Below are 41,260 nucleotides of genomic sequence, written 5' to 3' on the forward strand. Positions count from 1 at the left end.
CATGGCATATCGTTTTCGGATATATCCAACCAGAGAGCAGAAAAACCTGCTTGCAAAGACCTTTGGTAGCTGCCGTTTTCTGTATAACCAGATGCTGAGCGATAAGATACGGGAATATGAAGTCTCGAAAAAGATGCTGCGGAATACACCGGCGATGTATAAAAAAGAATATCCGTTTTTGAAAGAAGTGGATGCTCTGGCACTTGCAAATGTGCAGCTGCATTTGGAAAAAGCATATAAAAATTTTTTCAGGGATCCGAAAAGTGGTTTCCCAAAATTCAAGTCAAAACACAGAAGCAGAAAAAGTTATACGACGAACCGGGTAAATGGAAATATTCAGGTAGAAGATTACCGGATAAAACTGCCGAAACTTACGTGGATCCGTATGAAAAAGCACCGGGATATACCGGAAAAATATCGTTTAAAATCCGTAACGGTCAGCATGGAACCTTCCGGAAAGTATTATGCAAGTCTTTTATATGAAATATCTGACTGTGAGAACCAAACAGGAGGAGTGGCTTATGAAGATGCAAAAATACTGGGGATCGACTATGCGATGCGTGGAATGGCTGTGTTTTCAGAAAATATAAAAAAAGAAGATGCTGGTTATTTCAGAAAAAGCGAGGAGCGGCTTGCAAGGGAACAGCGGAAGTTATCCCATTGTGAGAAAGGAAGCCGGAATTATTTCCGGCAGAAAAAACGGGTTGCATTATGCTATGAAAAGATTCGGAATCAGAGGCGGGATTTTCTGCATAAACTGAGCCGCAGAATCGCAGACGAATATGATGTCGTTGCAGTAGAAGACATAGACATGAAAGCAATGAGCCAGTGCATGCATTTTGGAAAAAGTGTCATGGATAATGGGTATGGAATGTTCCGGGAGCTGCTGGAATATAAGCTGAAATGGGAAGGAAAGAAAATTGTACGGGTGGATCGCTTTTTTCCATCCAGTAAAAAGTGCTGTAAATGTGGCAGGGTGAAGGAAGAACTGAAACTTTCGGACAGAGTATATATCTGTGCGTGTGGGAACCAGATGGACCGAGATCTGAATGCGGCAATCAATATCCGTGAAGAAGCACGTCGTATGCTGTTGGCAGGATAGACAGAAACTGTCTGTAACCAGACCGGAAGATATCCCCTAATTGGGTAAAAAATAAATCGCGGGGCACGCGAGGATAGCTTGTAGATACTTGGCTCAGTAGAGCCATTGAGCAAGAAGCCCCCACTTCAAAATCTGTGATTTAAGTGGTGGGAGCATGTCACAATCAACAGATGGTTATTATTATAATCAGAATGAATTATATATGATTTATAAATTAACTTCTAATAATGGAACATCTGATATAGAGTATTATTATGTGAACTTCCACAACATAATTCAGTACAGTGATGGTTCTCTTTATACAGATATTATGGATTATGATGTTCCAGAGGCGAGCTGGTGGTCAGATGATGAAAGTTTCACGAGCGGAGATAATACATTTGCCGGATATGAGACACTGGATACACTGTTTAACCAGAAAATTGTATCTCTGAAAGCAGAATATAACATTACGGATAATATGAATAACTAAACAACAGAAATATTAAAAAAGAAAAAACTGACAGAGCGTGTGCGTAACGGCATGCGCTTTGTTTTGTTTCAAATTCCCGCCTTGCAAGAATTTGAAAAGTATATTAAAATAAATACTATATATCATGTAGGAATATAATGAAATATAATAAATTTATTTTACAGAATCCATAGGGAAAGGGAAGGTACAGTATTGTATCTATCCTGAACAGCTATGGTATAGATTGCAAGGAGGAAGCAACATGAAAGTATCAACAAAAGGAAGATATGCGCTTCGTCTAATGGTTGACCTTGGGGTCAATGGTGGCGAAGAAAAATATATTTCACTGAAAGACATTTCTGCACGTCAGAATATTTCCATCAAATATCTGGAGCAGATTGTGACACCGCTGCACCGTGCCGGACTGGTGCGTAGCGTTCGTGGTGCACAGGGCGGATATCGTCTCAGCAGAAAAGCAGATAAATATACAGCAGGAGAAATTTTACGTGCGATTGAGGGAAGTTTTGCACCGATCGCGTGTCTGGAAACACCGGAAAACGAGTGTGAGCGTTATCATGACTGTGCGACGGTAGGTTTCTGGGAAGGTATGTATAAAGTTATCTCTGATTATGTAGACAGCGTAACTTTAAAACAGTTGATCGATGAGCATCTGGCAAGACATTGCCCGGGATGCCAGGAAAAATAATATATGATGAAAAAAAGATTAATGGTATTAGCTTTTGCAGGAGTATTGGCAGTGGGACTGTCATCCTGTGGAAAAAAAGAAGTATCTTCCAATCATGTACAGAGTGTTACAAGTGAAACTGGCGCAGAAACAAGCATTTCAGAGGGAGAAACACCGGATCTGTCAGAGGAACAGCCGGAGCAGGTGGAACTTCCGGAATCAGAAGAAGTGCAGGGCGATATATCACAAAATACAGAGGATACACAGACTCAGGAACCAGAACAGGAAGCAACTCAGGACAACAGCAGCCAGGAACCGGCACAGAGTGCACCGGTAAGCTATGCTGACCGTCAGGAGATTTATCTGGATGGAAGCTGGCAGTATGCAGATCATTCAGCGATCCATTCCGGGGCAGCTGTCATGTATAAAGCAAGTGGAAACCGAAAAGGAATCGTTGTTGGTGTCAATGCAGGACATGGAACTTCCGGTGGAAGCAGTGCCAAAACTTTATGCCACCCGGATGGCTCAGCCAAAACAACCGGTGGAAGTACCGCAGCTGGTGCAACGAAAGCAACGGCAGTTTCCGGCGGCATGACATTTAATGATGGTGCAACAGAGAGCAGTGTGACGCTGCGCATGGCAGAAATCCTTCGGGATAAACTGCTGGCAGCAGGTTATGATGTGCTGATGGTGCGGGATGGCTCTGACGTACAGCTTGATAATGTAGCACGAACCGTAATCTGCAATAATGTAGCAGACTGTCATATTTCCTTACATTGGGACGGTGACGGATTAAGCTATGATAAAGGATGCTTTTACATTTCCGTACCGGATGGAATCAAGGGGATGGAGCCGGTGGCTTCTCACTGGAAACAGCACAATGCGCTGGGTGCATCTTTAGTAGATGGACTGCGTGGACAGGGCTGTAAGATCAATGGCGGCGGAAGCATGAGCATTGACCTGACGCAGACATCCTACAGTACAATACCATCTGTCGATATCGAGCTTGGAAATGCATGTTCCGATCACAGTGACGGTACTTTAAATAACCAGGCAGAAGGCTTATTACAGGGAATAAAAAATTATTTTGGAAAATAATGAAAAAAGGTGTTGACAAACAACACCTTTTCCTGTATTATATGTCAAGTAGCGCGGCGGTGCACTACAGAAAACAAAATAACGATGCGTGGCTCAGTTTGGTAGAGCGCTGCGTTCGGGACGCAGAGGTCGCAGGTTCAAATCCTGTCGCATCGACTCTTGGCAGGGGCGCTGGAAAGTCGAAAGGCTTTCCAGTTTTTTTGTTGTTTTCTACATTCTGAAATGCTATCATGATAGTATCTGACCGAAATGGTTATATTAGATGTAAGAAACTGATTTTTCATCTGGTATTATGTGGAAACAAAGAGATGTAATGTGTTGAAAAAGGAGAAGCTATTATGAGAGCGGAACAAAATTTCAAATGGGAAAAACTTTCACTGGGTACCTGCTATTACCCGGAACATTGGGATAAAAAACTGTGGCGTGACGATCTTCGCCGCATGAAAGAAAATGGAATTTTTACCATTCGAATCGCAGAATTTGCATGGAACAAGATTGAACCACGCGAAGGGGAATTTACTTACGAATTTTTTGATGAATTTCTGGATGTGGCAGAAGAGGAACAGATGAAGGTGATCTTTGGCACACCGACAGCGACACCACCAGTCTGGTTGACGGAAAAATATCCGGAAGTATTGAACTGTCGTCTGGATGGCACACCATTTTATCATGGCATGCGCCGCCACTACAATTACAATTCTCCGATTTATCAGGAATTATCCGCCCGGATTGTCAAAAAAGTGGCAAAACATTACGGCAAACGTCCGTGTATCGTGGGCTGGCAGATTGACAATGAGTTAAACTGTGAAGTGGACGAGTTTTATTCCGAGAGCGATACCCTTGCGTTCCGCGAATTTTTGAAGAAAAAATATAAAACACTGGATGCATTGAATGAGGCATGGGGAACCATTGTGTGGAACCAGACTTATACAAACTGGAAAGAGATTTATGTGCCGCGTACGACCGTGCATGATTCCACAAATCCGCATCAGGTGTTAGATTATTATCGTTTTATTTCTGACAGCACGATTCGTTTCTGCAAAATGCAGAGCGATATCATCCGCAAATACAAGAAACCGGAAGATTTCATTACCACAAACGGTATTTTTGGCAATGTGGACAACCACAAGATGGAAGACGAGTGTCTGGATGTTCTGACCTATGATTCCTATCCAAACTTTGCATACTGCCTGATCGAAGATCCAAAACATTCTGATGACCTCAACGACCGGAAATGGAGTAAAAATCTGACAGAAGTGCGTTCCATCTGCCCACATTTTGGTATTATGGAGCAGCAGTCCGGTGCAAACGGCTGGAATACACGAATGGAAGCACCGGCACCGAAACCGGGACAGATGACTTTATGGACCATGCAGAGTATCGCTCACGGCGCTGATTATGTAAGCTTCTTCCGCTGGCGTACCGCAACAGTAGGAACCGAGATCTACTGGCATGGAATTTTAGATTACGACAATCGCTACAACCGTAAACTGGCAGAAGTAAACCGCATCTGGCATCGGGTACAGGCGATTGAAGGCGTGACCGGCGCAGAATACAAAGCAGCATTTGCTTTAGTTAAAGATTATGATAACGTGTGGGATGCACAGCTGGATGTATGGCATGAGCGTCTGATGAAAAAGAGCGAAAAAGAGATTTTCGTGGCAGCACAGCTCAGTCACACACCGATGGATGTTTTCTATTTGAAAGACAGCACCGAACTGGAAGAACTGAAAAAATATCCGGTATTGATTTATCCGCATCCGTTGATTTTGACAAAGAAACGTGCAAAAGTGCTGAAAGAGTATGTAAAAGCAGGTGGAAAACTGATCATCGGCGCGCGTACCGGACAGAAAGACAAACACGGTCATTGCGTGATGGAGCCGATGCCGGGATTACTGACAAATGTAAGCCATACCGATGTAAAAGAATTTACCTTCGTGGGACCGGCAGATGATCCGGTATCCATGGACTGGAATGGTAAAGAGATTGAGACCGGTGTTTTCAATGATATTCTGGCTGCGGCAGGTGATGATGTGGAAGTGCTTGCAAAATACACATCCAATTATTACGCAGGTCGTCCGGCGCTGATCCGCACCAACACACAGCAGGGCTATACATTACACTTTGGCGGAACATTTACCCGTCAGAATGTGACAGAATTTCTGACGTACACTGGTGTGATCGATCCGTGGAAAGAGCTGATCGAGCTGCCGGCTGACTGTGAGATTGCTGTACGTGAGAAAAATGATGCGAAGTATATTTTTGTACTGAATTACAGTAGCGAAAAACAGAATATCACATTAAAAACACGGATGACAGATCTGTATACAACCGCAGAGAGCGAAGGCGAGGTTGCACTGGAACCGTACGAGACAAAGGTATATCAGATTTAAGAAGCATAACTATTAGAAAACAAATGAGAAGCGTATGGAGTAATATTATAGTATGAATTTATATTTTGCACCGCTGGAGGGAATTGGCGGATATATTTACCGAAATGCACAGGCAGATTATTTTGAAAAAGCAGATAAATATTATTCGCCGTTTCTGGCACCGAACCAAAATCGGAGCATCAGCCCGAAGGAATATAAGGACATTGCGCCGGAGCATAATGAAGACATTACGCTGGTTCCTCAGATCATGGCAAACAATGCGGAGATCTTTTTGAAAGCGGCGCAGGAACTGGAACAGCTGGGATATAAGGAAATAAATCTGAATTTGGGCTGCCCGTCCCGCACAGTGGTGACAAAATACCGGGGCGCAGGATTTTTAGCAAAACCGGATGCACTGGAACAGTTTCTGGAGGAAGTGTACAGTAAGCTCAATATCCGATTGTCTCTAAAAACCCGTTTGGGTATGGAAGATGAGGAAGAATTTGAACATCTGCTGGATATATACAATAAATTTCCGGTGTCAGAACTGATCATTCATCCGAGAGTACAGACGGATTACTACAAAAACACACCGCGGATGGAAAGTTTTCTGAATGCGCTGGAAAAATCAAAAAATCCGGTTGTGTACAATGGAGATATTTTCAATAAAGAGAAATATCAGCAGGTAATGAAACAGATGGATGTTTCTGGCGTAATGCTTGGACGAGGTGTGCTGGCAAATCCAGCATTGTTTGGCGAAATCCGGGGAACTGAGAAACTTTCCAAAGAACGCCTCTGGGAGTTTCACGAACGTTTGCTTGCAGACTATACGCAGGAGATGTCTGGGGAACGAAACGTACTTTTTAAAATGAAGGAACTGTGGTTTTATCTGGCGTGGTCTTTTACAAATACGGAAAAGTACGAGAAAAAGATCCGGAAGGCGCAGCATCTGTCTGATTACAGATTAGTTGTAAAACAATTATTTTTCGAGCAGGAGTTGCGCTAGCTGGCATTTCTGGCTATAATATGAGAAGCAACCCGTAGTAGTTTGGACTAATCCCCTATTATTATCGTGGGAAAAGCCCGTGAGATGAATAAGTAAAAAATTATATGGAGTGTATCGCAATGAAAATTACAGAGGACATTATTTATGTAGGCGTAAATGATCACGAAGTGGATCTGTTTGAAGGACAGTATATCGTTCCGAACGGAATGGCATACAATTCTTATGTGATCCGTGATGAGAAAATCGCCGTTATGGATACCGTAGATGGCAATTTCGGTGAGGAATGGCTGGCAAATATCGAGAACGTGCTGGATGGCGCAACACCGGATTATCTGATTGTTCAGCATATGGAGCCGGATCACGCAGCAAATATCGAAGTATTTGCAGAAAAATATCCGAATGCGCAGATCGTTGGAAATGCAAAGACATTTACCATGATGAAAAACTTCTTCCGTGGACTGAACCTTGACGGAAAAACAGTAGAAGTAAAAAATGGTGAGACCTTAAGCCTTGGAAAACATGAGCTGACATTTGTATTTGCACCGATGGTTCACTGGCCGGAAGTTATGGTAACATACGACAGCACAGATAAAGTCCTGTTCTCCGCAGACGGATTTGGAAAATTCGGCGCATTAGATGTAGAGGAAGATTGGGATGGCGAAGCACGTCGTTACTATATCGGAATCGTTGGAAAATACGGTGCACAGGTGCAGAACCTGCTGAAAGTAGCTGCAACTTTAGATATTCAGATTATCTGCCCGTTACATGGCCCGGTTCTGACAGAAGATCTGGGACATTATATTGAGAAATACAACATCTGGTCCTCTTATGGCGTAGAGTCCGAAGGTGTTATGATCGCATATGCATCTGTTTATGGAAATACAAAAAAAGCAGCAGAGCTGCTGGCTGAGAAGCTGAAAGCAAAAGGCTGCCCGAAAGTAGTTGTATGTGACCTTGCCCGTGAGGATATGGCAGGGGCAGTAGAAGATGCATTCCGTTACGGAAAACTGGTTCTGGCAACTGTAACTTACAATGGGGATGTGTTCCCGTTCATGAAGACATTTATTGAGCATCTGACAGAGCGTAATTATCAGAAACGTACCATTGGTCTGATTGAGAATGGTTCCTGGGCTCCGACAGCTGCCCGTGTGATGACAGGTATGTTTGAGAAGAGCAAAGAGATTACATGGCTTGAGCACTCTGTAAAAATTATGTCTTCTCTGAGTGAGGAAAACGAGAAAGAACTTGACGCTATGGCAGAGGAACTTTTATAGTTTCTTGTAATTAATACATAAGTTAGTGAAAGCGCCAGTCAGACAATCTTACCTCTGCAGCTAACAATCGCTTGCCGAGGAAAGATTGTCTGAGTCCGCTTTCATAATCCTAAAGTATAGCCACATTACAAAAATAATTCCAGCACGAACACTACCACGCAGGACAATACCGCAACCTGAAACAGGCTTCGTCCACACCATGCGAGAATGATTCCGACAATCAGTGCCGCAAGTCCTGCAAGCGGACTGTTTGTCGCTTCCATAATTGCCGGAAACGTCATAACCGCCAGCGTGACATAAGGCACATAATACAGAAACGACCGAATGGTCTTATTTTTGATCTCTTTCCGGATCAGCGTCAACGGCAAAACACGGATCAGGTAGGTCACGGCAAACATGACCAGAATGTAAATATAAATATTATGCTTCATGTTCGTCTTCCTCCTTTACCGGGAACAGCACCGCCGCGATACCTGCAATGACCACGGTCAGAATAATCGTGCGGATACCGGACGAAATATTGGAAATCACCGGTAACCGTGAGAATATGTAGCTGGAAACCATAGAGATGGTGACCAGAGCCGCAATAACCTTGCTTTTTCTTGCTGGCGGAATAATGATAGCAAGAAACATACCATACAATCCGACGCTCAACGCACTGACAATATTTGCCGGAAGGATGTTTCCCATAATGACACCGAAGAATGTTCCAAGACTCCATCCCGGAATTGCCACAGTCATCATACCGTAGTTGTAAAACGGATTCAGTTTTCCAGGTTCTGAGACCGCGACACCGAAAATTTCATCGGTGACATCATAGCCTACCAGCATACGATGTAAAAGCCCGGTTTCCGAAGAAAACTTCTGGCTTAAGGAACAGGACATCAGAAGATAACGTGCATTTGCCACAAGTTCCATTAAAATCATTTCAAAATAAGATCCACCGGCGGCGATAACCGTAAATCCGGCATACTGTCCGGCGGATGCGTTACAGGCAAGACTGGTCAGCATCGCCTGCCAGGCTGTCATACCGGCATTGCGGGCAGTGATTCCCAGTGTAAAGGAAACTGCCAGATATCCGAGACAGATCGGCATACCATTCTTAATCCCTTTCAGGTAATAATATTTGTTTTTCTGTTTATCCATTCATTTATCCCCTTGTAGATTGTGTATACTACATTTTCCCAGAAGTGGATTTTCCCGGTTTTTACCAAAAATTTGTGTAAAAAAGGAAATTATTATCAACTGGGCACTATACATTAGTGTAACATTTCACTTGCAATTCGTCCAATAAATCTTTATACTTGCTAAGGTTACCAAAATGTAAGAAATAAGTTGTCGGAGTTGAATTTTATATAATATAAGAAACAACAGTATGAGGGTCTGTCACGACACTCTTGGAAAGGAGTTATGACAAATGGGTAAAACGAAAACATTGACAGAAGGAACCCCTTGGAAACAGATTCTTTTGTTTTCCATCCCTATTTTCTGGGGGAATATTTTTCAGCTATTATATAGTCTGGTAGATACCAAAATTGTTGGAAGTACATTAGGAACGGAAGCACTGGCAGCGGTTGGTTCTGTGTCCACCTTACATACGCTGATGACCGGATTTTTAAATGGTCTGACATTAGGATTTTCCCTGATCACAGCGATGTGCTTTGGTGCTGACAATATGAAACGGCTGAAAAAATCTTTTGCTATGACAATCGAGCTTGGTGTACTGACCACAGCGGTTCTGGTGGTGGTTTTGATGTTTGTATTGCAGCCATTGCTTCATTTGCTGAATGTTCCGGAGGAACAGTTTGCAATGTCTTACGCGTACATCAGCGTGCTGATCGTGGGACTGTTTGCCACGGTTTTGTATAATCTGTGTGCCAATACATTGCGTGCGATCGGAGATTCGCTGACACCGTTATTGTTCCTGATCCTGGCAACGGTCAGCAATATCGGACTGGATTATTTGTTTATTCTTGAATTTCATATGGGAGTTCAGGGAGCGGCGTACGCAACGGTGCTGGCACAGTTAATTTCCGTAGTTTTATGTTTTGTTCGAATTTTCCGGAAATTCCCGATTTTACATTTGCAAAAATCAGATTTTCGACCGGAGAAAGAACTGATTGTGGAAATGTACAAAAGTGGTTTATCTATGGGATTAATGTCCTGCCTGGTAAGCATCGGAACGATCATGCTGCAGTCTGCCATCAACACCTTTGGTACGACAGTGATCGTGGCACATACCGCGGCGCGAAAAGTATTTGAGATCATGTCCCTTCCGATGAGCGTGCTTGGCTCTGCTATGGCGACTTACTGCGGACAAAATTACGGTGCAAAGCGTTTTGACCGGATTCGTCAGGGAATACGGGCATCTTTGCTGATTGCGGCAATCTGGAGCGTGGCAGTTTTTATTATCTGTCATACGGTGGAAGGTGCGCTGATCCGGTTTGTGGCAAGTACCACGGATGCGGAGGTAATCTACTGGGGAAGCATGTATTTGAAAGTAGATATGTCCTTTATTATCGTGTGCGGTGTGATCGTGATTTTGCGAAATTCCATGCAGGGATTTGGAGACCGCGTGATTCCGGTATTTTCCAGCTGCATTGAGCTTGCGGGAAAAATTATTTTTGCCTTTGTATTTGCGCCGGTGTTTGCATACTGGGGCATTATCTGGGCTGAGCCGGTGGTGTGGATCGCTATGGTAATCCCACTGATCGTAAAAGTGGTACATACATTAAAGAAGGAAATATAAATTCTTTTGTGGGCATGATCATCCTCTAAACATCTGTGATACATGAACTATGAAAAAAATAAGTGTTGATTTATTTATGGATAACAGATAGAATAGAACTATCTGCGGGGACTCAAAGGAGAGTTCTACAAGATTCAAAGGAGAATCTTGAAACTAGAAAAAGGAGGAAAAGGATATGCCGATTAAAATACCGGATTCACTGCCAGCTACAGCAGTTCTTGAAAGCGAGAATATTTTTGTTATGACGGAGTATCGGGCGATGCATCAGGATATCCGTCCTCTGAATGTACTGATTCTGAACCTGATGCCTACCAAGGTGATCACAGAGAATCAGCTACTTCGGAAACTTTCAAATACGCCGCTTCAGATTAAGGTAGAATTTCTGCAGACTGCAAGCTATACGCCACAGCATGTGGATACGCAGCATATGGAGTCTTTCTACACGACATTTGAGCAGGTAAAGGATCGATGGTTCGACGGACTTATTATCACAGGAGCTCCGTTGGCATTTGTGCCGTATGAGAAAGTACATTATTGGAAAGAACTTTGCACCATTATGGACTGGGCAAAGACACATGTACACTCAACGATGCACATCTGCTGGGGTGCGCTTGCGGGACTCTATTATCATTTCGGAATACCGACCGTGGAATACCCGGAAAAACTTTCCGGTGTTTATCCGAATACCGTTTTGAAACAGAGTTCACCATTATTCAGGGGATTTGATGATGTATTTTTAGCACCACATTCCCGGGAAGTGGGCATCTTGAAGAAAGATGTGGATAAAGTCCCGGAACTGGAACTGATTGCAGACAGCGAACAGGGCGGTCCTACGATTTTGAAAACGACGGATTCCAAAAACTTTTTTGTGCTTTGTCATCTGGAATATGATGCAAATACACTGGCGCTGGAGTATCAGCGTGACAGCGAGAAAGGATTACATCCACACATTCCGTATAACTATTATCCGGATGATGATCCGACCAAGAAACCGATTGTAAGATGGCGTTCTGCAGGACAGTTATTGTTCTCAAACTGGTTAAACTATTATGTATACCAGACAACACCATACGATATTGGAAACAAATAGTAATTCAGTATCCGATAACGAAAAAATGAAAAAACATCTCAAAGTACGTTAGATATCATAGGGCAGATGGCAGAGGATATCATAGTATTTTGGGATGTTTTTTATCTCAGTCTGAGTTGAGACTCCCACTTCTGCAAGTGGTGAGTAGTAACAAGTATTTCTCAGTGGGAGTTCAATCTCCGACTGAGATAAGTGTTCCGCGAGGGCGCACATTGTCTGGGAGACAATGGTTTTGCGCCGACCGGAACGGAGTGTAGAGTGCAGTGATTCTGAAAAGAAGATGTCAGCTTGCGCTGACCAGAATCACGCACCAAGTCTCACGTGCGTTCGACTTGAATTCCTGATGTTCGGAAATATACAAAAAATCAGTCAAAAATGTGGAAATCTGGCATTGAGACAGAAACAGAGAATGTGCTATACTGAGGTCAATAAGGGTAAAACAAAATTTAGAGATAACGAGGTAGGGTAAAATGAAAAAATATGGATTTGGTGTTGATGTAGGTGGAACCACATGTAAGATTGGATTGTTTGACAATACCGGCGTGATTTTGGATAAATGGGAAATTAAGACGAATACAGAAAATAACGGAGCATCTATTTTAGACGATATCGTTGCTTCATTAGAAGGAAAAATGGCAGATGCAGGAATCAGTAAAGATGACGTGGAAGGCATTGGAATCGGTGTTCCGGGACCTGTTAAAAATGACAGCATCGTGTGCCAGTGTGTAAATCTTGGCTGGGGAACTTTTGATGTGGCAGAGACTCTTTCCGGTAAAATCGGACTCCCAGTAAAAGTAGGAAATGATGCAAATGTAGCTGCACTTGGAGAAATGTGGAAAGGCGGCGGACAGGGTTGCAAAAACGGTGTTATGGTTACACTTGGAACCGGTGTCGGTGGTGGTGTTATCATCAATGGTTCTATCATTGGCGGTGTACACGGAGCAGGCGGAGAGATTGGACATATGAAGGTGTCTGATACAGAGACAGATGTCTGCGGCTGCGGAAAATGCGGATGTCTGGAGCAGTATGCTTCTGCAACCGGAATTGTACGTCTGGCGAAAAAACGCCTGGCGGCAGATGATGCGGCAACAACTCTGCGTGATCTGCCGGAAGTGACAGCGAAAGATATTTTTGATGCTGCAAAAGCAGGAGATGCAGTTGCCTTGGAACTGGTAGAGAAACTTGGTACGATTCTTGGCGGTGCACTGGCTTCCGTTGCCTGCGTGGCAGATCCAGAAATGTTTGTTATTGGCGGAGGTGTTTCAAAAGCCGGACAGATTCTGCTGGATGTTGTTCAGAAACATTTTAAAGAGCGTGCATTCCAGGCATGTGAGGATACAAAATTTGTATTGGCTTCCCTTGGAAATGATGCCGGAATGTATGGTTGTGCGAAAATGATTTTTGGTAAGTAATTTTTGTTTAGGATAATTTGGAACAAGCAGAAACGAACTCCTACAAGAACCTGAAAAATTTTCTGTGAGCGCTGCGTCGCTTATTTTCGACCGCTTCCGCGAACTCACCAACAGCAAAACCAGCTGTTGGCTCAGACACACTCTCGCGGTCGGGCTAGACGCAGTGCTCACAACGAAAATTTTTCAATGGTTCTTTCGTAGGAGTTCGTTTCTGCTTTGTTCCATTTACGCCGTGGCACCGAGTGACACGCATGCATATACTTCCTGGAAAAAATAAGCGCCGTGTTGCATGCGCAAGATTAACATAATGAGAAGTTAATTAAAATAAAATTTTAAGCCACGCAAACAAGGTATCAAAAAAGCCTGTCCATTGGACAGGCTTTTTTGATTGTTTGTTGAGAGTTGTAAAAAAGTGATTTTGAAATTTCGTTCAATTTCTGATATTAGAATACTACATAGTTACCTATTTGTAAAATTGAAAAAAGTGATATGTGAAATCAAAAAAAATGAACGATAAAGGTTTACTTCCATCGAAATTCCCGATACAATAAATCATGAGAGAAAAGTACGTTTTACAATGGAAACGACATGTTTCGGAAATGAAAATTTCCTGAGTATGGATAGCGTTGTGGGACAAATATAATGTAAATGGTGAAAAAATGGAACTACGAAATGTAAAAACGTTTATTAAAATCGCAGAGATCGGCAATTTTTCCAGAGCTGCATCTGATCTTGGTTATGCACAGTCGACTGTGACGATGCAGATTCAGACTCTGGAGCGGGAATTGGGCGTATCTCTGTTTGAACGAAATGGAAAAAGTGCGGTGCTTTCTGCCGCAGGAAAGGAATTTCTGGATTATGCTTATGATCTGCAACGCTGTGAGGCAATGGCGCTGGAGCATTTTGCGGAAGGGGAAGAACCAAGCGGAGAAGTCAGCGTTGGAATCATGGAGACGCTGTGTGCTTCCCGCTACGGCATTATTTTCCGGGAGTTTAAGAAGCGTTATCCAAAGGCAAATGTGAAGGTCGTGGTGGCAACGACACTGGAATGTATGGAACTGCTTGGAAAGGGCAAGCTGGATCTGATCTTGACGGTAGATAACAAGATCAACCATATTAACTGGATGACTGCTCATGAAGTGCCGACGGAAATCCGTTTTTTCTGTCCGGCAAACCATCCTTTTGCGGGAAAAAAAGATATTCCGTTAGATACCGTTTTGGAAGAAAACTTTATTATGATCGAGGAAGGCTGCAATTATCGTCAGGCTTTTGAACAATATGTGGTGGAACAGCGGGGACGCAGACCGTCTATTACCGAAATTGGTTACACCCGTCTGATTATCGATGCGGTTATAGAAAATCTGGGAGTATCTCTGCTTCCGAGATTTACATTGGAAGAAGCATTGCGAGAGAAAAAAGTCGCATTATTTTCCGTAAAAGGATTTCAGTTGTCTATGTTGATGCAGGTAATCTACAGCAAAAACCGATGGGTGTCACCGGCGATGAAGGCATTTATTGAAATGACACAGAAGTTTATGCCAGAATAAAGGAGCAATATTTATATGAATAAAAAAGAAGTTACAGAAATCAAAAAGTTATTTACGAAAGAGCGCTGTTGTCTGAACCGACTTTGTGGGTGTTATGTGGACGCAGATAAAAATAAAGTTGTGCAGTTTAAGGAAGCATTTTTATCCCTTCCGGAAGAAGAAATTTATAAATATCTGGATATTTTTCGGAAAAGTCTGTCCGGTACGTTGGGGAAAAACCTGCTGAATATGGAATTTCCGTTGGAACAGGAAATGGGCGAAGGTACACAGAAAAGTCTGATGGCGCTGCGTGACAGTGAGTTAAAAGATGATACGATGTTGGATGCTTTTTATGACCGCATTATTGAGACTTATTATCATCCGGAAAATTATCTGATCTTGCTGGTGCATGGTTCTTATGATATTCCGATGAAAACATCCGATGGTCTGGAAATGGACGATGCATCGGATTACATATATAACTTTGTGCTGTGCTGTCTGTGCCCGGTAACGCTGTCAAAAGCCGGACTTTGCTATAATGCGGAGACAAACAGCATCGAGGACCGCATTCGTGACTGGTTGGTAGATATGCCAGAGCAGGGATTTTTATTCCCGGCATTTCAGGATCGTAACACAGATATTCATCGTCTGCTTTACTATTCCAAAAATGCAAAGGAACTCTGTCCGGACATTACCGAACAGCTGCTTGGCTGTGTACAGCCAATTCCAGCGCCACAGCAGAAAGAATCTTTCCAGACAATCATAGAAGATACTCTTGGAGAGGAGTGTGTATACGATGTGGTGCGTAACATCCATGAAAACCTCAACGAGATGATCGAGGAGCAGAAAGAAAGTGGAGAACCGTTGGAACTGGATAAAATGCAGGTGCGTAAACTTTTAGAGCGCAGCGGTGCACCGGAGGAAAATCTGGAACAGTTTGAAAAACAGTATGATGAGGAAATCGGTGCGCAGATGACCGTCATGGCAAACAATATTTCCGATACACGTAAGTTTGAAGTAAAGACACCGCAGATGACAGTGAAAGTAAGTCCGGAACAGGCTGGTCTTGTGGAAACACGCATGATCGATGGCGTGCCATGCCTTGTAATTCCGCTGACGGATGAAGTAGAAGTGAACGGCATTCATGTACACTTGAAAGATGAAGAAGTATTAAAGGCATTAGAACAAAGTGCAGAGGAAGAGTAATTTTGAGAAGAATATGTCCGCTTACGCTGACCAGAATCACGCACCAGATTTCACGTGCGTTCGACTTGAATTTGATACAACAGTGAGGTTGAACTGGTACTCATCATAAATTAGGATTACAGAAATCACCTTGGCTGGATAATAGATGTCCATTTTAGGACAATGGTTTTCTTTTCATAGAAAAATATTTACTGTAAGATTATATGCATAAGACAATAAATCATTTAAGACGAAGAACAAAATGTTGCATTGTATTGATGTGTAGAAATGCAGGAATAAATCTGTGAAAGCGGACATGCAGGGCGAAACGGTAGAGCAATTTTCGTTATCGGAGCGAGCATAATGTTGCCTCCGGGAGTGTGTCTGAGCCCACAGCTGATGTTGCTGTGGGTGAGTTCACGGAAGGAGGCAACAATAGATGGCGCAGCGCAGATAGAAAATTGTTCGTGTGAGCCTGCATGCCGCTTTACAGATTAAAATTCCGCATTTCGACCGTCTGTCAACACCAAAAAAGGAGGGCATTTTCATGAACAAATTACTGTATGGGGTAGCGTATTATTATGAGTATCTTCCGTATGACCGTTTAGAGGAAGACATCAAAATGATGAAAGCAGCGGGTATTAACGTAGTCCGTATCGCAGAATCTACCTGGAGCACTTACGAAAAGCAGGAAGGTCAGTTTGATTTTTCCACGGTGACCAAGGTGCTGGACGCCATGGAAGAGGCAGGCATCGACGTTATCATCGGTACACCGACTTATGCGGTTCCGTCCTGGCTGGTAAAAATGGATCCGACGGTTCTGGCAGTGACACATCAGGGCGAAGGTGTGTACGGCGCACGTCAGATCATGGATATCACAAACCCGAACTATCTGAAATACGGTGAGCGCGTGATTCGTAAATTGCTGGAAGTCTGCCAGGGACGCAAATGCATCATCGGTTTCCAGCTGGATAATGAGACAAAATATTATGATACCGCAGGTCCGAACGTACAGGCGGCGTTTGTAGAGTATCTGAAGGAAAAATTTGACGGAAGCACCGATGCCATGAATGCGGCTTTTGGTCTGGATTACTGGAGCAACCGTGTGGATAACTGGGAAGATTTCCCGGATGTGCGTGGAACCATCAACGGAAGTCTTGGCGCTGAATTTGACAAGTTCCGCCGTGGACTGGTTACCGAGTTTTTGACCTGGCAGTCCAATATTGTAAAAGAATATGCCCGTCCGGATCAGTTTATCACACACAATCTGGATTTTGAGTGGCGCGGATATTCTTACGGCGTTCAGCCGGCAAACAATCATTTTGAGATTGCAAGAGAAGCGTTGACCGTGGCAGGATGCGATATTTACCATCCGACACAGGATGAACTGACCGGCGCTGAGATCGCCTTCGGTGGTGATATGACACGTTCTCTGAAACAGAACAACTACTTTGTTCTTGAGACCGAGGCGCAGGGTTATCCATGCTGGACGCCGTATCCGGGACAGCTTCGTCAGCAGGCCTTCAGTCATGTGGCATCCGGTGCGGCAATGGTTGAGTACTGGCACTGGCATTCCATTCACAACTCTTTTGAAACTTACTGGCGTGGTCTGCTGAGCCATGATTTCAAGGAAAATCATGTATATTGTGAGGCAAAAACCATCGGTCGTGATTTCGCGGCATTGAGCCCGGCTCTCTGCAATCTGAAAAAAGAGAACAAAGTGGCAATGGTTGTCAGCAACGATGCACTGTCAGCACTTGACTGGTTCCGTATTGATACTACGGCAGAAGGTCCGGGAAAAACTGCTTATAATGATGTAGTTCGCTGGATGTATGATGCCCTTTACAAGATGAATGTGGAAGTTGATTTCATTGAGCCGTCCTGCAAAGAGATGGATTGTTATCAGATGGTGATCGTTCCGGCTCTGTATGCGGCTTGCGAGGCAGATCTGCAGCGCATGAAACAGTATGTGGCAGATGGCGGATACCTGATCACAACGTTCAAAACCGCTTATACGGACGAAAATGTAAAAGTATACCACGATGCATTCCCGCATGTGTTAAACGAATGCCTTGGTATTTCTTACAGCAATTTCACTTTCCCGAAAGATGTGAAACTGAGCGGTACAGAGGACGAGCAGGCAGAACTTTTCATGGAACTTGTGAAACCGGAAGGCGCAGAAGTGCTGGCATCTTACGATCACTATGCATGGAAAGATTATGCGGCAGTAACCAGAAATCATTACGGAAAAGGTACGGCACAGTATCTTGGATGCAAGACTTCTGAAAAATATCTGCAGAAGCTGCTGGCAGATGCCATGAAGGAAGCTGGTATTGCGGATGCAGTACAGAACGCAGAATTTCCTGTTATTGTGCGCCGCATGAAAGATGAAAACGGAAAAACAGTGTGGTTCTATTTTAACTATTCCCATACACCGGCAGAAACTGTTTATGCCGGAGCAGATGGTGAGTATCTGATGAAGGAGAACCAGACATTCCCGGGAGTTGATGTTGCAGCAGGGGAAAAACTTGCACTTGGCAGCTGGGATGTACAGATCATCAGAGAAAAATAAAAATACGAAATGAGGTAATGCAGGATGAAGCAGGAGTTTTATGACAGATTGGCAGCACCATTTGAAGCATCGGAGCGAAAGAAGAACTGTCTGCTGCGGGTAAATCATATTTTAACGGATGTGGTTTATCTGATTTATCCTGCATTACTTTTGTATTTGGTGGTTTGCAGGGACAGTCGATTTTGGCGGGTGCTGCTTGTTCCGGCGGTGACTTTTGTGCTGGTGAGTCTGTTCCGCAAGAAATTTAATGCGCCGCGCCCTTACGAAAAATGGCAGGTGAAGCCGTTGATTCCAAAGGATACAAAAGGAAATTCTTTTCCGAGCAGACATGTATTTTCAATTTATATTATCGCTATGGCGGCGTGGTATGTGTGGATGCCGCTTGGAGTGATCCTTTGTGTGGCAGGGGGATTTCTGGCAGCAGCGCGGGTGAGCGGACGGGTGCATTTTGTAAAAGATGTGGTGGCAGGTGCGCTGATCGCTGTCGGATTTGGAGTTTTATGTTTTTGGGTGATTTAAAAACTATATCAGATGGGAGATGACTCCCACCTCTATAGGTGTTGAGAAACAAGCTAGTATCAGTGGTGGGAGCCAATCCCCCATCTGATATAGCCTCCGGCAGGATTACAGAGGTGCGCAGTTGAAGTATGTCATGCAATTGCATGACGCGCACCTCGCAACAAGAATGCCGGAGCATTCTTGAATGTAGATGCTTGTTTGGAGATCAATTGAGACAGTGGATTGTAAATTTTTATCTCAGTCGAGAAGACTCCCACTTCTGCAAGTGGTGAGTAATAACAAGTCTTTCTCAGTGGGAGTACAATCTCCGACTGAGATAAACGCTCCGCGGGGATGTGCAGTGATTCTGAGAAGAATATGTCAGCTTTCGCTGACCAGAATCACGCACCAAGTCTCACGTGCGTTCGACTTGAATCACGGAACAGGAATAAATTGGATAGAAACAACAAGCAGATAGCGTGTAGATGGAAGTTTTTTTAGAGAGAAGGTAACGTAGTATGAGGGTAGGAAAAGAAAAAGGTGTTTCGATAGCACCGGAGCTGATCGGTTTATTTTTTGAGGATATTAATTTTGCAGCAGACGGTGGTCTGTATGCAGAACTGATCGAAAATCGTTCTTTTGAGGCGAAGGAAGCCTATGGAAATCCGGGCAGATTTTATGCAGTGGATGACTTTGGATATGCGTGGAAAACGCTGTATCAGGCAGGAGAAGAGGAGCCGCTGATGCAGTATGTGACAGGAACTCCGGTGTCTGCGGTGAATCCGCATTATCTGCGTTTTACGGCAAAACAGGCAGGACAGGGATTTACAAATAAAGCATATGACGGCATTCGATTAGAAAAAGATCATACTTACAAAGTCTCTTTTTATGCGAGATGTGTGGCATATGAAGGTGAATGGTTCCAGATAACGGTGCAAAGGGATGGACAGATTTTTGCACAGGCAGAAGTAAAAGCGGTGAAACCGGTTCCCTATGTACCATTCTGCGACCTGAAGATTCCGATGGAAGTCGGCTATGGAACGCTGAATCCGGATATTGAAAAAATCCATCAGATGGATCAGAGTGATAAATGCCGTAGAAATGAGTGGATAAAATATGAAGCGGTACTTACCGCGCTGGATGATGTCCGCGGTGCTCAGTTTGCAATCACACTGGATGCGCCGGGTATCGTAGAGTTTGATCTGATCTCAATGATTCCGGAAGATGCGGTGTCAGGAATTTTTCGAAAGGATCTGTTTGAGGCACTACAGGCGATCAAACCGGGATTTGTGCGTTTCCCGGGAGGATGTATTGTGGAAGGCATCAGTCTGGACAACCGTTATTATTGGAAAAATACAGTAGGGGATGTGAAAGACCGCCGTTATATTTCGAATCTGTGGGCTTTTGATGATGACTGGGGCAAAAATGATCCGATGACGAAACGGCCGGATGCGCATTATGGACAGTCTTTCGGACTTGGATTTTATGAATATTTTCTGTTGTGTGAGCTGTTGGGGGCAAAACCGCTTCCGGTGCTGAATATTGGCACCGCGTGTCAGTTCCGTTCTACAGAAATGGTGGATTCTGACAGTACAGAATTTGAGGAATATGTGCAGGATGCATTGGATCTCATTGAGTTTGCCAATGGTCCGGTGGACAGTAAATGGGGCGCATTGCGTGCCAAAATGGGACATCCGGAGCCTTTCGGTATGGATTACCTTTCTGTTGGAAATGAGCAGTGGGAGACGCAATACCTGGATCTGAGATACCGTTATGAACGTTTTGAGGCAGCTATTCATGCGAAATATCCTGAGATTCGATTGCTTGGAACGGCGGGACCGTTTATGGAGTGCTCCATTACAGAAGATGCATGGAAGTATTATCGGGAAAAAGCAAAGGAAAATCCGAATTTCAGTTATGCGGTGGATGAGCATTATTATGTAAGTCCACAGTGGCTGTACGACCATGTGGCAATGTACGATGATTATCCGCGGGACGTGGCAGTTTTTGCGGGAGAATATGCGGCGCACACCGAAGCGCGGGAAAATTCCATGGAGAGCGCTCTTGCCGAAGCGGCATTGCTGACCGGCATTGAGAAAAATGCGGATGTGGTAAAACTTGCTTCTTACGCACCGTTATTTAATCGGATCGGGCATAGCCAGTGGAAGCCGGATATGATCTGGTTTGATGACCGTGAGGTGTATCTGACACCGAATTACTATGTGCAGAAGCTGTTTGCAAACCACAGAGGCAGTCATACGGTGTTACTGCATGATCAGGATGTGGAATTGCGAAAAAAGGGAATTTATGTGTCTGTTTCCATGGATGAAGATGAAAACATCATTGTGAAAACGGTTAATACAACGCATCAGAATTTTGAGTTGTCACTGGAAGATGCTGATGGAGCAGCGGTAAGTGCATCTGGAAAGCAGTGGACGTTACAGGGAACCGGCGAGATACCAGAAGGATTACCGGAGAAATCAGTGGTGGCAGAGCAGAAAATTCAGATTAAGGGAAGTGTAACACTGCCAGGGCAGAGTGTGGTAGTGGTGACTTACAGATAGCGAGAGCCGTGAGATCTTTAAGAAAGGCATTGATCGCAGCTATTACTACGAAGGTTATACGACATATAAGGCAGAAGAATTTTAAATAAAAACAGAGTGCCGAAAAATGATTCAGATAGGGATTGTTTTTCGGCACTTTTTTGCCTTTTTATATAAAAAACATCATATAGAAAATAATTTTGCTTCAAAAAGTGTATGTGAAGTAAAAAATGATGATAAACTAAACATTAAACTAAAATATGTAGATGTATTTTGTTAAAAACTGGACAAAGAAATAGGCAAAATGCATAAAAAAGAGGAGAAAAAATACAAGAATATGCCAAAAATGTGAATTTAAAGAAAGAAATAATTGACAAAAGCAAGGGGGGGGTAAAATACAACTAAATTAATTGAGAAAATAATTTACTAAATAAATTAAATGTTAGGGGGGCACAAAAATGTTTAATGTTCCAGAAGTAAAAGTAGGTGTGGTTGCGGTCAGCCGCGATTGCTTTCCGGAAAGTCTATCCGTAAACAGAAGAAAAAATCTGATAAGAGCGTATCAGGATAAATACGGAGAGAAAAATGTTTATGAATGTCCAATTTGCATTGTGGAGAGTGAGATTCATATGCTGCAGGCATTGGACGATCTTAAAAAGGCAGGATGTAATGCTTTGTGTGTGTATCTTGGAAATTTTGGACCAGAGATTGCAGAGACAATGCTTGTGAAGAGATTTGATGGACCGGCAATCATTGTTGCTGCAGCGGAGGAAGAAAATCTGATACAGGGACGAGGAGATGCTTACTGTGGAGTGTTGAATGCAAGCTACAATCTGGCACTGAGAAACACAAAAGCTTATATTCCGGAAGAACCTGTTGGCAGCGCGGAAGAATGTGCAGATATGATTCATGATTTTGTAGGAATTGCAAGAGCACTTATCGGACTTTCTTCCCTGAAAGTGATCAGCTTTGGACCGAGACCATTAAACTTTCTTGCATGTAATGCACCGATTAAACAGTTTTACAATTTAGGGGTTGAGGTTGAAGAGAATTCAGAACTGGATCTGTTTGAAGCTTTTCATAAACATGCAGATGATCCTCGTATTTCGGAAGTTGTGGCAGATATGGAAAAAGAATTGGGAGATGGAAATAACAAACCGCAAATCTTACCGAAACTTGCTCAGTATGAACTTACACTTCTTGACTGGGTGGAAGCGCATAAAGGTGCATGCGAGTATGTGGTATTAAGTACAAAATGCTGGCCGGCATTCCAGACACAGTTCGGATTTGTTCCATGTTATGTAAACAGCCGTCTGGCAGGAAAAGGAATCCCGGTATCCTGTGAGGTTGATCTGTATGGAGCATTAAGCGAGTACATCGGTCAGTGTATCAGCGGTGATGCAGTTACATTGCTTGATATCAACAATACCGTAACAGATGCAATTTATAATGAAGATATCAAAGGAAAATTTGATTATAGAAAAGGCGAGACGTTCATGGGATTCCACTGTGGAAACACATGCTCCACAAAACTGGTAAAACATTCCATGGAATATCAGATGATCATGGCAAGAAGTCTTCCGGAAGAAGTTACACAAGGAACACTTGAAGGTGACATCATTCCGGGTGACATCACATTCTATCGTCTCCAGAGTACAGCCGATGGAAAATTAAGAGCTTACTTGGCAGAGGGCGAGGTACTTCCGATAGCAACAAGATCTTTTGGAGCAATTGGAATCTTTGCAATCAAAGAGATGGAAAGATTTTACCGTCATGTCCTGGTTGAAAAAAATTATCCGCACCATGGAGCAGTTATGTTCGGTCATTTTGGAAAACAATTATTTGAAGTGCTGAAATACATCGGTGTGGCACCGGAAGAAATCGGTTATAACCAGCCAGTAGGTATGTGCTACGTTACAGAGAATCCATACAGATAAGGATGAGGAAAAGGAATATGTATTACATAGGGGTAGATTTAGGAACTTCAGCCGTTAAACTTGTGCTGATGCAGGGAGATGGCACAATCAAAAATGTAATTTCCAAAAGCTATGAATTATATTTCCCACATCCAGGATGGTCAGAACAAAAACCGGAGGACTGGTGGAAGGCAACAATCGAGGGATTGAAAGAACTGACAGCAGAGTATGACAAAACCCAGATTTCAGGAATCAGCTTCGGAGGACAGATGCATGGACTGGTAATTCTGGATGATAAAGATGAAGTAATCAGACCGGCAATTCTCTGGAATGATGGACGTACTCAAAAACAGACAGATTATCTGAATGAAGTGATTGGCAAGGACAAGCTTTCAGAGTATACAGCAAATATTGCATTTGCAGGATTTACCGCACCCAAAATTTTGTGGCTGAAAGAGAATGAACCAGAAAATTTTGCAAAAATCTGTAAATTAATGCTTCCAAAAGATTATATCGCATACAAATTGAGTGGTATATTCAGTACCGATTATTCAGATGCTTCAGGTATGTTACTGCTGGATGTCAAAAATAAATGCTGGTCAAAAGAAATGTTGGATGTCTGTGGTGTCACAGAAGATGTGTTGCCAAAGTTATATGAAAGTTATGATGCAACTGGAACGTTAAAACCGGAGATGGCAGCAGAACTTGGATTTCCAGAAACATGTAAGATAGTTGCAGGAGCTGGTGATAATGCAGCAGCAGCTGTTGGAACAGGAACTGTGGGGGATGGAAAATGTAATGTTTCCCTCGGAACAAGTGGAACTGTATTTGTTTCCAGTGAAAGATTTTGTGTAGATCAGAAAAATGCATTACATTCCTTTGCACATGCAGATGGATGCTACCATTTAATGGGATGTATCCTAAGCGCAGCTTCCTGTAATAAATGGTGGGTAGAAAATATTATCGGCAGCAAGGATTATGATGCGGTACTTGGTGGGATTTCCGAACTTGGTGATAATCCAGTAACATTTCTTCCTTATTTAATGGGAGAGAGATCGCCACACAACAATCCGAAGGCAAGAGGTATGTTTATCGGAATGTCAATGGATACAACACAGACGCAGATGTCACAGGCAGTTTTGGAAGGTGTTGCATTTGCGATTCGAGACTCTTTTGAAGTGGCAAAATCACAGGGGATTGAGATTGAAAGAACAAAACTTTGTGGCGGTGGAGCAAAGAGCCGTATCTGGCGAAAAATTGTTGCGAATGTCCTGGGAATCAAGGTAGATATTTTGAAAACAGAAGAAGGCCCGGGACTAGGAGCAGCGATGCTTGCCGCGGTTGCCTGTGGAGAATACGCAAGTGTAAAAGAAGCGGCCGATAAGATTGTAGAAGTAGTAGAAACTATTGAACCGGAACGGGAAATTGTAGAAAAATACAATAAACAGTACAGCAAGTTTGTACAGATATATCCGACGGTAAAAGATTTATATGAACTGTAAAGAATGTAACAGTGAAAAAACTGATACAGAATATGGGATTCAAGAGAGTGAATTCTGGCAAAAGAAGGAGGAGCGAAAGAATGAAAAAGAAAGTGATCGCAGCATTAATGGTAGCAGCTATGGCTGTAGGGTTACTTGCAGGTTGTGGGGGCGCATCTGATGATAAAGGTGGCGCAGCAAACACTGGATCGGCCAGTGAGGAAACGAGTTCCGGTAGTAAGAGCGAGTCAACAGATGGGGTATTAACAAAAGTTGATCTCACAGGACAGGATATTTATGTAGGTATTGCACCAGGTTCTGGTGGATCTGCATGGCGTGACCAGATGGTAAACGATATCACAGATGTGCTTGATGAATATAAAACAAGTGGGGATATCAAGGGATACAAAGTTGTAAATAATGCAACAAATGGCGATGCTAATGAACAGGTACAGATTATTCGTGATTTTATCGATGATCCTCAGGTAAATGTAATTATGATTAATCCAAATGATACAACGTCACTGAATGAGGCAGTTTTAGATGCAGAAGCAGCTGGAAAACTTGTAGTTGTTTATGATGCATCTATTACAGCAAAAGGTATCTTAAATGTATCTGTAGATCATTATCAGTATGCGTATGGTCCTACAAAGACATTGCTTGATATCATTGGTGGAAAAGGTACTGTAGTTGAGGTATCTGGTCTTGACGGACATCCGGCTAACGTAATTCGTATCAAAGCAACAGATGATGCAATTGCTGAATATCCAGACGTAACACTGGCTGCAAATCAGCCGGGTGGTTGGGATAATACAACATCTAAATCCGTAACAGCAGCAATTCTTGCTTCCGGAATCAAACCTGATGGAATTATTTCACAGGACAACGGATGCTACGGTGTTCTGCAGGCTTGTATCGATGCAAACTATATTCCGAAGGTTGTTTCCGGTGATGGTTCCAAAGCGTTCTTTACAGCTTGGAAAGATCTGGTAGACAAAGGAGAAGATTTTAATGCAGTAGTAGTTCCGAACCCTCCGGGAATTGGTGCTACAGCAGCAAGAATCGCAGTTAAAATTGCTCAGGGTAAAGAGTTTGATGAGACCCAGCTTACAGTTGAAGATGGCGTAGCTACATATGAGTATGTTGTTACAACTGTTTACACAAACGATAACTTTGATGAAGGATGGGAAGTTGTAAAAGACTTTACAGATGAGCAGTGTATTGATGAATATATGACGGATGATGAAGCAAACGCTCTGTTCAAATAATAACAGATTTAATGAAGTATAATTTCTGATGAAATCATAAGTAGATACCGGGGTAGGTGGGGAACTGCCCCCTCAATCCCCGGTATTTTGCTTTTACACATTATTATCGCGTTCCTGTTGAAACTAATAGGAAGAAAAATGAATGGCTTTTGAAGGGTAGATAAGATGGAAAATAAAATAATCCTTGAGGCAAAAAATATAGTAAAAGAATTTAATGGCGTTCCGGCTTTGAGTGATGGTAATCTCGTCTGCCGAAGCGGAAAAATTACCGGATTGCTGGGGGCCAATGGTTCGGGTAAAAGTACAATTTCCAAATGTATTACAGGTGTATATCACAAAAATAGTGGTACCATCACATATTTGGAGAAAGATGTAAACTTCAAAAACCCGATGGATGCCAAAAAAGCAGGAATTGCGATGGCATTCCAGAATCTGAGCCTTTTACCGGATCTGACTGTATGGCAGAACATTGTAATGGGATTTGAGAAAAAGAAAGGATTTTTTCTGGATGATTCGAATGCAAAACACACGGCTGCCAAAATTTTGGAAGATTTCGTACCGGGCTTTGATTACAGCAGAAAAGTCTCTGAACTTAGTCCGTCAGAGATGCAGATTGTGGAGGTGGCAAAAGCAATCTCACAGGAACCGAAAATGCTGATTCTTGATGAGCCGACAGCCGCACTGGAACAATCGCAGGTTGAGATTTTATTCAAATACATGAGAATGCTTGCAGACCGCGGAGTCGGTATGGTATTTACCTCTCACAGAATGTGGGAAGTAATGGATATCTGTGACGATATCATCGTTTTCAAAAACGGCGAAGTTGTTGGCAGATTAGATTTTGATAAAGATGAAAAAGACGCAGATGTGATCATTCAGATGATCACCGGAGAAAAGAAAATTGTCTCTGAGAAGCGTACATATAAAGAGATTCCTGATGAAAGGACGATTGATATTGAACATTTGAATTATAAGAATGTTTTAAAAGATATTTCTCTTCATATTAAAAAAGGCGAAGTACTTGGAATCGGAGGACTTTCTGGTCAGGGTCAGGAAGAATTACTTCTTGCAATCTCTGGTGATTACAAGGATATGAAATCCAGGATTAAAGTAAATGGAGAAGAAGTATTACTGAATGCACCACATAAAGCGATTGAGCGTGGAATCCTCTTGATTCCCGGTGATCGTCAAAAAGAAGGTTTGATGATGCAGAACAGTATCTACGAGAACCATATTCTTCCGAAAACTGCATTGAAGAAAGAACCATTCATTCTTCCAAAAAAGAAATACAGGGAAGAGTGTCTGGAATCTAAAAAGATTCTTTCTACCAAGTCGGATGGCATTGAATGTCCGGTATCCAGTCTTTCTGGCGGTAATGCACAGAAAGTTGTTATGGGAAAATGGCTGCAGGTAGAATCTTCGCTGATTGTACTTTCCGATCCGGCAAAAGGTGTTGATGTAGGTGCGAAAAAGGATATGTACGATATTGTACAGAACATTGTGGACGAGAAGCATATTTCTGCATTGCTTTATGCCAGTGATAATGAAGAATTAATTGATAACTGTGATCGTGTGCTGGTAATGCATGAGGGATGTATCGTAGGCGAACTTGTTGGTGATGAGATTACAGATGAGGCATTGGTTGAACTCTCCATGAAGGGTAATCACAAAGAGGAGGAAGCATAAACATGAATACAAAGAAAAAATCTGTTCCTGCTTTCGTTAGAAAACCGGAGTTCGTTACAATAATAATTTTAATAATAATGATCATTGTTGTGGCAGTGTTGCAGGGAAATTTCTTTGCTCCATCTTCACTTCAAAATATGATTATTTCCTGGACACCGATCATTCTTCTTACGCTTGGGCAGGCAGTCGTAATTATTTCCGGTGGTTTGGATATGTCTAGCGGTAATGCAATGGCATTTATGCTTTGTATTCTTGCAGGAATTATGAAATCAGCAACACCAGGAAGCGGAGTAATTGCATTATTGGTATGCTGTCTGGCAATGGTTGGTATCGGTCTGTTAAATGGCGTATCTGTTGCATATTTTAAACTTCCGCCGATTATTGCTACATTTGCTACATCTTACATTTACCTTGGTGCAGCATTGTTTATCATGCCGTCTCCGGGTGGAGGATGTGCAAATTGGATGCGAGTTTTCTACAAATTTAGCTCTGTTGAGAATATGCCATCGGCTTTAAAAGCTTTTGGCGACAAGATCCCGACAGGTGTGTTGATGATTGTTGGTATTATTGTACTCTGGTACATCATCAGCAGAAAAAAACTTGGTCGTTATATCTATGCGGTGGGTTCTGATCGTAATATTGCATATGATAGTGGTGTTAAAACCGTAAAGGTTCAGATTATGGCGTATTTGTTCGATGCATTTTGTTGTATGTTGGCTGCATTGTTCCTGGTAGGACAAAATCAGTCAGGTAGTGCCCGTCTTGGTGATGCATTGACTCTGAAGAGTATCGCATCAGCAATTGTCGGTGGTGTTTCGCTGGCAGGTGGTACAGGCAATGTATATGTAGCTATTGGTGGTGCGGCAATCATCAGTTTGGTATCAAAATTAATTTCTTTCTCCGGCATTAACAGTGACTATCAGACACTGGTGAGTGGAATTATTCTTCTGGTGGCAGTATCCAGTTCTGCAATTATCAGACTGGTGAAAACACTTAGAGCAAAGGAGGGCAAAGAGAGTGAATAATACAGTAGCAGCAAATGGATCAAAGTCATTTGTTAAAAAAAATTCAAGCCTGATCCTTTGTATCATTCTGATTGTAATTCTGTTTGTTATGGGAAATGCGATTACAGGCGGACAGTTCGCATCCGTAGGATCAACCGTTAAGTTCGCAGCATTGATCGCGATCTTCGGTCTGGGTCAGATGTTGATCATCTGTACAGGTGGTGACATCGATCTGTCCGTTGGTTATACAGCAACATTAGTATCCTGTGTAACAGCAGGTATGATGGATGGATCTAATATGAATATCTGGAAGGCAATTTTGTTTGCTCTGATGGTAGGTGTCGTCGTTGGTCTTGTCAATGGATTCATGACAATTTATGCAAGGATTCCTTCATTGGTAGTGACGCTGGCAATGTCTCAGATTCTTCAGGGTATTGTAGATATTTACTCAGCCGGTGCAAGTATCGGTGGTGAGCCGAGCCCATGTCTGAAATGGCTGGCAGGTCAGCAAACGGGGCCGATTCCAAACATTGGATTTCTGCTGGCTATTATGACAGTAGCCGTAATGTGGCTCCTGTACAAAACAAAGCTATCCAGTTTATATGTGGCAACAGGTGCAAATCCACGAACAGCACATTTGTCAGGTGTAAAGGTTAACTTTATTAGAATGTCGTCCTTTGTTGTTTGCAGTATCATTGCAGCAATGATGGGATTAATTCTTCTTGGCAATTTGGGAATGGCATTCAAAGATATGGCATCTACATATGTAATGCCTAGTATTGCAGCTGTAGTTATAGGTGGTGTATCCATCAAAGGTGGTCAGAGAAATTACATTGGGGTTATTCTTGGAGCGATTGTACTCCAGACACTGACAAATCTATTTGTAGCACTTGGTTATGGCGACAGCGGTAAGTATTTAGGATCCGGAATTATTCTGCTTCTCATGTTAATCGTATATGTTCGTGAGAAGACAAGCAGATAATTTTTCAGATACAATATTTTTTAATCTTAAAGAAAGAGGTGTAAGGTATGGACAACAAAGTAAGAGTTGCGGTAGTTGGATTAGGATTTGGAGGAGAGTTTGTACCGATTTATCAGGCGTATGAAAAAACAGAGTGTGTAGCTGTTTGCCGTAGAAATGAAGAGGAATTAAACAAATTCGCAGATGCACATGGTGTAGAGAAACGTTACACAGACTATGACGAGTTATTAAAAGATCCTGATATTGATGCAGTACATATCAACACAGATTTACTTTCACATTATACTTTCGTAGAGAAAGCGTTAAAAGCAGGCAAGCATGTTGCTTCTACCGTTCCTATGGGAATGACAGTTGAAGAGTGTGAGAACATCTGCAAATTGGAGAAAGAAACTGGTAAAGTATACATGCTGATGGAGACATCCATCTATACAAGAGAGTTCTTATATTTTAAGAGCTTATATGAGAAAGGTGATATCGGACGTTTGCAGTTTCTTCGAGGATCTCATCAGCAGAATATGAGTCTTCCGGGATGGCCATCCTACTGGTATGGTATGCCACCAATGCATTATCCGACTCATGCGATTGCTCCACTTTCTGAAATCCTTCGTAAACCGATTAAAACTGTTCGCTGTATTGGTTCCGGACGTATTCGTGAAGAGTATGTTGGAAAGTACAATTCCCCATTTGCAGCAGAGTCTGTGCAGTTGACATTTGCAGATTCTGATGTGGCAGGTGAGGTTACACGTACATTGTTTGATACAATTCGTCAGTATCGTGAAAGTTTTGATTTCTATGGTTCCAAAGAATCATTTGAGTGGGAGCAGTGTGTAGGTGAAGGTCCGGTTCTCTATACAGGTATTGAAGGTGCAGAACATATTCATGTACCGGATACAGATTATATGCTTCCTGATTCCATTAAAAAGTTCAGTTTGAAGAACCAGATTGAAGATCAGGATCATGTATCCTTTATTCAGGGAGATGGACATGGTGGATCTCATCCGCATATGATCCGTGAGTTCATCGATGCAATCCTCGAGGGCAGACCAGCTCATGTAAATTCTGTTGTGGCAGCAAACTGGAATGTAGCCGGAATCCTAGCTCACGAGTCGGCTATGAGAGGCGGAGAGATTATTGAAATGCCAGACTTCACTCAGTTTTAAGAGTTAAAAAATATATGATTGTTCTGAGTCGGCGTAAACCGACTCGGAATGATCGAATTAAATAAAATCTTATCGGTATAAAAGGAGATCATTATCATGAAAAAATATACAGGAAAAGAATTTTTTGTAAATACAAAACAGTGTGAGACGCAGAAATTTCCTTGGGGAACACTTGCATGGACAATTGAGCCGCGTACAACAGGTACAGACAACATGACGGGCGGTATTGTTACCCTGCTCCCGGGATTAGGACACAGTCAGCATAGCCATGAATGCGATGAGATTTTGTATATGATTGATGGAAAAGATTGTGAACAGTATATCATTCTGGAAGATGGTACAAGAATTTCTGAATTGATGCAGCCAGGCGATTTTGTACGTATTCCGGCGCATCTTGAGCATGGAACCGTAAATGGACCGGATATGACTACACATATGGTAGCTGTATATCAGGTTCCAGGCTCCGAAGCAGCTCTTGGAAAACAGGCAGATGAAATTATTCCACCAGAAGAATAAAAGATTTACCATCCAATCTAGATTTGTTTTCTTCCTCATGTATAGGGATAATATATAATCTCTACAGGCAGACTCAATGACAACGGTAGTTGCTGTTGGGTCTGTTTATTTTGCTTTATATTATAAAATAAGCACAGTCAGCGACCGTGCTTATTTTTACATGAAAAGTATTTTATGTGGTTTCACGTTCTACTAATTTTGTGGAAACATAAACGAGGAGTGTTCCGTCGTTAATGGATTCTGCACCAGAGTAGAACTCTGCGATGCGATTGTGGAGAAGATTAACCGCTGTTTTGCCAATCATTTCTTTGTCTACATCAATGGCAGTAAGAGGAGGTTCCACCATCGAACACAAAGGCATGTTATCAAATCCGATAACTGCGACATCTTCCGGAATCCGATAGCCATGTGCTTTTAGAGCGCGAGTGCATGCCGTTGCAATTACATCATTATCTGCAAGTAAAGCACGGGGCGGCTGATTATTATTGAGCCACTCACTCATATCGTTATATGCTTTCTGGGAAGAAATACCTACATCGATCATAATATAATTCTCATCAAGTGCTGCCTCTTTGCAGGCATTGAAAAATCCTTCCTGACGTCTGCGAAAGTTATCGATTTTGGATTTGGAACGCAGGTAACCAAGATCTGTATACCCTTTTCCTAAAAGGTATTTTGTGGCATTGTAAGAGCCACGGTAATTATCTGTAACAACACAGTCAATGCCAAGAGCTTCGATATAGTTATCGACCAATACCATAGGAAGGTTAAGATCAAACAGTGGGCGCAACTCTTCTAACCGAGAACGTTCAATAGATGTTCCGAGAATGATCAGTCCCGTAACATCTGAAGAAATTGCATTTAATTGTAATGTTGAATCTTCGTCGGCGCGATAATAACTTACAAGAACATTATATCCATATCGTTTCGCATATTTTTCGATTCCTTGCAGTATGTAGGAATAGAAAGTGGTTTCTTGAATGATTTCACGCTGATTGCTTAGAAAAATTACAAAACGGATATTTTGTGGTCCGGCGGTTGTAACCTTTTGCTTTGCATAACCCAGCCTTTCTGCTTCTGCAAGAACAAGTTCTCTTGTACTGTCACTGACACCAGGTTTGCCGTTTAGCGCCAGAGATACAGCAGATGGAGACAGGTTAAGCTTTTCTGCAATTTTTTTTGCTGTAATAGCCATCTTTTTTCTCCATAGATAATTTATTTTGATTTAGATTTAAAACTCAACTATACTAAATTATGACTTTATTATACACTAAAGTTTATGTAAAAGGAAGAAAAAAATATATTTTTATTAAAATTTGTGGGAGTGTAAAGCACGGAGCAATCTGTGTAATCAAGATTTGAGTGTTTTGACACACAAATCCAATATAGAAATTCAGAATATAAAAAACTGCCATACTTATATCAGTACAGCAGTTTTTGTCATTTTCTTAATACTATGTGCTAATAAGGACTTAAGATTAAGCCTCTGCGATAGCACCTGTAGGACATGTACCTGCGCAAGCGCCGCAATCGATGCAAGCGTCAGCGTCGATAACGTACTGAGAATCTCCCTCAGAAATAGCACCTACTGGACATCCACCAGCACATGCGCCACACATTACACAAGAATCGCTAATTACGTATGCCATAATTTTTTTCCTCCTAAAAAATACTTGTTCGTTAAGCTCTCATAAGCTTTCCCTCATAATAATATAAAAAAACAAGAATTGCAAGCGTTCTCTGAGACAAAACGATCAATAAGGGTATTTTTTAGTGATTGTATTGAACTTAATACATATTGACACTTGAGTTAGTATATGCTATCATAGATGTTGAGTAAGTTTTCCTGTTTGGAATAAAGGGAAAACTTGCTCATTTTTATTTTGATTTGGAAAACTTCATGAATTATTCAGAAAAATCATCTTGCAACGTTAAGATAGATGATATAATATGTATATTTAGCAAGGAAAATATAACAGGGACTTTGCGCGCTTTTTTGACATAAATCTGGCAGTTTCTGCCAGAAATGGAGAAAGAAGGACGGAAAGTGCCCGTCAGGATGTTATACCATGGGAGAGATAGATATGTTAAATTACAAAAAATATAAAAGAGTTCCGGTATTACATTACCCGGATCGTGAATGGCCGGACAAAGAGATTGAGCATGCACCGCTTTGGTGCAGCGTGGATCTGCGTGATGGAAATCAGGCTCTGATCGACCCGATGAATGTAGAAGAAAAAATGGAAATGTTCCAGTTACTGTTAAAACTTGGTTTTAAACAGATTGAGATCGGTTTCCCGGCAGCATCTCAGATTGAGTACGATTTTTTACGAAAATTAGTAGATGAGAACATGATTCCGGATGATGTACAGGTTCAGGTTCTGACACAGTGCAGAGAACATCTGATCGACCGTACTTTTGAGGCAATTCAGGGAATCAGGAACGTTATCGTTCATATTTATAATTCAACTTCCGTACTTCAGCGTGATGTGGTATTCCATAAAGATAAAGAAGCAATCAAACAGATCGCCATCGATGGAACAAAAATGGTAAAAGAGCGCGCGGCTAAATTTGACGGAAATATTCAGCTGGAGTATTCTCCTGAGAGCTTTACCGGTACAGAAGTAGAATTTGCACTGGATATCTGTACCGCAGTTCAGGATATCTGGCAGCCGACACCGGAAAATAAGATCATCTTCAATCTTCCGGCAACCGTAGAGATGAATACACCAAACGTATATGCAGATCAGATTGAATGGATGCATAAACATTTCAAAAACAGAGACTCTATAATATTAAGTGTTCATCCTCACAATGACAGAGGAACAGGTATCGCAGCGACAGAGCTGAGCCTGCTGGCAGGAGCTGACCGTGTAGAGGGAACTTTATTCGGAAACGGCGAGCGTACCGGTAATATTGATGTGCTGAATGTGGCATACAATATGTTTTCACAGGGTATTGATCCGGAGTTGAACATTGAAGATATCAAAGAGATTATTGATGTATATGAGAGATGCTGTAAGATGGACATCGATATGCGCCATCCGTATGCAGGAAAACTTGTATTTACAGCATTTTCCGGTTCTCATCAGGATGCTATTAATAAAGGTGTGCACGCGTTGCGCGAGCGCAACACAGGCATCTGGGAGGTTCCGTACCTTCCAATCGACCCGGCAGATATCGGCAGGGAATATGAGCCGGTAGTTCGTATTAACAGCCAGTCCGGAAAAGGCGGTGTAGCCTTTGTTATGGAATCTATGTATGGTTATAAATTACCGAAAGAGATGCACAAGGAATTTGCAGACGTTATCCAGAAAATGTCTGAGCAGCAGGGCGGTGAAATCGCACCGGAGCAGATTTTTGATGCATTCAAGCATGAATATATCGCACTGGATGATCCGTTCGAGTTCAAGAAAATCCGTGTGGAAGATGTCAATGACAAAGACTGTGTCACAACCATTGATTTTGAGTATAAGAAAACACCGTATCATATTGAAGCAAAAGGTAACGGACCGTTGGATGCTGTCAAGACAGCCATCAACAAAGAATTTGACCTTGATGTACGCGTTATGAACTATTCCGAGCATGCACTTGGATCCGGTTCACATGCGAGAGCAGCTGCTTACATCGAGATGGGAGACAACCGCACCGGAAAAGTACTGTTTGGTGCAGGTGACAGCTCCAATATCACAAAGGCAACAATCCGTGCATTCTTCAGTGGATTGAACCGGTTAGCGAACAAATAAAGTATAAAGATTAGAATCTAAGACGAGGGATGCTATGAATCGAAAGAAAAAGTATGGTTGGTGGAAGCATATAGATTTCATGATCATTGATCTGCTCTGTATCCAGATTGCATATCTGGTCTCTTACTTCTTCCGGCATGACACACTGCGGCTTTATCGAGAGACAAGCCTGTATGCCCATGTAAATATTTTGCTGATTATCATTGATATCTGCTATGTATTGCTGCGTAGCACATACAAAAATATTCTGAAGCGTAGTTTTATACGTGAAATAGAGTCTGTACTGGTTCACAATATTGTAATGTGGGGACTGGTTATGGCGTATCTGTACGTGACAAAGCAGGCTTTCTGGTTTTCCAGACAGGTATTTCTGACTTCCTTTGGATTTACGATCATTTTTATGCTGGTCGGACGTTTTCTGTGGAAACTGAATGTGCGCCGGATTGTATGGAAAGGTAAGAATCAGCCGAATTTCCTGGTTATCAGTACACAGGAATATGCGACAGAAATGGTTCGGCAATTTTCAGACCGTATGTATAACGGATTTAATCTGGCAGGTCTGGCAATTATGGATCGTGATCTTGAAAATGAAAAGATCGAAGGGATTTCGGTTGTATGTAATAAGGACAATCTGTTAACTTATGTTCAGAAAAATGTCATCGATGAGGTTATGATCAAACTGTCTCAGGATGATAAGGAAGTAAATGAACTGACCTGGACATTGCTTCAGATGGGTGTAGTTGTGCATATTGCACTGGATTACACGGACAATGCACTTCCAAACCGAACCATTGAACGTATTGGTGGTTACACCTGTATGACAACCAGTATCAATACGGCAAGCAGTGTTCCGATGGGATTAAAACGACTGACAGATATTGCAGCAGGTATTGTAGGCTGTGCGATCACCGGAATTGCTTTTATTTTTGTGGCACCGTTGATCTATAAGGCATCACCGGGACCGATCTTCTATTGTCAGGAGCGTGTCGGCAAAAACGGACGTCGGTTTAAGATGTATAAATTCCGTTCTATGTATATGGATGCGGAGGAACGAAAAAAAGAGCTGATGGCACAAAATAAAATGCAGGGTAATATGTTCAAAATGGATAATGATCCGCGTATTATCGGCAGTGAAAAAGGTCCGGGTAAGGGAATCGGAAATATAATCCGTTCTTTGAGTATCGATGAGTTACCGCAGTTTTATAATATTCTCCGTGGAGATATGAGTCTTGTGGGAACACGTCCGCCGACAGTGGACGAGGTTGCAGCATATGATTTGCATCACAAAGTCCGTCTGAGTATGAAACCGGGGTTGACAGGTATGTGGCAGGTAAGCGGACGAAGTGAGATTACAGATTTCGAAGAAATCGTGCGTTTAGATGCATATTATATCGAAAACTGGAGCTTAAAGCTGGATCTGAAAATCATTTTAAAGACATTTAAAGTAGTTTTTGCAAAAGAAGGCGCAGAATAAAAAGGTTATGTATCGTACATGATGTACAGGAGGTATCTGATGAAAAAATATGATTATCTGATTGTTGGAGCAGGATTATTTGGAGCTGTATTTGCACAGGAAGCAAAAAAAGCTGGAAAAAACTGTCTGGTTATCGATAAAAGAAATCACATTGCAGGAAATATTTATACGGAAAAAGTACTTGATATAGATGTTCATCAGTATGGTGCACATATTTTTCATACATCCAATGAGACTGTGTGGAATTATGTAAACAGCTTTGCAAAATTTAACCGTTATACCAATTCACCGGTAGCAAACTACAAAGGTGAGATTTATAACCTCCCGTTCAACATGAACACTTTCAATAAACTCTGGGGTGTTGTAACACCGAAGCAGGCGCAGGAGAAGATCGAGGAGCAGAAAGCAGCTTTTCATGTAGAAAATCCGCAGAACCTGGAAGAACAGGCAATCAGCCTGATCGGACCGGATGTATACACAAAACTGGTAAAAGGATATACCGAGAAACAGTGGGGCAAACGTGCCACGGAGCTGCCGGCATTTATCATCAAACGTCTGCCGGTTCGTTTTACTTACGATAACAATTATTTCAATGATGATTATCAGGGAATCCCGGTAGAGGGATACACAAAGATGATCGAGCGTATGCTGGATGGTGTGGAAGTAAAGCTGGAAGAGGACTTCCTGAAAAACAGAGAAGCTTATATGGAACTTGCAGACAAGATTGTTTACACTGGTATGATCGATGAATATTACAATTACTGCTATGGAGAATTGGAATACCGCTCACTGAAATTTGAGACAGAAGTGATCAAAGGTGAGGAGAACTACCAGGGAAATGCAGTTGTAAACTATACAGAGTATGAAGTACCGTTTACCAGAATCATTGAGCATAAGCATTTTACCTATGGCACACAGCCGGATACCGTCATCACCAGAGAGTATCCGAAGACATGGAGCAAAGGGGATGAGCCTTATTATCCGATGAATGATGAAAAGAACCTGAAACTCTATGAGAAGTATGCGGATCTGGCAGCAAAAGAGGGAAATGTAATCTTTGGTGGTCGTCTGGGCATGTATAAATATTATGATATGGATGATACCATTGAAGCTGCATTAAACTGTGTGCAGGCAGAACTTGCAAAATAAAAACAGAACAGAAATATATCAGGCGGCAAGACAGATCCAAGCTGTATTGACGCCTGATTTTATGTAAAAAGCATTGCAGGAGCAGAGAAAAATACGCTCTAAGACAGGAGAAAGATGTGACAAAATTATCATTGATTGTTCCATGTTACAATGAAGAACAGAATGTGGAAGCTTTTTATGCCAGATGTCAGGAAGTGTTTCCGACGGATCAATACGAAGTAGTGTTTGTAAATGATGGCAGTAAAGATGGAACATATAAGAAATTACAAAAATTACATGAAGAACATGACAATATTCTGGTTGTGAATTTTTCCAGAAACTTTGGAAAAGAATCAGCCATTTATGCAGGTCTGCATTATGCCAGTGGAAGTTACATTTCTATCATTGATGCCGATTTACAGCAGGATCCGGAGATTGTCAGAAATATGGTAAATATTCTGGAAGAAAAACCGGATATCGATGTGGTAGCGGCTTATCAGGCACAGCGTCATGAAGGAAAGCTTATGAGCTGGTGCAAAGATCGGTTTTACAAATTTATCAACCGTCTCAGTGAAGTAGATCTGCGGGAAAATGCCAGTGACTTCAGAACATTCCGGGCAAGTGTGCAGAAAGCATTGCTGGATATGCCGGAATATTTCCGCTTTTCCAAAGGATTATTTTCCTGGGTGGGATTTGAGACTGAGTATATTCCGTATGAGGCGGCAGAACGCTTCGCAGGGACTACCAAATGGAGTTTTACAAAATTACTGAAATATGCCATGGAAGGAATCATTTCTTTCTCGACGCTGCCATTGCAGCTTGCTACATTTTTTGGGGCAATCGTTTCTGCCATTGCAATCATTTATGGAATCGTGATCATTGCCCAGACATTGATCACTGGTATTGATGTACCTGGTTATGCGACCACGATTGTGGTGGTATTGTTCCTGGGTGGTGTGCAGTTGCTGGTCATGGGTATTCTGGGAGAATATCTGGCAAAGACCTATATTCAGGGAAAACACAGACCGGTATACATTGCCAAAAACGTATTGGAAAAGAAAAATACAAAAGAGGAGAATTAACGTGGAACAGAAAAAAGAAGATATTTTTGATCGCCTGATGCATCTTCCGGGGCTTCGTATTTTTGAAAAATTTTATAAGAAAAATAAAGAAGTATTGTTATATTTACTCTTTGGCGGACTGACAACAATTGTCAGTATTGGAACATTTGCCTGGTTTAACGTCGGCATGCACATGAATGAGCTGATTGCCAATGTAATCTCATGGATCTTTGCTGTTACATTTGCTTATGTGACAAATAAAATTTGGGTATTTCAGTCCCAAACGACCTGTTTCAGAGATTTGTGTATGGAAATTGGAAAATTCTTCGGAGGCCGCCTTGCAACGCTTGGTGTAGAAGAATTAATTTTGTTTGTGTTTATCAGCCTTATGCACTGGAACAGCATTCTTGTGAAACTGATCGCACAGGTGGTAATCGTGATTTTGAATTATATTATCAGTAAAATATTTGTGTTCAAAGAAAAAAAGTAAAAGTAAATGGCAGCAGTTCATTGGTTACATGATTTATGGTATCAATGAACTGTAACATGATTTATAAAAGAAAAATAAAATCAGGCGGTAATAAATTGACACCCTTTGTTTCTGGTGCTATAATTCCTCCCCGATGTATGAAAAATACATTGGGGATTTTTATTTTACAGAGAAGTTACGGTAAGATAAAATCGCTTTGCGACAGAGAATATGCACTATCTTATAAACAAGTATGAAGGGAAGAAATTATGACATTCTATCAGGAATTGCAGCTCAATCAGGCTGGCTCGAAAGCACTGATTCGAAGCTGTACAGATAAAAAAGAAAAAATGCGTCATACCGCCATTTATCTTTTAAAAATTTTTATTACAATGGTTTTTTGCATGGCTGTAGTAATTGGGTTCAGCAAAATATTTGGTAATGATAACAGTATTGTGGGTGTTGTGGCGTTGCTGTGCGTCATGGCATTTCGTTTCGCAGATTTTGGCATTCGCACACCGCATGCAATGGGCGCTATGGCAATTATGTTTGCAATTCTGACTTTTGGTCCACGTCTGGCAAATGCAGGCGGCCTGGGGCAGGAGTTTCTTGTAAATACCATCTGTATTTTAATTTTGATGGTTTTGGGATGCCATAATGTTGTGATGTTTAATCATTCAACGCTTCTGCTCAGCTATCTGCTTTTGTATGGCTACGATGTAACCGGTGATCTGTATACACAGCGACTGATCGCGATGGGAATCTGTGCAGCAGCAACAATGATCGTATATTATCGCAATCATCATAAAAAAGTATACAAACGCAGTCTGAAGGATATCTTTCGTGAATTTGATGTGCATTCCATGAGAACCAGATGGCAGATTACAATGGTGTTCGGTGTGACAACAGCAATGCTGATTGCCGGTCTGTTACACGTTCCACGGCGGATGTGGATTGGAATTGCAGCGATGTCGATTCTGGTACCGTTTCATGAAGATGCCAAGCAGCGTGCAAAAGCCAGAGTGCCGGGGAATATTGTCGGATGTTTTATATTTCTGGCACTGTACTATTTTCTTCCACCATCCATCTACAATTACGTTGGCGTGATTGGAGGAATCGGTGTGGGACTTTCCGCAACCTACGGATGTCAGGCAATTTTCAATACATTTGGAGCCCTGTCGATTGCAGTTGGCATCCTCGGACTTCCGGGAGCCATCTTTTTCCGAATTTTCAACAACTTTTTCGGAGCCCTTTATGGTCTTGTATTTGAACGGTTTTTTGGTTCTGTTTTAGACCGCCTGCCTTCGTCTCCCCGTGAAGTATCGGCACCGTAAAAATTCTTATTTCACGGTGTAAGGGAAAAAGAAGAAAGAAAAAGTCCATGCAGGCACGGACAATTTCCTATCTGCGCTGCGCCGCTTATTTTCGCCTCCTCCCGCGAACTCGCATCCTGCAAAACCGGCAGGATACTCAGACACACTCCCGGAGGCGAAGCTATGCTCGCTCCGATGACGGAAATCGACCTACCGCCTTGCATTGGACTTTTTCTTTCTTCTTTTTCCCATCTACACTTTGGCTCCATTATGCCACACGTGCTATGTCAGTCATTGATTCATTATGTTGCACGCACAAAATATACATGCCCCTTCATAACGTAAATGGCAAAATCGGAGCATCTTTCCTCAATAAACGATTAAGTGAACGACCGATCTTCACAGAGTTTTGCGCGAGAGGGAGGCGACCAGCTTCTATAGGGACGCCACTGAAAAAGTGGTCGTAAAATCATATATCTGATATAATTAAGGT

33 protein-coding genes and 1 tRNA gene are annotated in these 41,260 nt (G+C 42.2%); 30 read left to right on the plus strand and 4 right to left on the minus strand.

The genetic code is table 11. The features are described 5' to 3' along the window. The 8 genes from DXB15_RS14435 to DXB15_RS14470 all read left to right on the plus strand — a co-directional run. Positions 1-1,102 (plus strand): RNA-guided endonuclease InsQ/TnpB family protein (locus DXB15_RS14435; protein ID WP_118703337.1); only part of this gene is annotated, 1,102 nt, incomplete at its 5' end. Between the two features lie 154 nt (positions 1,103-1,256). Then, positions 1,257-1,574 (plus strand): hypothetical protein, encoded by a 318-nt coding sequence (locus DXB15_RS14440; RefSeq protein WP_109214896.1) that lies wholly within the window; start codon positions 1,257-1,259, stop codon positions 1,572-1,574. A 241-nt stretch (positions 1,575-1,815) separates the two neighbouring features. Next, the gene (locus tag DXB15_RS14445; protein ID WP_109214897.1) at positions 1,816-2,259 is read left to right on the plus strand and encodes an RrF2 family transcriptional regulator; all 444 of its coding nucleotides are present in this window, start codon (positions 1,816-1,818) and stop codon (positions 2,257-2,259) included. A gap of 6 nt (positions 2,260-2,265) precedes the next feature. Then, on the plus strand, positions 2,266-3,336 hold the full coding sequence (locus DXB15_RS14450; protein WP_177957464.1) for an N-acetylmuramoyl-L-alanine amidase family protein: 1,071 nt from the start codon (positions 2,266-2,268) through the stop codon (positions 3,334-3,336). 82 nt (positions 3,337-3,418) lie between these two features. After that, positions 3,419-3,492, plus strand: a tRNA-Pro gene (locus DXB15_RS14455). A 182-nt stretch (positions 3,493-3,674) separates the two neighbouring features. After that, positions 3,675-5,729 (plus strand): beta-galactosidase, encoded by a 2,055-nt coding sequence (locus DXB15_RS14460; protein WP_109214898.1) that lies wholly within the window; start codon positions 3,675-3,677, stop codon positions 5,727-5,729. Positions 5,730-5,781: 52 nt separating this feature from the next. Further along, positions 5,782-6,714 (plus strand): tRNA dihydrouridine synthase, encoded by a 933-nt coding sequence (locus DXB15_RS14465; RefSeq protein ID WP_118703338.1) that lies wholly within the window; start codon positions 5,782-5,784, stop codon positions 6,712-6,714. A 119-nt stretch (positions 6,715-6,833) separates the two neighbouring features. Further along, a complete protein-coding gene (locus DXB15_RS14470) occupies positions 6,834-7,988 on the plus strand; it encodes an FprA family A-type flavoprotein (RefSeq protein WP_109214900.1) in 1,155 nt (384 codons plus the stop codon). A gap of 125 nt (positions 7,989-8,113) precedes the next feature. Here DXB15_RS14470 and DXB15_RS14475 read toward each other — a convergent pair whose 3' ends face one another. Both DXB15_RS14475 and DXB15_RS14480 read right to left on the minus strand, forming a co-directional pair. Beyond that, entirely contained in the window at positions 8,114-8,419 is a 306-nt protein-coding gene (locus DXB15_RS14475) for an AzlD domain-containing protein (protein WP_109214901.1), read from the minus strand. After that, entirely contained in the window at positions 8,409-9,134 is a 726-nt protein-coding gene (locus tag DXB15_RS14480; protein ID WP_118703339.1) for an AzlC family ABC transporter permease, read from the minus strand. Before DXB15_RS14480 ends, DXB15_RS14475 begins: the two co-directional genes overlap by 11 nt. Positions 9,135-9,405: 271 nt before the next feature. On the opposite strand from DXB15_RS14480, the gene DXB15_RS14485 reads away from it, so the two are divergent. The 16 genes from DXB15_RS14485 (at position 9,406) to DXB15_RS14570 (ending at position 31,576) form a co-directional block, all read left to right on the plus strand. Further along, positions 9,406-10,737 (plus strand): MATE family efflux transporter, encoded by a 1,332-nt coding sequence (locus tag DXB15_RS14485; RefSeq protein ID WP_109214903.1) that lies wholly within the window; start codon positions 9,406-9,408, stop codon positions 10,735-10,737. 175 nt (positions 10,738-10,912) lie between these two features. Further along, positions 10,913-11,827 (plus strand): homoserine O-succinyltransferase, encoded by a 915-nt coding sequence (locus DXB15_RS14490; RefSeq protein WP_118703340.1) that lies wholly within the window; start codon positions 10,913-10,915, stop codon positions 11,825-11,827. A 470-nt stretch (positions 11,828-12,297) separates the two neighbouring features. Continuing rightward, positions 12,298-13,239: an ROK family glucokinase gene (locus DXB15_RS14500; protein WP_118703342.1), complete on the plus strand. Its 942-nt coding sequence runs from the start codon at positions 12,298-12,300 to the stop codon at positions 13,237-13,239. A gap of 659 nt (positions 13,240-13,898) precedes the next feature. Continuing rightward, complete coding sequence (locus tag DXB15_RS14505; RefSeq protein ID WP_146190185.1) at positions 13,899-14,786, plus strand: LysR family transcriptional regulator; 888 nt, start codon at positions 13,899-13,901, stop codon at positions 14,784-14,786. Between the two features lie 15 nt (positions 14,787-14,801). Beyond that, complete coding sequence (locus DXB15_RS14510; RefSeq protein WP_109214907.1) at positions 14,802-15,971, plus strand: DUF4317 domain-containing protein; 1,170 nt, start codon at positions 14,802-14,804, stop codon at positions 15,969-15,971. A 526-nt stretch (positions 15,972-16,497) separates the two neighbouring features. Further along, positions 16,498-18,522 (plus strand): beta-galactosidase, encoded by a 2,025-nt coding sequence (locus tag DXB15_RS14515; RefSeq protein ID WP_118703343.1) that lies wholly within the window; start codon positions 16,498-16,500, stop codon positions 18,520-18,522. Between the two features lie 24 nt (positions 18,523-18,546). Beyond that, positions 18,547-19,041: a phosphatase PAP2 family protein gene (locus DXB15_RS14520; protein ID WP_118703344.1), complete on the plus strand. Its 495-nt coding sequence runs from the start codon at positions 18,547-18,549 to the stop codon at positions 19,039-19,041. Positions 19,042-19,538: 497 nt separating this feature from the next. Beyond that, a complete protein-coding gene (locus DXB15_RS17620; RefSeq protein ID WP_109214909.1) occupies positions 19,539-21,584 on the plus strand; it encodes an alpha-L-arabinofuranosidase C-terminal domain-containing protein in 2,046 nt (681 codons plus the stop codon). 437 nt (positions 21,585-22,021) lie between these two features. Continuing rightward, positions 22,022-23,500, plus strand: a complete 1,479-nt coding sequence (locus DXB15_RS14535) for an L-fucose/L-arabinose isomerase family protein (protein ID WP_109214910.1) — start codon at positions 22,022-22,024, stop codon at positions 23,498-23,500. A gap of 17 nt (positions 23,501-23,517) precedes the next feature. Then, positions 23,518-24,981, plus strand: a complete 1,464-nt coding sequence (gene xylB / locus DXB15_RS14540) for a xylulokinase (RefSeq protein WP_109214911.1) — start codon at positions 23,518-23,520, stop codon at positions 24,979-24,981. A gap of 80 nt (positions 24,982-25,061) precedes the next feature. Then, positions 25,062-26,228, plus strand: coding sequence for a substrate-binding domain-containing protein (locus DXB15_RS14545; protein WP_158582278.1), 1,167 nt, complete (start codon positions 25,062-25,064; stop codon positions 26,226-26,228). A gap of 165 nt (positions 26,229-26,393) precedes the next feature. Further along, entirely contained in the window at positions 26,394-27,914 is a 1,521-nt protein-coding gene (locus DXB15_RS14550; RefSeq protein ID WP_118703346.1) for a sugar ABC transporter ATP-binding protein, read from the plus strand. Positions 27,915-27,916: 2 nt separating this feature from the next. Continuing rightward, positions 27,917-28,939 (plus strand): ABC transporter permease, encoded by a 1,023-nt coding sequence (locus DXB15_RS14555; RefSeq protein WP_109214914.1) that lies wholly within the window; start codon positions 27,917-27,919, stop codon positions 28,937-28,939. Then, entirely contained in the window at positions 28,932-29,900 is a 969-nt protein-coding gene (locus tag DXB15_RS14560; RefSeq protein ID WP_109214915.1) for an ABC transporter permease, read from the plus strand. The genes DXB15_RS14555 and DXB15_RS14560 overlap by 8 nt, the downstream gene beginning before the upstream one ends. A 47-nt stretch (positions 29,901-29,947) precedes the next feature. Beyond that, a complete protein-coding gene (locus tag DXB15_RS14565) occupies positions 29,948-31,060 on the plus strand; it encodes a Gfo/Idh/MocA family protein (RefSeq protein WP_109214916.1) in 1,113 nt (370 codons plus the stop codon). A 96-nt stretch (positions 31,061-31,156) separates the two neighbouring features. Then, a complete protein-coding gene (locus DXB15_RS14570; RefSeq protein ID WP_109214917.1) occupies positions 31,157-31,576 on the plus strand; it encodes a cupin domain-containing protein in 420 nt (139 codons plus the stop codon). A 172-nt stretch (positions 31,577-31,748) separates the two neighbouring features. Here the strand turns inward: DXB15_RS14570 and DXB15_RS14575 are convergent, their stop codons facing one another. Together DXB15_RS14575 and DXB15_RS14580 are read right to left on the minus strand one after the other, a co-directional pair. Beyond that, complete coding sequence (locus tag DXB15_RS14575) at positions 31,749-32,771, minus strand: LacI family DNA-binding transcriptional regulator (protein WP_109214918.1); 1,023 nt, start codon at positions 32,769-32,771, stop codon at positions 31,749-31,751. 283 nt (positions 32,772-33,054) lie between these two features. Further along, positions 33,055-33,225 (minus strand): DUF362 domain-containing protein, encoded by a 171-nt coding sequence (locus DXB15_RS14580; RefSeq protein WP_109214919.1) that lies wholly within the window; start codon positions 33,223-33,225, stop codon positions 33,055-33,057. A 435-nt stretch (positions 33,226-33,660) separates the two neighbouring features. On the opposite strand from DXB15_RS14580, the gene leuA reads away from it, so the two are divergent. The 6 genes from leuA to DXB15_RS14610 all read left to right on the plus strand — a co-directional run bounded on the left by leuA (position 33,661) and on the right by DXB15_RS14610 (position 40,788). Continuing rightward, on the plus strand, positions 33,661-35,322 hold the full coding sequence (gene leuA / locus DXB15_RS14585; RefSeq protein WP_118703347.1) for a 2-isopropylmalate synthase: 1,662 nt from the start codon (positions 33,661-33,663) through the stop codon (positions 35,320-35,322). Positions 35,323-35,356: 34 nt separating this feature from the next. Further along, the gene (locus DXB15_RS14590; RefSeq protein WP_118703348.1) at positions 35,357-36,796 is read left to right on the plus strand and encodes a sugar transferase; all 1,440 of its coding nucleotides are present in this window, start codon (positions 35,357-35,359) and stop codon (positions 36,794-36,796) included. Positions 36,797-36,835: 39 nt separating this feature from the next. Then, the gene (glf, locus tag DXB15_RS14595; protein WP_109214921.1) at positions 36,836-37,945 is read left to right on the plus strand and encodes a UDP-galactopyranose mutase; all 1,110 of its coding nucleotides are present in this window, start codon (positions 36,836-36,838) and stop codon (positions 37,943-37,945) included. 116 nt (positions 37,946-38,061) lie between these two features. After that, complete coding sequence (locus DXB15_RS14600; RefSeq protein ID WP_109214922.1) at positions 38,062-39,006, plus strand: glycosyltransferase family 2 protein; 945 nt, start codon at positions 38,062-38,064, stop codon at positions 39,004-39,006. Between the two features lies 1 nt (position 39,007). Beyond that, positions 39,008-39,475, plus strand: coding sequence for a GtrA family protein (locus DXB15_RS14605; RefSeq protein ID WP_109214923.1), 468 nt, complete (start codon positions 39,008-39,010; stop codon positions 39,473-39,475). 248 nt (positions 39,476-39,723) lie between these two features. After that, positions 39,724-40,788: an FUSC family protein gene (locus tag DXB15_RS14610; RefSeq protein WP_118703349.1), complete on the plus strand. Its 1,065-nt coding sequence runs from the start codon at positions 39,724-39,726 to the stop codon at positions 40,786-40,788. The last annotated feature ends 472 nt before the right edge of the window (positions 40,789-41,260 follow it).

The sequence above is a fragment of the Roseburia sp. OM02-15 genome (assembly GCF_003481835.1).
Taxonomy (GTDB): Bacteria; Bacillota; Clostridia; order Lachnospirales; family Lachnospiraceae; genus Eubacterium_I; species Eubacterium_I ramulus_A.

Coding starts and splice junctions, on each gene's coding strand:
- DXB15_RS14440 (WP_109214896.1), top strand. CDS start 1,257: ATGTCACAATCAACAGATGGTTATTATTATAATCAGAATGAATTATAT.
- DXB15_RS14445 (WP_109214897.1), top strand. CDS start 1,816: ATGAAAGTATCAACAAAAGGAAGATATGCGCTTCGTCTAATGGTTGAC.
- DXB15_RS14450 (WP_177957464.1), top strand. CDS start 2,266: ATGAAAAAAAGATTAATGGTATTAGCTTTTGCAGGAGTATTGGCAGTG.
- DXB15_RS14460 (WP_109214898.1), top strand. CDS start 3,675: ATGAGAGCGGAACAAAATTTCAAATGGGAAAAACTTTCACTGGGTACC.
- DXB15_RS14465 (WP_118703338.1), top strand. CDS start 5,782: ATGAATTTATATTTTGCACCGCTGGAGGGAATTGGCGGATATATTTAC.
- DXB15_RS14470 (WP_109214900.1), top strand. CDS start 6,834: ATGAAAATTACAGAGGACATTATTTATGTAGGCGTAAATGATCACGAA.
- DXB15_RS14475 (WP_109214901.1), bottom strand. CDS start 8,419: ATGAAGCATAATATTTATATTTACATTCTGGTCATGTTTGCCGTGACC.
- DXB15_RS14480 (WP_118703339.1), bottom strand. CDS start 9,134: ATGGATAAACAGAAAAACAAATATTATTACCTGAAAGGGATTAAGAAT.
- DXB15_RS14485 (WP_109214903.1), top strand. CDS start 9,406: ATGGGTAAAACGAAAACATTGACAGAAGGAACCCCTTGGAAACAGATT.
- DXB15_RS14490 (WP_118703340.1), top strand. CDS start 10,913: ATGCCGATTAAAATACCGGATTCACTGCCAGCTACAGCAGTTCTTGAA.
- DXB15_RS14500 (WP_118703342.1), top strand. CDS start 12,298: ATGAAAAAATATGGATTTGGTGTTGATGTAGGTGGAACCACATGTAAG.
- DXB15_RS14505 (WP_146190185.1), top strand. CDS start 13,899: ATGGAACTACGAAATGTAAAAACGTTTATTAAAATCGCAGAGATCGGC.
- DXB15_RS14510 (WP_109214907.1), top strand. CDS start 14,802: ATGAATAAAAAAGAAGTTACAGAAATCAAAAAGTTATTTACGAAAGAG.
- DXB15_RS14515 (WP_118703343.1), top strand. CDS start 16,498: ATGAACAAATTACTGTATGGGGTAGCGTATTATTATGAGTATCTTCCG.
- DXB15_RS14520 (WP_118703344.1), top strand. CDS start 18,547: ATGAAGCAGGAGTTTTATGACAGATTGGCAGCACCATTTGAAGCATCG.
- DXB15_RS17620 (WP_109214909.1), top strand. CDS start 19,539: ATGAGGGTAGGAAAAGAAAAAGGTGTTTCGATAGCACCGGAGCTGATC.
- DXB15_RS14535 (WP_109214910.1), top strand. CDS start 22,022: ATGTTTAATGTTCCAGAAGTAAAAGTAGGTGTGGTTGCGGTCAGCCGC.
- xylB (WP_109214911.1), top strand. CDS start 23,518: ATGTATTACATAGGGGTAGATTTAGGAACTTCAGCCGTTAAACTTGTG.
- DXB15_RS14545 (WP_158582278.1), top strand. CDS start 25,062: ATGAAAAAGAAAGTGATCGCAGCATTAATGGTAGCAGCTATGGCTGTA.
- DXB15_RS14550 (WP_118703346.1), top strand. CDS start 26,394: ATGGAAAATAAAATAATCCTTGAGGCAAAAAATATAGTAAAAGAATTT.
- DXB15_RS14555 (WP_109214914.1), top strand. CDS start 27,917: ATGAATACAAAGAAAAAATCTGTTCCTGCTTTCGTTAGAAAACCGGAG.
- DXB15_RS14565 (WP_109214916.1), top strand. CDS start 29,948: ATGGACAACAAAGTAAGAGTTGCGGTAGTTGGATTAGGATTTGGAGGA.
- DXB15_RS14570 (WP_109214917.1), top strand. CDS start 31,157: ATGAAAAAATATACAGGAAAAGAATTTTTTGTAAATACAAAACAGTGT.
- DXB15_RS14575 (WP_109214918.1), bottom strand. CDS start 32,771: ATGGCTATTACAGCAAAAAAAATTGCAGAAAAGCTTAACCTGTCTCCA.
- DXB15_RS14580 (WP_109214919.1), bottom strand. CDS start 33,225: ATGGCATACGTAATTAGCGATTCTTGTGTAATGTGTGGCGCATGTGCT.
- leuA (WP_118703347.1), top strand. CDS start 33,661: ATGTTAAATTACAAAAAATATAAAAGAGTTCCGGTATTACATTACCCG.
- DXB15_RS14590 (WP_118703348.1), top strand. CDS start 35,357: ATGAATCGAAAGAAAAAGTATGGTTGGTGGAAGCATATAGATTTCATG.
- glf (WP_109214921.1), top strand. CDS start 36,836: ATGAAAAAATATGATTATCTGATTGTTGGAGCAGGATTATTTGGAGCT.
- DXB15_RS14610 (WP_118703349.1), top strand. CDS start 39,724: ATGACATTCTATCAGGAATTGCAGCTCAATCAGGCTGGCTCGAAAGCA.